The sequence below is a fragment of the Achromobacter sp. D10 genome (assembly GCF_035282245.1).
GTDB classification, from domain to species: domain Bacteria; phylum Pseudomonadota; class Gammaproteobacteria; order Burkholderiales; family Burkholderiaceae_B; genus Achromobacter; species Achromobacter insolitus.
The window spans coordinates 1-56943 of the sequence record NZ_JAYJLE010000013.1 but is presented as its reverse complement, the minus strand read 5'-3'; the positions used below and the strand labels follow the sequence as shown (position 1 = coordinate 56943).

The 56943-nt window shown below is 63.8% G+C and carries 55 protein-coding genes (1 of these 55 only partly in view); 26 read left to right on the top strand and 29 right to left on the bottom strand.

Going from position 1 to position 56943, the window contains the following annotated elements; all coding sequences use genetic code 11:
- From VCS63_RS25220 to VCS63_RS25200, 5 genes are all read right to left on the bottom strand, one after another.
- Nucleotides 1-783: the start of an ABC-F family ATP-binding cassette domain-containing protein gene (locus VCS63_RS25220; protein WP_238914337.1), read on the bottom strand. 831 nt of this gene lie to the left of the window's left edge; 783 of the gene's 1614 nt are visible here — the first part of the coding sequence; it begins with the start codon at nt 781-783; its stop codon lies off the left edge, out of view.
- A 162-nt stretch (nt 784-945) separates the two neighbouring features.
- On the bottom strand, nt 946-1407 hold the full coding sequence (locus VCS63_RS25215; RefSeq protein ID WP_238914338.1) for an alpha-hydroxy acid oxidase: 462 nt from the start codon (nt 1405-1407) through the stop codon (nt 946-948).
- Complete coding sequence (locus tag VCS63_RS25210) at nt 1383-1796, bottom strand: PaaI family thioesterase (RefSeq protein WP_063639983.1); 414 nt, start codon at nt 1794-1796, stop codon at nt 1383-1385. Before VCS63_RS25210 ends, VCS63_RS25215 begins: the two co-directional genes overlap by 25 nt.
- Nucleotides 1797-1838: 42 nt before the next feature.
- Entirely contained in the window at nt 1839-3056 is a 1218-nt protein-coding gene (locus tag VCS63_RS25205; RefSeq protein ID WP_063962327.1) for a Bcr/CflA family efflux MFS transporter, read from the bottom strand.
- Nucleotides 3057-3060: 4 nt separating this feature from the next.
- Nucleotides 3061-3864, bottom strand: coding sequence for an SDR family NAD(P)-dependent oxidoreductase (locus tag VCS63_RS25200; protein WP_042793914.1), 804 nt, complete (start codon nt 3862-3864; stop codon nt 3061-3063).
- A 114-nt stretch (nt 3865-3978) separates the two neighbouring features.
- On the opposite strand from VCS63_RS25200, the gene VCS63_RS25195 reads away from it, so the two are divergent.
- Together VCS63_RS25195 and VCS63_RS25190 are read left to right on the top strand one after the other, a co-directional pair.
- Nucleotides 3979-4932 carry a GlxA family transcriptional regulator gene (locus VCS63_RS25195; protein ID WP_042793915.1) on the top strand — a complete coding sequence of 318 codons (954 nt, stop codon included), beginning with the start codon at nt 3979-3981 and terminating at the stop codon, nt 4930-4932.
- Nucleotides 4933-5024: 92 nt separating this feature from the next.
- The gene (locus VCS63_RS25190) at nt 5025-6638 is read left to right on the top strand and encodes an NAD(P)/FAD-dependent oxidoreductase (protein ID WP_042793916.1); all 1614 of its coding nucleotides are present in this window, start codon (nt 5025-5027) and stop codon (nt 6636-6638) included.
- A gap of 33 nt (nt 6639-6671) precedes the next feature.
- Here the strand turns inward: VCS63_RS25190 and VCS63_RS25185 are convergent, their stop codons facing one another.
- Nucleotides 6672-7880 (bottom strand): hypothetical protein, encoded by a 1209-nt coding sequence (locus tag VCS63_RS25185; protein WP_323881356.1) that lies wholly within the window; start codon nt 7878-7880, stop codon nt 6672-6674.
- Nucleotides 7881-8205: 325 nt separating this feature from the next.
- On the opposite strand from VCS63_RS25185, the gene VCS63_RS25180 reads away from it, so the two are divergent.
- Nucleotides 8206-8988, top strand: a complete 783-nt coding sequence (locus VCS63_RS25180; RefSeq protein ID WP_323881354.1) for an aminoglycoside adenylyltransferase family protein — start codon at nt 8206-8208, stop codon at nt 8986-8988.
- 73 nt (nt 8989-9061) lie between these two features.
- Here VCS63_RS25180 and VCS63_RS25175 read toward each other — a convergent pair whose 3' ends face one another.
- Genes VCS63_RS25175 through VCS63_RS25155 form a run of 5 tightly spaced genes read right to left on the bottom strand, consistent with a single transcriptional unit; the run spans nt 9062 to nt 14129 of the window.
- Nucleotides 9062-9781, bottom strand: coding sequence for a GntR family transcriptional regulator (locus tag VCS63_RS25175; RefSeq protein ID WP_042793919.1), 720 nt, complete (start codon nt 9779-9781; stop codon nt 9062-9064).
- Nucleotides 9778-11445: a GMC family oxidoreductase gene (locus VCS63_RS25170; RefSeq protein WP_323881351.1), complete on the bottom strand. Its 1668-nt coding sequence runs from the start codon at nt 11443-11445 to the stop codon at nt 9778-9780. The genes VCS63_RS25175 and VCS63_RS25170 overlap by 4 nt, the downstream gene beginning before the upstream one ends.
- Nucleotides 11442-12440, bottom strand: coding sequence for an ABC transporter substrate-binding protein (locus VCS63_RS25165; protein ID WP_042793920.1), 999 nt, complete (start codon nt 12438-12440; stop codon nt 11442-11444). Before VCS63_RS25165 ends, VCS63_RS25170 begins: the two co-directional genes overlap by 4 nt.
- A gap of 33 nt (nt 12441-12473) precedes the next feature.
- Nucleotides 12474-13337, bottom strand: coding sequence for an ABC transporter ATP-binding protein (locus VCS63_RS25160; protein ID WP_323881348.1), 864 nt, complete (start codon nt 13335-13337; stop codon nt 12474-12476).
- 24 nt (nt 13338-13361) lie between these two features.
- Nucleotides 13362-14129: an ABC transporter permease gene (locus VCS63_RS25155; RefSeq protein ID WP_042793921.1), complete on the bottom strand. Its 768-nt coding sequence runs from the start codon at nt 14127-14129 to the stop codon at nt 13362-13364.
- 81 nt (nt 14130-14210) lie between these two features.
- Between VCS63_RS25155 and VCS63_RS25150 the strand changes: the two genes are divergently transcribed.
- The gene (locus tag VCS63_RS25150; protein WP_063962322.1) at nt 14211-15377 is read left to right on the top strand and encodes a mandelate racemase/muconate lactonizing enzyme family protein; all 1167 of its coding nucleotides are present in this window, start codon (nt 14211-14213) and stop codon (nt 15375-15377) included.
- 51 nt (nt 15378-15428) lie between these two features.
- On the opposite strand, the gene VCS63_RS25145 is transcribed toward VCS63_RS25150, so the two are convergent.
- The gene (locus VCS63_RS25145) at nt 15429-16358 is read right to left on the bottom strand and encodes a LysR family transcriptional regulator (protein ID WP_063640000.1); all 930 of its coding nucleotides are present in this window, start codon (nt 16356-16358) and stop codon (nt 15429-15431) included.
- Between the two features lie 141 nt (nt 16359-16499).
- On the opposite strand from VCS63_RS25145, the gene msuE reads away from it, so the two are divergent.
- The 3 genes from msuE (at nt 16500) to VCS63_RS25130 (ending at nt 19283) form a co-directional block, all read left to right on the top strand.
- Nucleotides 16500-17081, top strand: coding sequence for an FMN reductase (msuE, locus tag VCS63_RS25140; protein WP_063962321.1), 582 nt, complete (start codon nt 16500-16502; stop codon nt 17079-17081).
- A 162-nt stretch (nt 17082-17243) separates the two neighbouring features.
- A complete protein-coding gene (locus VCS63_RS25135; RefSeq protein WP_323881345.1) occupies nt 17244-18227 on the top strand; it encodes a DUF1852 domain-containing protein in 984 nt (327 codons plus the stop codon).
- 27 nt (nt 18228-18254) lie between these two features.
- The gene (locus VCS63_RS25130; protein WP_323881342.1) at nt 18255-19283 is read left to right on the top strand and encodes a methionine synthase; all 1029 of its coding nucleotides are present in this window, start codon (nt 18255-18257) and stop codon (nt 19281-19283) included.
- Between the two features lie 175 nt (nt 19284-19458).
- Here VCS63_RS25130 and VCS63_RS25125 read toward each other — a convergent pair whose 3' ends face one another.
- The 7 genes from VCS63_RS25125 to VCS63_RS25095 form a co-directional block, all read right to left on the bottom strand.
- Nucleotides 19459-21165: a thiamine pyrophosphate-requiring protein gene (locus tag VCS63_RS25125; RefSeq protein WP_149064391.1), complete on the bottom strand. Its 1707-nt coding sequence runs from the start codon at nt 21163-21165 to the stop codon at nt 19459-19461.
- Nucleotides 21162-22073 (bottom strand): LysR family transcriptional regulator, encoded by a 912-nt coding sequence (locus VCS63_RS25120; RefSeq protein WP_104653572.1) that lies wholly within the window; start codon nt 22071-22073, stop codon nt 21162-21164. Before VCS63_RS25120 ends, VCS63_RS25125 begins: the two co-directional genes overlap by 4 nt.
- A 44-nt stretch (nt 22074-22117) precedes the next feature.
- Nucleotides 22118-23710: a rhodanese-like domain-containing protein gene (locus tag VCS63_RS25115; protein WP_323881339.1), complete on the bottom strand. Its 1593-nt coding sequence runs from the start codon at nt 23708-23710 to the stop codon at nt 22118-22120.
- A 41-nt stretch (nt 23711-23751) separates the two neighbouring features.
- A complete protein-coding gene (locus VCS63_RS25110) occupies nt 23752-24738 on the bottom strand; it encodes a Bug family tripartite tricarboxylate transporter substrate binding protein (protein WP_063962310.1) in 987 nt (328 codons plus the stop codon).
- Between the two features lie 28 nt (nt 24739-24766).
- Nucleotides 24767-25363 carry a hypothetical protein gene (locus VCS63_RS25105; protein ID WP_112965734.1) on the bottom strand — a complete coding sequence of 199 codons (597 nt, stop codon included), beginning with the start codon at nt 25361-25363 and terminating at the stop codon, nt 24767-24769.
- Between the two features lie 555 nt (nt 25364-25918).
- Entirely contained in the window at nt 25919-26590 is a 672-nt protein-coding gene (locus VCS63_RS25100) for a nucleoside-diphosphate sugar epimerase (protein WP_323881338.1), read from the bottom strand.
- A 13-nt stretch (nt 26591-26603) separates the two neighbouring features.
- Entirely contained in the window at nt 26604-27611 is a 1008-nt protein-coding gene (locus tag VCS63_RS25095; RefSeq protein WP_323881336.1) for an AraC family transcriptional regulator, read from the bottom strand.
- Between the two features lie 300 nt (nt 27612-27911).
- On the opposite strand from VCS63_RS25095, the gene VCS63_RS25090 reads away from it, so the two are divergent.
- Entirely contained in the window at nt 27912-28733 is an 822-nt protein-coding gene (locus tag VCS63_RS25090; protein WP_323881334.1) for an SDR family oxidoreductase, read from the top strand.
- 40 nt (nt 28734-28773) lie between these two features.
- On the opposite strand, the gene VCS63_RS25085 is transcribed toward VCS63_RS25090, so the two are convergent.
- From VCS63_RS25085 to guaB, 3 genes are all read right to left on the bottom strand, one after another.
- Complete coding sequence (locus VCS63_RS25085; protein ID WP_323881332.1) at nt 28774-29754, bottom strand: Bug family tripartite tricarboxylate transporter substrate binding protein; 981 nt, start codon at nt 29752-29754, stop codon at nt 28774-28776.
- A gap of 372 nt (nt 29755-30126) precedes the next feature.
- Complete coding sequence (gene guaA / locus VCS63_RS25080) at nt 30127-31719, bottom strand: glutamine-hydrolyzing GMP synthase (RefSeq protein WP_042793935.1); 1593 nt, start codon at nt 31717-31719, stop codon at nt 30127-30129.
- Between the two features lie 117 nt (nt 31720-31836).
- Nucleotides 31837-33297 carry an IMP dehydrogenase gene (guaB, locus tag VCS63_RS25075; RefSeq protein WP_042793936.1) on the bottom strand — a complete coding sequence of 487 codons (1461 nt, stop codon included), beginning with the start codon at nt 33295-33297 and terminating at the stop codon, nt 31837-31839.
- Nucleotides 33298-33488: 191 nt separating this feature from the next.
- On the opposite strand from guaB, the gene VCS63_RS25070 reads away from it, so the two are divergent.
- On the top strand, nt 33489-34139 hold the full coding sequence (locus tag VCS63_RS25070) for a DUF2239 family protein (protein ID WP_323881330.1): 651 nt from the start codon (nt 33489-33491) through the stop codon (nt 34137-34139).
- A gap of 303 nt (nt 34140-34442) precedes the next feature.
- Nucleotides 34443-34823 carry a DCC1-like thiol-disulfide oxidoreductase family protein gene (locus VCS63_RS25065; protein WP_042793939.1) on the top strand — a complete coding sequence of 127 codons (381 nt, stop codon included), beginning with the start codon at nt 34443-34445 and terminating at the stop codon, nt 34821-34823.
- Here VCS63_RS25065 and VCS63_RS25060 read toward each other — a convergent pair whose 3' ends face one another.
- Together VCS63_RS25060 and VCS63_RS25055 are read right to left on the bottom strand one after the other, a co-directional pair.
- Nucleotides 34824-34985 carry a hypothetical protein gene (locus VCS63_RS25060; RefSeq protein ID WP_232033847.1) on the bottom strand — a complete coding sequence of 54 codons (162 nt, stop codon included), beginning with the start codon at nt 34983-34985 and terminating at the stop codon, nt 34824-34826. It lies immediately after the preceding gene.
- Between the two features lie 200 nt (nt 34986-35185).
- On the bottom strand, nt 35186-35617 hold the full coding sequence (locus tag VCS63_RS25055) for a carbonic anhydrase (RefSeq protein WP_323881328.1): 432 nt from the start codon (nt 35615-35617) through the stop codon (nt 35186-35188).
- 203 nt (nt 35618-35820) lie between these two features.
- Here VCS63_RS25055 and VCS63_RS25050 point away from each other — a divergent pair, with 203 nt between their 5' ends.
- The 5 genes from VCS63_RS25050 to VCS63_RS25030 all read left to right on the top strand — a co-directional run bounded on the left by VCS63_RS25050 (nt 35821) and on the right by VCS63_RS25030 (nt 38134).
- Nucleotides 35821-36018, top strand: a complete 198-nt coding sequence (locus VCS63_RS25050; RefSeq protein ID WP_063640026.1) for a hypothetical protein — start codon at nt 35821-35823, stop codon at nt 36016-36018.
- 163 nt (nt 36019-36181) lie between these two features.
- On the top strand, nt 36182-36673 hold the full coding sequence (locus VCS63_RS25045; protein ID WP_223306488.1) for a hypothetical protein: 492 nt from the start codon (nt 36182-36184) through the stop codon (nt 36671-36673).
- A 1-nt stretch (nt 36674) separates the two neighbouring features.
- Nucleotides 36675-37274 carry an OmpA family protein gene (locus VCS63_RS25040; protein ID WP_042793942.1) on the top strand — a complete coding sequence of 200 codons (600 nt, stop codon included), beginning with the start codon at nt 36675-36677 and terminating at the stop codon, nt 37272-37274.
- 133 nt (nt 37275-37407) lie between these two features.
- Nucleotides 37408-37617 (top strand): DUF7661 family protein, encoded by a 210-nt coding sequence (locus tag VCS63_RS25035; protein ID WP_063962302.1) that lies wholly within the window; start codon nt 37408-37410, stop codon nt 37615-37617.
- Between the two features lie 283 nt (nt 37618-37900).
- A complete protein-coding gene (locus VCS63_RS25030) occupies nt 37901-38134 on the top strand; it encodes a hypothetical protein (protein ID WP_042793944.1) in 234 nt (77 codons plus the stop codon).
- Nucleotides 38135-38163: 29 nt separating this feature from the next.
- Here the strand turns inward: VCS63_RS25030 and VCS63_RS25025 are convergent, their stop codons facing one another.
- Entirely contained in the window at nt 38164-40365 is a 2202-nt protein-coding gene (locus tag VCS63_RS25025; protein WP_323881325.1) for a TonB-dependent siderophore receptor, read from the bottom strand.
- Between the two features lie 244 nt (nt 40366-40609).
- Between VCS63_RS25025 and VCS63_RS25020 the strand changes: the two genes are divergently transcribed.
- The 9 genes from VCS63_RS25020 to VCS63_RS24980 all read left to right on the top strand — a co-directional run bounded on the left by VCS63_RS25020 (nt 40610) and on the right by VCS63_RS24980 (nt 51116).
- A complete protein-coding gene (locus VCS63_RS25020) occupies nt 40610-41587 on the top strand; it encodes a LysR family transcriptional regulator (RefSeq protein WP_063640029.1) in 978 nt (325 codons plus the stop codon).
- Entirely contained in the window at nt 41584-43047 is a 1464-nt protein-coding gene (locus VCS63_RS25015; RefSeq protein WP_149064379.1) for a flavin-containing monooxygenase, read from the top strand. Before VCS63_RS25020 ends, VCS63_RS25015 begins: the two co-directional genes overlap by 4 nt.
- Nucleotides 43044-44018, top strand: coding sequence for an ABC transporter permease (locus VCS63_RS25010; RefSeq protein WP_063640032.1), 975 nt, complete (start codon nt 43044-43046; stop codon nt 44016-44018). Before VCS63_RS25015 ends, VCS63_RS25010 begins: the two co-directional genes overlap by 4 nt.
- Nucleotides 44015-44929: an ABC transporter permease gene (locus VCS63_RS25005; RefSeq protein ID WP_042793948.1), complete on the top strand. Its 915-nt coding sequence runs from the start codon at nt 44015-44017 to the stop codon at nt 44927-44929. Before VCS63_RS25010 ends, VCS63_RS25005 begins: the two co-directional genes overlap by 4 nt.
- The gene (locus tag VCS63_RS25000) at nt 44926-45936 is read left to right on the top strand and encodes an ABC transporter ATP-binding protein (RefSeq protein ID WP_063640034.1); all 1011 of its coding nucleotides are present in this window, start codon (nt 44926-44928) and stop codon (nt 45934-45936) included. The genes VCS63_RS25005 and VCS63_RS25000 overlap by 4 nt, the downstream gene beginning before the upstream one ends.
- Nucleotides 45933-46958, top strand: coding sequence for an oligopeptide/dipeptide ABC transporter ATP-binding protein (locus tag VCS63_RS24995; protein ID WP_323881322.1), 1026 nt, complete (start codon nt 45933-45935; stop codon nt 46956-46958). The genes VCS63_RS25000 and VCS63_RS24995 overlap by 4 nt, the downstream gene beginning before the upstream one ends.
- Before the next feature lie 75 nt (nt 46959-47033).
- Nucleotides 47034-48617 carry an ABC transporter substrate-binding protein gene (locus tag VCS63_RS24990; RefSeq protein ID WP_323881320.1) on the top strand — a complete coding sequence of 528 codons (1584 nt, stop codon included), beginning with the start codon at nt 47034-47036 and terminating at the stop codon, nt 48615-48617.
- Between the two features lie 3 nt (nt 48618-48620).
- Nucleotides 48621-49928, top strand: coding sequence for an acyl-CoA thioester hydrolase/BAAT C-terminal domain-containing protein (locus VCS63_RS24985; protein ID WP_063640039.1), 1308 nt, complete (start codon nt 48621-48623; stop codon nt 49926-49928).
- Nucleotides 49929-49946: 18 nt separating this feature from the next.
- Nucleotides 49947-51116, top strand: coding sequence for a CMD domain protein (locus tag VCS63_RS24980; protein WP_112965745.1), 1170 nt, complete (start codon nt 49947-49949; stop codon nt 51114-51116).
- An 88-nt stretch (nt 51117-51204) separates the two neighbouring features.
- Here the strand turns inward: VCS63_RS24980 and VCS63_RS24975 are convergent, their stop codons facing one another.
- Together VCS63_RS24975 and VCS63_RS24970 are read right to left on the bottom strand one after the other, a co-directional pair.
- On the bottom strand, nt 51205-51834 hold the full coding sequence (locus tag VCS63_RS24975) for a LysE family translocator (protein WP_063640042.1): 630 nt from the start codon (nt 51832-51834) through the stop codon (nt 51205-51207).
- Nucleotides 51835-51868: 34 nt separating this feature from the next.
- The gene (locus tag VCS63_RS24970) at nt 51869-52273 is read right to left on the bottom strand and encodes a VOC family protein (protein WP_164794861.1); all 405 of its coding nucleotides are present in this window, start codon (nt 52271-52273) and stop codon (nt 51869-51871) included.
- Nucleotides 52274-52512: 239 nt separating this feature from the next.
- Here VCS63_RS24970 and VCS63_RS24965 point away from each other — a divergent pair, with 239 nt between their 5' ends.
- Both VCS63_RS24965 and VCS63_RS24960 read left to right on the top strand, forming a co-directional pair.
- Entirely contained in the window at nt 52513-53373 is an 861-nt protein-coding gene (locus tag VCS63_RS24965) for an SAM-dependent methyltransferase (RefSeq protein WP_323881317.1), read from the top strand.
- 441 nt (nt 53374-53814) lie between these two features.
- Nucleotides 53815-54057: a hypothetical protein gene (locus VCS63_RS24960; RefSeq protein ID WP_323881316.1), complete on the top strand. Its 243-nt coding sequence runs from the start codon at nt 53815-53817 to the stop codon at nt 54055-54057.
- A gap of 831 nt (nt 54058-54888) precedes the next feature.
- Here VCS63_RS24960 and VCS63_RS24950 read toward each other — a convergent pair.
- Together VCS63_RS24950 and VCS63_RS24945 are read right to left on the bottom strand one after the other, a co-directional pair.
- Complete coding sequence (locus tag VCS63_RS24950; protein ID WP_164794860.1) at nt 54889-55443, bottom strand: DUF6990 domain-containing protein; 555 nt, start codon at nt 55441-55443, stop codon at nt 54889-54891.
- On the bottom strand, nt 55440-56943 hold a 1504-nt coding region (locus tag VCS63_RS24945), incomplete at its 5' end, for a pre-toxin TG domain-containing protein (protein WP_323881313.1). The genes VCS63_RS24950 and VCS63_RS24945, both read right to left, overlap by 4 nt.

The window sequence follows — 56943 nt, the reverse complement described above, 5'->3', positions numbered from 1 at the left end:
GCGCTCGCGTTGTTCGCGCAGGGACTGCTGCTCGCGCATGCGCTCGTGCTTGCGCTGCGCCAGCAACAGTTGCGCATTGCCTCGTTCTTCCTCCTTGCGCTGCGCATAAAAACGGTAACCGCCTCCATAGTTGCGCAGTCCCAGCGTGGACAACTCGACGATGCGCTCCATGGCGTCCAGCATCTGGCGGTCATGGCTGATCACCAGCAAACCGCGTGGCCAGCGTTGCAGCTGCGCGATCAACGCTTGCCGGTTTGGTCTGTCCAGGTGGTTGGTGGGTTCGTCCAGGATCAGGAAATCCGCGCCCGACAACAAGGCGCCGATCAGCGCGACGCGCATGGCCTGGCCGCCGCTGAGCACCGCGGCCGGCGTCGAGGCGTCCAGGCCGCCCAGGCCGCAGCGCTCCAGCTCGTGCCGTAGCGCAAGGCGCACATCCCAGCGATCGCCCACGATATCGAAATCCTGGGCGGCGGTACTGCCGGCCTCGATGCGCGCCAGCGCGTCGAATATGGCCTGCATTCCGGCAAGGCCGGCGACGGTCGCGGAGGGGCAAGGCGCAGCCTGCTGGGCCAGATAATAGGCCCTGCCCGTTCGTATGCAACGCCCGGCAGCGGGCTGCGCAAGTCCCGCCAGAATGCGGGCGAGCACAGTCTTGCCCACGCCATTGCGTCCCACGATACCGGTGGGCCGCAGGTCGAACTGTTCGTTGAGATCGGAGAATAGCGTCCTGCCATCCGGCAGGACATAAGACACGCCTTCCAGCGTCAGATAGGGATTCGTCATGTGCGATTCCATGGATGCCGAGAACTCCCCCTGCTCTTGTGGGGGTAGGTGGAGACTGGCCGTCGAAAAGACGGCGGCATCAATGACGCATGGCGAATGACTCCCTGAGGTGTGTTTGATCTCACATTGTAGAGGCGGTTGCCGCGCCGGGGCAAACCCGGCCTAGGCGTGATCGGGCGGCGATTCGGGCAAGCCCGCCAGTCCCGACAGGATCATGTCGCGCTCGTAATCGGCAGCCAACAGGCGCATCACGGCTGCCACGCCCCGCTCGCCCTCGCAGGCCAGCCCGTACAACGCGGGCCGGCCGATAAAGACCGCGCGCGCCCCCAGCTCCCGAGCGCGGATGATGTCGGCGCCGCTGCGCACGCCGCTATCCAGGAACACGGGTATGCGATCGCGAACGGCATCCACAATGCCGGGCAATACGCTGATCGACGACGGCGCGGCATCCAGTTGGCGCCCACCGTGATTGGACACGATGATGCCGTCCGCGCCGTGGCGGACGGCAAGAACGGCATCCTCGCGATGCAGCACGCCTTTAAGCAGCAAGGGGCCGGCATTACGGTTTCTGGAAGAAATCAGGGGCTTGGCGCCGGCCATCACCACAGAATGATCTGCGAACAACGGAACAGCGACAGCTTCCTGCCGTTCGCGTCCATCACGGTGGCCGACCAGATCTGGGTGGTGCGGCCCATGTGTTCCGCCACCGCCTCGACCGTCAGCACCCCTTCTTTGGCGGTTCCCAGGAAGTTCGATTTCAGCTCCAGCGTGGTAAATCCTTTTGCGCCTTCAGGCAGGTGCGCCATCGTGGCGTAGCCGGCGCACGTATCGGCCAGCATCACCTGGGTAGCGGCGTGCAGGTATCCATTGGGCGCCATCATCCACGATGCAACAGTCATCTCCATGGACATGCGCCCCTCCTCGATGGACAGCGGCCGCACGCCGAAGGTGTCGGGCAGCGTGCCGCGCTGGCGTTCGATGAGACGGTCGATGATTTCACTGGAGCGCAGCATGATGTGTTCCTGGACAGAGGGTTATCAAGAGAAAGGCAAATACTATTCCATGCGCCCGCGCGCCATGAGCGCGGCGAATGCCAATACCGCAGCCGCGGCCAGTACAAGGCCCAGCGTCAATGCAGGACTTCCCCCTGCCACGCTCGCCAACGCGGTCATTGCGCCCGCGCAACCCATCTGCAGGCCCCCCAGCAAGGACGAGGCCAAGCCAGCCTGCCGGCTGAATGGCCCCAGCGCCATGGCCGTGCCCAGCGGATTGACCAAACCCATGCCGAGCAGGTACAGGACGACCGCTCCCGTGAAGTACGCAAGACCGCCGGATTCCCCGCCCGCCAGCATCGCCAGCGCGCCGGCTAGCGCAACCGCGCAGCCGGCGCGGGCCACGGCGGCCGCGCCCCAGCGATGGGCCAGCCGTGGCGCCAGCATGCCGGCGGCAAACACCACGAAGACCGTGCACGCGAAGAACAACCCAAGCTGCAGCGCGCTCAGGCCCAAGCGCCCCATCAACACTGCCGGCGTGGCCGCGAAGAAGGCATAGAGCCCCCCCACGATCACGCTCACGGCCAGCGCCGGCCCCATGAATCGCCGGTCCAGCGCCAAGGTCGCGTAGCCGCGCAACACCGCCCCAGGCGAGGCCGCCGCGCGCCGATCCGCCGGATGCGTTTCACCCACCACGGCCGTATAGGCCAGGGCCAGCAACAGGCCCAGCAGCGCAACCAACGCAAAGCTGGCGCGCCATCCCGGCCCATACTCCATTGCGCTGCCCAGCAGCGGTGAGAAGCCCGGCGCGGCGGCCATGGCAACCATGGTCAGCGCCAAGGTCCGCGACAGCGCCTCACCCTCGAACAGATCGCGCGCAATCGCCCGCGACAACACAGAGGCCGCGCATACGCCCAGCGCCTGCACCACCCGGCCCGCCACCAGCAGAGGCAGCGTCGGCGCCCACACGCAGACCAGACTGCCGGCAATGAACAGCGCCAGGCCGCCCACTACCGGCGCCCGGCGGCCCCAGCGGTCCGAGATCGGCCCCACAAACAGTTGCCCGACGGCGAAGGCCAGGAAAAAGCTCGACAGCACCAGTCCCATGTCGCGAGTGTCCGCGCCCAGTTCGGACGCCATGCTCGGGAACGCCGGCAGGATGATATTGGTGGATAGCGCGCCCAGGGCGGCCAGTCCCGCCAGCACGGCCAACAGGCGCCCGGTCAAACGCGCGGGCGCGGCGTCGCCGGGAGCGACGGCAATGGAGGAAGGCGTATTCATGGGATCAGCCGCCCGCCGCGTAGCGCGATGCGACCGTGTTGCTGGACAGGTTCCCCGCCATGGCGCGCCGCGCGGCGTCATAGGCCTCCCACTGCGCGCCGTCGTGCAGCGAAGGAATCGTCACCTTCTCCCCCCGCGCAAACCCCAGCAAGGCGGCATCGACCAGGTCTTCCGCGCGCATCACGATGCGCGGGTCCAGCGTTTCCACCGGGCGGCCGCCTATGGCCCAGAAGTCGGTGGCCGTGGCGCCAGGCAACACTGCCTGCACGTGCACCCCGGTGCCGGCCAGCTCGTGCTGCAAAGACTGGCTGAACGCCAGTACGAAGGCCTTGCTGCCCCCGTAGACGCCGTTTAACACTTCCGGCGCCAATGCCACGACCGAGGCAATGTTGATGACCGCGCCCCTGCCGCGCGCGACAAAGCCCGGGACTGCCGCATACGCCAGCCGCATCGGGGCGGTAACGTTCAGCTCGACCATGCGCGTCATCTGCTCCACGTCGCTCTGCAACAGCGGCGTGTGCGTGCCAATGCCGGCGTTGTTCACCAGCAAGGTGATGCTTGCGTCTTCGCGCAGTTGCGCTTCCACGCGCGCCAACGAGGCCCGCTCGCCCAGGTCCGCAGGCAGCACTTCGACCGCGCGGCCGGTGCGGGTGCTGATGTCGCTGGCCAGGGCGTTCAAGCGCTCCCGGTTGCGCGCGACCAGGATCAGGTCGTAGCCCTGCTGCGCAAGCTTGTCCGCGTACAACGCGCCGATGCCGCTGGATGCGCCCGTGACGAGGGCGGTGCCGGGATGGTGGATTTGTGTCATGGTGAGACTCCAGGAAAGTTGGTTGCCATGGCGCCCATGTTCCGGCTTGCGGCATATGGCGTAAATGACGTATATAGTCATTAATCAAGACATCGTTCCCCAAGGACGGATTCCATGCATCGCATCGGCTACCTGCTGCCCGAAGGCTTCCAGATCCTGGCCCTGGGCACCCAGGCCGTGTTCGAGCTCGCCAATGTGGTTGCGCGCGAACCCTTTTACGCCCTGGACTGCTATGCCCTGGACGGCGCGGTACGCGCATCGACGGGCCTGACGGTACAAGCCCGCCCGCTCACCGCCCGCAGCCAGGCGGACACGTGGCTGGTAACCGGCGTTCTGTCTCCGTTATCCAGGCCGGTGGCGCCGGGGCTGCCCCAATTGCTGAAGACGCTGGCCCCACGCGCGCGCCGCGTTGCCGGCCTGTGCACCGGCGCCTTCCTGCTGGCCGAGGCCGGCCTGCTGGACGGACGGCGCGCCACCACGCACTGGCATTGGGCGGAGGCCCTGCAACAGCGCCATCCCCGAATTCAGGTCGAAGCCGACCGCATCTACATCGCTGACGGCCCGGTATGGACTTCCGCCGGCATGACGGCAGAAATGGACTTGGCCCTGGCATTGGTGGAAAAGGACCTGGGCGCGGACATCGCGCGTTCGGTGGCGCACCGGCTGGTGATGCACCAGCGCCGCTCCGGCGGGCAATCCCAGCACTCGGAAATGCTCAGGCTCGCGCCCAAATCCGACCGCATCCAGCAGGCACTGGAACACGCGCGGCGCAATCTCGCGCGCCCCCTGAGCGTCGAGGATCTGGCGCAGGCCGCCAGCCTGAGCCCGCGCCAGTTCAGCCGCGTGTTCACGGCGGAAACCGGCCAGTCGCCCGCCAAGGCCATCGAGGGCCTGCGGCTGGAGGCCGCGCGACTGATGATAGAAACCAGCCGGCATCCCCTGGAAATCGTCGCCAGGGAAACCGGCTTTCGCGACCGGCGGCACCTGCGCGAAGCCTTCCTGCGAGGCTTCGGCATGCCGCCCCAGACCGTGCGACGCGGAGCGCGGATCAATCCGCCTGTCCCCTGACGCGGCGCGCAGCGTCCCCGCCAGCTCCACCGAGGTCCAGTACAATTCGCGTTTGGCGACGTTGTGCTCGCCCGTTCTGTCTGGACCCCTGCATGTTGCGACTGTCTGAAATCAAGCTGCCGTTGAATCACACGCCCGAAGAATTGCCCGCCGCAATTCTCAAGAAACTAGGCGTTCCGGCCAGCGATCTGCGCGGCTTTACCGTGGCCTCCCGCAGCTACGACGCTCGCAAGAAGCACAACATCCTGCTGATCTACACGCTGGATGTCGACGTCGACAACGAGGCGGCGCTGCTCAAGCGCTTTCACGATGACCGTAACGTCAAGCCCACTCCCGACACCGAATACAAGTTCGTCGCCCAGGCGCCTGCCGGCCTCGCCAAACGCCCCATCGTCATCGGCACCGGCCCCTGTGGCCTGTTTGCCGGCCTGGTTCTGGCGCAGATGGGGTTCAAACCCATCATCCTCGAACGCGGCAAAGCCGTGCGCGAACGCACCAAGGACACCTGGGGCCTGTGGCGCAAGCGCATCCTGAACCCGGACTCGAACGTCCAGTTCGGCGAAGGCGGCGCCGGCACGTTTTCAGACGGCAAGCTGTACAGCCAGATCAAGGATCCCAAGCACTACGGCGAAAAAGTGCTCAAGGAATTCGTCCTGGCCGGCGCGCCCGAGGAAATCCTGTACGTGAGCAAGCCGCACATCGGCACGTTCCGCCTCGTGGGCATGGTGGAAGTCATGCGCGACACCATCACCAAGCTGGGCGGCGAAGTCCGCTTCTCCAGCAAGGTGGAGATGCTGCAACGCGAGAACGGCAAGATCACCGGCGTCACCCTGGCCAGCGGCGAGCACATCGAGGCCGACCACGTCGTGCTGGCCATCGGCCACAGCGCGCGCGACACTTTCCAGATGCTGCACGACCAGGGCGTGTTCATGGAGGCCAAGCCATTTTCGATCGGCTTCCGGATCGAACACCCGCAATCGCTGATCGACCGGGCCCGCTTCGGGCCTAACGCCGGCCATCCGATCCTGGGCGCGGCCGACTACAAGCTGGTGCACCACGCCAGCAACGGGCGTTCCGTGTACAGCTTCTGTATGTGTCCGGGCGGCACGGTCGTGGCGGCCACGTCCGAACCCAATCGCGTGGTGACCAACGGCATGAGCCAGTATTCGCGCAACGAACGCAATGCCAACGCAGGCATCGTGGTCGGGATTTCGCCCGAAGTGGACTACCCCGAACATGTGCTGGCAGGCGTGGACTTCCAGCGCAAATGGGAATCCCAGGCCTTTGAACTGGGCGGCCGCAACTACAGCGCGCCGGGCCAGCTGGTCGGGGATTTCATTGCAGGCAAGGCGTCGACCGAGTTCGGCTCGGTGCTGCCGTCATACACGCCGGGCGTGCATCTGACCGACCTGGCCGCCGCCCTGCCCGATTTCGCCATCACCGCCATCCGCGAAGCGCTGCCGGTTTTCGACAAAACCATCAAGGGCTTCGGCATGCATGACGCCGTGCTCACCGGCGTCGAAACGCGGACCTCGTCGCCCATTCGGATCAAGCGCGACACCGAGACCCTGCAAAGCATCAACACCCAGGGCTTGTTCCCGGCCGGTGAAGGCGCGGGCTATGCGGGCGGCATCCTGTCAGCGGGCGTCGACGGCATCAAGATCGCGGAAGCGGTTGCGCTCAGCATCATGAGCCAGCAGAGGTAGCTGGCCTGAGGTCCGATTCTGCCCTGAAGACGATCAGTAGTCCCGCGCCTCGTCGAACCAGCGCTGCGCCTGCGCTTCGCTTACGCCCAATTGGCCAAGCCGGGCAAGCTGGCTGAACTGCCAGACGGCCTCGCCGATGTCTTCCCGTTCCGTGGTTTCGATGCCCTTCATCCCATTGAACTGACGGGCAAATTCGGTAATGGCCGCCTGGGCGTCTTCCACGTGCCTTGCGCCTTCCAGCGCGGTTTGCGCCACGTCATAGGCCGCATTCGCGGCCTTCGCCATGCGCCCGCTCCACCCCGCGAAAGGCCGTCCATATTCGCTTTGCCACCAATCGGGCTTGCGCAGCTTGGAAACCGACATGTGGCCGCTCCATGCCCGAATCTTCTCGCGCGCCTTCATCTGCGCCTTCAATCGTTTGCCCGCGGCCTCATCGACGTTGTACGCGATGAACCTGTCCAGCAATGGCCAACTGCCCAGCGCCGGCAGGCCTTCCAGATCGGGCGTGAACCGCAGTTCCAGATTCGTCAGGCGAGGCAGTCCCGCCAGCGCGTCCCAGTCGGTGAAGCGCCCCCAAAGCGACAGGCTTTCCAGCGCCCCGAAACGTTCGATCCCGCGCAGCGATATCGCTTGCCCCAGCGGCGCGCCGTGCAACGCCAGCGCGGCCACGTCCTGTAGTACACCCAGACCGGGCAAGGCATAGCCAGGCGGGCCGGGCCGGCGGCCTAGCGTCGGATGCAAAGACAACATGCCGGGAAGCTGCCCCGCAACGGTAATGCGCGCGAGGTCGCCGGACAACGCCAAGTGCTGGAGCGGAGGCAGCGCGGCATCAAGATGCCCCGGCATGCGATCCAGCCGGATATGCAGCGTCTGGATCCTGGCCTCGCTGGCGTCGATGGCACGCCTGCCGGCGTACACCGGCGCCCAACCGAACTGCTCGATACCGCGTTGTCGCGACCAGGCGAAGAAGCTGCTGTCATTGCCGCAGTAATCGAAATGGCGCGGCCACGGAGATCCGGCGGGCGTGGAAAAAGGATTGAACGCCGTCCAGTCGATGCTGTCGTCGGGCATCACGTGCAAATCCGCCTTCTTGCCCAGGCTGGCCGGCCCGATGATCAGGTTGCCGCGCCCGGCTTCCCTGGCGAGCACATGGCTGCCTGGCGCGGTCAGGCTCAGCTGATAGCGGCCAGCCTCGCATACCGAACCCGCCGGCTCACCAGACACGTCTATGGGTGTGGACACACTTCTCTCCCGTTGAAGACTGGCACACTCGGATCGCCTACTCCGTTACTCAATAAGTCCCGATGGGAACCTCGATCTTCAATGACGCGCCGCCGTTGGCCATGAACATGCCCGCAGCCAGCGCGGTTGCTCGAAACAGTGAACGGGTCATCTCGGTGCCTGTCTTGGACACAAGGGGATCTTGGGACGTGGGCGTTGCGCCGGCATAGTACCAGCGCCGGGCCTCATTGCCGGAGCAACCCGCCATGGCACCTGGCCCGCCCTCGCGCCTGACGCCCCCCGCGGACGACCTGCCGGCCTGCGCAATCTTGGCTACTATCGCAGCATGATCCCAGCTATTCCCCCCTCCATCGCTTCCCAGGTCGCCGCAGCCAGAAGCGTCATCGAACGCCATCTCGGCGCCAACATCGTCGCCATCCATCTCTTCGGCTCGGCCGTGGACGGCGGGCTGCAACCCTACAGCGATATCGATCTGCTCGTCACCGTCGCGACACCTCCAAGCGAGACGGTTTTGCGCGGGCTGGCCATGGAATTGCTGACGGTCTCGGCCCCGCCGGGCGCATCGGCAAGCCTGCGCGCGCTCGAAGTCACGGTGCTTGCGCGTGAACACATCGTGCCCTGGCGACACCCTGCCAGGCGCGAATTGCAATTCGGCGAATGGCTGCGCGCGGACCTGACGGCAGGGCTGATGGAACCGCCCATGCCAGACCACGACCTGGCCATACTCCTTACCAAGGTACGCGGCCACAGCATCCCCATCGCTGGCCCGTCGGCCAGCCAGCTTTCCGAAGCCGTCCCCCGTAAGGACCTGACACGCGCGCTGCTCGATACGGTCGCGCAGTGGAATACGCCCGAGGACTGGGCAGAAGACGAACGCAACATCATTCTTGCGCTGGCACGCATCTGGTACACGGCCGTGTCCGGCGACATTGCCTCCAAGGAACGGGCGGCGACGTGGCTGCTGGACAGGATAGAGGCGCCCTATCGCCCCATCCTGACCAAGGCGCGGGCAAGCTATCTCGGGCTGGAGGAAGACGACCTGGCGCGATATCCGGCCGAGACAAAAGCCTTCATTACCTATGCGCGTCGCGCGATCGAAGCGCTTTGACGATGTTGGATGATTACTGGGCCCCGGGGATGCCGCCTGGCCCGCGAAGCCACGCGCTGGCGTCTTCCCGACGTCAGGGCTTCAGGTCGATTTCCATGCGCACGAAATCGCCGCGATAGGTCACTTCGCCCAGGTAGATGACGCGACGCTCGGGTCCGGTAAACACGCGCCGGACTTCCGCCACCGGCGCATTCACACTGATCCCCAAGTGCCGCGCCACTTCGACGTCGGCGGTCGAAATGGTCAGCACCTGGCGCGCGGTGACGATCTCCACCGAGGGCATGCCCATCAAAATGGGGATGACCGTCTCCTTGCGAAAACGCGAAGGGTGCTTCGCAAAGATGGCTGCATCCAGGTAGATGTTGATGACGCAGTACGGCTGCCCGTTGCGGGCATGGATACGCCGCATGAAGACATACTTTTCCGCGGCAACGCCATCGGACTCGTTCAGCAAAGGCGTTCGCGTCGACTCGTCGATGTTGAGTATGGTCGGGTGCGTATCCCGGTAGACGCTGGACAGGTTCTCGAGCGAAGTCTCGACGCGAAACCAACGGTTGTCCTGGGGAGCGCCCGTCACGAAGGTGCCGCGTCCGCGCTGCGGCGAAAGCAGGCCATCGCGAGTAAGCCTTTCGATCGCCTGCCGCACCGTGACCTTGGCCACGTGGAACTCTTCGGCCAATGCATCCAGTGACGGCAATTTGTCGCCGTTCTTCCAGACGCCCTTAAGGATCCGTTGTCGGAACAGATCCGAAAGTTGAACGTACAGAGGGGCTTGGGCGGTGTCGAGAATCATGGCGTCAAAGTGTCCGCGACTATATCACGCACGGGCCGCCGGACGCCGCTGCGCGCGTCCTCGAGGAGAAGCGCGGCGCCCTTTTCGCCTATCATGATCGCGGCCGCGTTCGTATTCGTCGACACCATCCGCGGCATGACGGAAGCGTCGATGACTCGCAACCGCTCGATTCCGCGGACTCGCAATCGCGCGTCGACCACAGACTCGGCATCGCCCCCCATGCGACACGTGCCCACGGGATGGAAGACCGTTCCGCCCTTGTTGCGGGCGAAATGCTCCAGGGCCGCGGCCGTCGTCACATCGTTTCCAGGCAGATACTCTTCCCCGGTCACCAGGTCGCGAAATGATGGCTGCGCATAAATATCGCGCAACATGCGCAAACCCGCCACCAGCACCTTCGCATCGCGCGGCTCGGTCAGATAGTTCGAAACGATGCGAGGCGATGCCAGCGGATCCTGGCTCACGATTTCCACGGTGCCGCGCGAATCGGGCCGGCATTGCGTCGCCGACGCCGAGAAGCCGGAAAACCGATGCAGCGGATCGCCTGGCTTATCGACCGACAGCGGCATGACGTTGAAGAGTATGTCGGCACGCCCGCCTACCGCGTGCTCGGTCTTTGCCAAGCCACCCACCTGGCCGGCACCGACCGTGAGCGGCCCCCTGCCGTGGAACAACCACTGCGCGCCCATGCTCGCCAGGCTTAAGGGGTTGCGCACGGCGTCATTGAGCGACATGCGTCGCTTCAGCTTGACGATGACGCGCGCCTGATAGTGATCCTGCAGGTTGCGGCCGACTTCCGGCGAATGCGCATGCACGGCGATGCCATGCCTGGCGAGCAGCGCGGCGTCGCCCACGCCGGAGAGCTGCAGCACCTGGGGCGATTGCAGCGCGCCGGCGGCAAGCACCACCTCGGCGTCCGCCATCGCCCGCTTCAACTGCCCATCCTGCACCCATTCCGCGCCCATTGCCCTGCCGCCTTCGATCAGGATGCGCGTAACGTGGGCCCGGGTCTCGATCACCAGGTTCGGCCTGGACCGCACCGGGGTGAGGAAGGCGGTCGCGGCGTCGCAGCGCCAGCGGCTGCCCAGGGTCAGCTGGTAGGGACCCACTCCTTCCGATTCCGCGCCGTTGAAGTCCTCATTGCGCCGGCAGCCATACTCGACCGCCGCATCCACCCAGGCAGCCGTGTAAGGATGATGGTTGCGAAGATTGGAGACCCGGAGTTCGCCCGCGGCCCCGTGGTACTCGGTTTCGCCGGCGTCGTAGCGTTCGGATTTCTTGAAATACGGCAGCACGTCCCGATAGGCCCAGCCTGTCGCGCCAAGCGCTGCCCAGTCATCGTAGTCCTCATGCTGGCCTCGGATGTACAACAGGCCGTTGATGGTGCTCGAACCACCCAGCGCTATCCCACGCGGCCACAGGATCGGGCGATTTCCGGTCTCGGGCTGGGCTTCGATCGGAAACTGCCGGGAGAACCGCGGATCGTAAATGGTCTTGAAATAACCCACCGGCAGTTTCAGCCAGAAATTGCGCGCGGCGGCGCCCGCTTCCAGAAGCAGCACGCGCACAGCAGGGTCCGCGCTGAGGCGATTGGCCAGCACGCATCCCGCCGAACCGCCGCCGATGACGATATAGTCAAAGCCTGCGCAAGCCGAGACGCTCATGCCTTGATCGCTTCAAGATAGGCCGTGGGATCGAAGTAACGCGAAGCGGGAACGGGATTCGGGATGTTCCCCGCCCGCGCAAAGAAGTCCGTCACCTGCTGCAGCCAACGGGTCACAGAACCGTCTTCATACTTGGTGCGCCATTCGGCCGTGGAAAAGTACTTGGCCTGCTTGAACTGCGCCTTGAACTCGGCGAGAGGCACATCCTTGTATTGAGACTTCTGCAATGTTTCCACCGCCGCATCCGGGTCTTTCACGATGGCGTCGTTGGCCTCGCCCCAGGCGGCGATGAGGCTACGGATGGCGGGCTTCTGCGCCTCGTAGAAATCGTTCCTGGCGGCCCAGCCGCCCATGATCGCCGCCTCGGGATAGAAGGCGGAAGCGTCGATCAGCATGCGAGCGTTCGGCACCTTGGACCTGACGATCGTATCGAAGGGGACCCAGAGCGCGACCGCGTTGACCGCGCCGGATACGAACGACGTCACGGCGTCGGCCATGCGCTGATTGACGATCTGCACGTCCTTGCCCGGTTCCAGCTTGGCCGCGCGCAATGCCCTGTCGAGGAACACATGGGCGGTCGTGCCGGTCGTCGTCGAGATCTGTTTGCCCTTCAGGTCGGCTACGGTCTTGATCGAATCGTCGCGCACCCAGAGCTGGGCAGTGCCATATTCGATGTCGTTCACAAGAAAAACCTTGCCCTGGCCGCGCGCGGGAAAATTCGAAACGACCGCGCCGGTGGCCAACACATCGAGGCTGCCGCCTATCATGGCCTGAAAGATCTCAAGGCCCGTGGTGAACACGATGGGCTCCAGTTCCAGGCCGTGCTTGGCATAGCTTCCCATCTGCAGTCCCAGCCACAAGTGCCCGTCGACGGCGGGCGTATGCAGGTAGCCGACGCGCAGCTTCTTGCGGGCCTGGCCGATGACAGGCGCGGCGATTCCCGCGATGGACGCGGCAACGCCGGCCTTGAGTATGGTTCTGCGGTCCAGTTTCATGGAGTCTCCTTGTGTAGGCGCTGCTGACGGCGCTCAATCGGTCGGTCGAACGGATTGGCGGGCCTGGGCTTGGTACTCGAACATGACCAGCTCCCGGATTTCGCGGCTCAACTCGACGAAGCGCGGATCCTCGTGAACCCGCTCCGAACGCGGGTAGCCGAAGGGAACCTCTATCACCTTTCGGACCTTTGAAGGGCGGGCGGTGACCACGACGATCTTCGACGACAGATAGATGGCTTCGTCCACCGAGTGGGTGATCAGCATCACCGTCTTGCCTTCGGTCTGCAGCACTTCGAGCAAGAGATCCTGCATGGCGGTACGGGTCTGGGCATCCAGCGCGCCAAAGGGCTCGTCCATCAGCAGGAATTGCGGCTTAACGGCGTAAGCGCGGGCGATCGCCAAGCGCTGCCGCATGCCGCCGGACAGATGTTTCGGAAAGTGGTCGGCGAAGTCGGCCAGGCCCATCAGCTTCATGTAGCGGTGGCAGACCTCGGCGCGCTCTCGCGGGCTCACCTTGCTGGCTGCAAGCTTCATGCCGAATTCAATATTGCCGCGCACCGTAAGCCACGGGAACACACCATATTCCTGGAAGATCACGCCGCGGTCGGGTCCGGGAGCCGTAACGGGCTGCCCATCCAGCGTCACGGCACCGGCGGTAGGCTGCACGAATCCACCGACGATGTTCATCAAGGTGGTTTTGCCGCAGCCCGAGGGGCCAATGATGGAAACGAACTCGCCATCCCGGATATCCAGGGTTACACCGTCCACGACTCTCATCGGGCCGGTGGCGGTGGGAAAGTCCACCGAGACGTTATCGAAACGGATCCTGACCTTCGGGTCCGAGGACGGACTGGGCGAAGCCGTGTCTACGCTGCGCAGTGGAGTGCTGATGCTCATGGTCTCTGATATTCCGGATCGGTCTCAGGCAATGCGGTCTTGCCACGCCACCAGGCGGCGGGTGGCCGCCCGCAGGGCAAGATCCATCAACATTGCAATCAGGCCGATGCAAATGATCCCGACGTAGATCACGTCCAACTGGAAGAACGACGACGCATTCTGGATGAGCGCCCCGAGTCCCTGCTGCGCCGCGATGAGTTCGGATGCCACCAACGTCGCCCAGGCCACGCCCAGCGCCACCCGGATGGCGGTAAGGATGTGCGGCACGGTCAGCGGCACGATGACCTTGATGAAGATTTCCACGTCATTGGCCCCGAGCGTGCGCGCGACGCGCACAAAAATCGGGCTGATCTGGGCAATCCCCTCGTACATCACGATGACGCCCGCAAAAAAAGAGGCGTAGAACAGGATGACCGTCTTGGCCGATTCGCCGATGCCGAAGTAGACGATCACCAGCGGAATCAGCGCGATCGGCGGGAGCGCGCGAAAGAAGTTGATGACGGGATCGATGAACACCCGCAACCCGCGGTACCAGCCCAGGCAGAAGCCAACGGGCACCGCAACGATGATGCCCAGCGTCACGCCGGTAAAGACGCGGCGAGCCGACATCCAGATGTCCTGCCACAACCGGTCCTTGGAGAGGGTAATGAACTGTTCGACGACCTCGGCCGGCGAAGGCACGAGAGCGGGGCTGACGAGCCCGCTCGCCCGCACCGCCAGCCACAGCGCCAGGAGGCACAGCCAGGGCGCCGCGATGAGCGCGGGGCGCGAGATGAAGGACGGAAGACGCATGGTGTGTATAGAGGGTTAGACCTGAGTTGCAAACCATAAGTGCTAAACATACTATAGACCAGCACTTAACATCTTTATGCCATGACAAACCCTAATACGAATCAAGGCTGGGCCCACAGACCTTTCACGCTGGCGCGCGTCGACGCCTACGTCCTGCGCTGGCCGGTCAAGCGCCCAGTACAGACCTCGTTCGGCACCATGCTTGACCGCCCCGCCCTGCTGGTACGGGTCGAGGACGGGGACGGCGCCGTAGGCTGGGGCGAGGTCTGGTGCAATTTCCCGGGTTGCGGCGCGGAACACCGCGCCCGCCTGCTCGAAACCGTGGTGGCGCCGCTGATCGTCGGCCAGGCCCACGCCTCGGCCGAAGCGGCGTTTGCCCACATGAGCGAACGCACCGCAGTGCTTGCCATCCAATCCGGCGAGCCCGGCCCCATCGCCCAGGTGATCGCTGGAATCGACCTGGCGTTGTGGGACATGCTGTCCCGGCGGGCGGGCATGCCGCTATGGCAGTTCCTGGGCGGCGCATCAGGAACAATCAGCGTCTATGCAAGCGGCATCAACCCCGACCGTCCCGAGGACACGGTGCTCGCCAAGCATGCGGAGGGCTATCGCGCCTTCAAGCTCAAGGTGGGCTTTGGCGACGAACGGGATCTGGCCAACGTCAAGGCGGTCCAGGCTCGGCTGCCCCAAGGCAATAAGCTCATGCTGGACGCCAATCAGGCCTGGGACCTGGAAGGCGCGCTGCGCATGGCCGGCCATTTGAGCGCGTACGCGCCGATGTGGCTGGAGGAGCCCCTACGGGCCGACCGCCCGGCGGCCGAATGGACGCACCTGGCCGAAAGGACGGACATCCCGCTCGCCGCCGGAGAAAACCTGATCGGTGCGGCTGCCTTCGAGACGATGATCAACAGCCGGGCCCTGAACATCGTGCAACCGGATCTGGCCAAATGGGGCGGCATCTCTGGCTGCCTGCCCGTCATCGACAGGATTCACGAAGCCGGACTGTGTTATTGCCCGCACTTCCTCGGCGCGGGCGTCGGCCAGCTCGCGTCCGCGCACGTCCTCGCAGCCAAAGGACGCACCGGCGGCATGCTGGAAATCGACTCCAACGAGAATCCCCTGCGCGTGGCTCTCAGCCCGGCATTGGATGTGATCGTCGACGGACGCGCGAACCTCGGAAATGCGGCGGGCCTGGGAGTGCAGCCGGACATCGCGCTGTTACGGGACCTTTGCGGGGCGCGTCCGTAACGCCTGGCTGGCGTAGGGGCCTGCCCGCCGTGACCGGCAGCAGGTCCCGCTTTAGCGGACCTCGCCGACCTCGCTCCCTTGCGCAATGGCGGAGACGGTGGCTGATTGGCGGGCCAGTTCGATGAAGGCCCGCACGTAGTCAATCGCAGTGTCGGCCTCGCGCGCGCCCAGGAATATCTGCTTGGCGATACCGCGCGCGCCCAGCCTCACGGGCACCACGTCCATCCTGGCCGCGTACTCCTCGACCAGCCAGCGCGGCAGAGCGGCCACGCCACGGCCGCTCGCCACCATCTGCACCATGATGTCCGTGGTTTCAATGGCTTTGTGGCGCCTGGGCGTGACACCGGCCGGCAGCAGGAACTGGTTGTAGATGTCCAGGCGCTCGATGTCCACGGGGTAGCTGATGAGCACTTCCTGGGTCAACTGCTGAGGTTTCACGTATGCCACCGAAGCCAGGGCATGGCCCTTGGCCACGACCAGTACCTGCTCATAGTCGAACACGGGCTCGAACTTCAGGCCCGGCTTGAATAATGGGTCGGGCGTGACCAGCAGGTCGATCTCGTACCCGAAAAGCGCGCCGATCCCCCCGAACTGGAACTTCTGCTTGACGTCCACATCCACGTCGGGCCAGGCAGCCAGATACGGGGAAACCACCTTGAGCAGCCATTGGTAGCAAGGGTGGCATTCCATGCCAATGCGCAGCGCGCCGCGCTCGCCCTGCGCAAACTGGCCTAGGCGCTCTTCGGCCAGATCCAGTTGCGGCAGCACGCGGTTGGCCACCGCCAGCAGGTATTGGCCGGCCTGGGTCAAGCGCAGGCTCCGGCCTTCGCGCAGCCAAACGTCGGTGCCCAGTTGCACTTCCAGCTTCTTCATGCTGTGGCTCAAGGCCGACTGGGTCAGGTTCAACACGCCCGCAGCGGCCGTCAAAGACCCTTGCTTCTCGACCTGCTGGACGATGCTGAGGTGGATGCGCTCAAGCATTCAGATGATTCCTGCTCATGGATTCGTGAAATAAAACCATTTTACTTCATCATTACCCTCCTCTAGTATCCGCTGCCAGCCTCTGCTGCACCTGCACAAAAGCAGGCGCGGCACCGCACAGACCCATTCATGTGAAGCAAGATGACTCGTCCACTCCGTCTAGTAGCCGTTTCCGGCGGACTGCAACGCCCCTCCAAATCCGCCGCCCTGGCACAGCACCTGCTGGACCTGATCGCCTGCGAAGTCCCATGTAAACAGCACTTGGTTGAATTGGGTCAACTCGCCCCGCAACTCGCTGGCGCGGTTTGGCGTTCGCAACTGCCCGACGCGGTAGAGCGGGAACTGGCCACGGTCGAGCAAGCTGACGTCGTCGTGGTAACAACCCCGGTCTACCGTGGCTCGTATACGGGGCTGTTCAAACACTTTTTCGACTTCATCGATCAGGACGCCTTGATCGACAAGCCCGTCATGCTGGCGGCCACCGGCGGCAGCGAACGCCACGCCCTGATGATCGATCACCAGTTGCGGCCCCTGTTCAGCTTCTTCCAGGCCCGCACCCTGCCGCTGGGCGTCTACGCGACCGACAAGGACTTCGCCGGCTACCGCCTGCAGGACGAAGCCCTGATCGAGCGGGCCAGGCTGGCGATCCAACGGGCCTTGCCCTTCGTTGAATTGATGCGCCAACCGCAAGCCGCCACCGCGGAAGAAGTGGTCGCTGCCTGACCACACCCGGACCGCCGGCCCGGCAGCCGCTGCCGGCGCCTCCAACCCGGCAATGCCCTTTGAACGCCCGGCGCAAGACGCAGTTGTAGCGCCTTGCGCCCATTAAAAACGGCGTCAAGTCTCTGCCGACACTTTTCACAGAAATCAGCGCACCACATCAAAATGAGCAACGACTTCACTTTCAACATCAAGAGCATCCGCTTTGACGAAAATTATCAACCGTCAGACAGCACGCGCATAACGACCAACTTTGCCAACCTGGCCAGGGGAACGAGTCGCCAGGAGAATCTGCGCAACACCCTGCGGATGATCGACAAACGCTTCAATAGCCTGGCGCATTGGGACAACCCCAAGGGCGATCGCTACGCTGTCGAACTCGACATCATTTCCGTTGAAATGAATATGGGAGCCGAAGGCAACAGCGCCGCCTTTCCGCTGATCGAGATCCTGAAGACGAACATCGTCGACAGAACCAACAACGAACGCATCGAGGGCATCGTCGGGAACAATTTCTCGTCCTACGTGCGCGACTACGACTTCAGCGTGCTGCTGCCGGAGCACAACCACAATAAACCCACGTTCAGCACGCCTGAGGATTTCGGCGACCTGCACGGAAAGCTGTTCAAGCACTTTGTGAACTCCAGCGCATACAAGGAGCAGTTCAGCAAGCCGCCGGTGATCTGCATCAGCGCCTCAAGCAGCAAGACCTACCATCGGACCGAAAACCAGCACCCCATCCTGGGCGTCGAGTATCAACAAAACGAATTCTCGTCGACCGACCAGTACTTCGAAAAAATGGGCTTGCAGGTTCGTTACTTCATGCCGCCGGGCAGCGCCGCGCCCCTGGCGTTCTATTTCCAGGGCGATCTGCTTGGCCACTACACCAACCTTGAGCTGATCAGCATCATCAGCACGATGGAAACCTTCCAGAAGATCTACCGCCCCGAGATCTACAACGCCAATTCCGCGGCCGGCAAGCTCTATCAGCCGAGCCTGCAGAACCAGGACTACTCGTTGACCCAGATCGTCTATGACCGGGAAGAACGCAGCCAACTGGCCGTCAAGCAGGGCAAGTTCACGGAAGAGCACTTCATCAAGCCGTACAAGAACGTGCTCGAAACCTGGGCAGCCAACTACGCGCGTTAATCACCCAAACACACGGAATCACCAATCATGAAAAAACTACTGCCCACCTCTACCGCCGGCAGCCTGCCCAAACCTTCCTGGCTCGCTCAACCTGAAAAGCTCTGGTCGCCCTGGAAATTGCAGGACGACGAACTGACCGAAGGCAAACAGGACGCCTTGCGCCTGGCCTTGCAAGAACAGCAACACGCAGGCATCGACATCGTCAGCGATGGCGAGCAGACCCGCCAGCATTTCGTCACCACGTTCATCGAGCATCTCGACGGCGTCGATTTCGAAAAGCGCGAAACCGTCAGGATCCGCGATCGCTACGACGCAAGCGTCCCGACCGTCGTTGGCGCCGTGAGCCGCCAAAAGCCTGTTTTCGTCGAAGACGCCAAGTTCCTGCGCGAGCAGACCAAGCAGCCCATCAAATGGGCCCTGCCCGGCCCCATGACGATGATCGACACGCTGTACGACGCCCACTACAAGAGCCGGGAAAAGCTGGCTTGGGAATTCGCCAAGATCCTCAACCAGGAGGCCCGTGAGCTGGAGGCCGCCGGCGTGGACATCATCCAATTCGACGAGCCTGCGTTCAACGTCTTCTTCGACGAGGTGAACGACTGGGGCATCGCCACCCTGGAACGGGCAATCGAAGGCCTCAAGTGCGAAACCGCCGTGCATATCTGCTATGGCTACGGCATCAAGGCCAACACCGACTGGAAAAAAACGCTGGGGTCCGAGTGGCGTCAATACGAGGAATCCTTCCCCAAGCTGCAGCAATCCAATATCGACATCATCTCCCTGGAATGCCACAACTCCCATGTTCCAATCGATCTGATTGAACTCATTCGTGGCAAGAAAGTGATGGTCGGCGCCATTGACGTGGCGAGCGACAAGATTGAAACGCCGGAGGAAGTGGCCAACACCTTGCGCAAGGCCCTGAAGTTCGTCGATGCCGACAAGCTGTATCCCTGCACGAACTGCGGCATGGCGCCGCTGTCGCGCGCCATTGCGCACGGCAAGTTGCTCGCTTTGAGCGAAGGCGCGGAGATTGTTCGCAAGGAACTCTTGGGTTGATTCGGAGCTGAAACCGTAGGGTGTGCGGAGAATGCCGAAGCAGTAGTTGGACTGTCCTCTGCGCACCGAGTAGTCATGAAAAAGGCGCCGGGGCGCCTTTTTTCATTTGCCGAGCGACGCGCCCGGCGATGTCTCCCCGCGCGACGCCCCCCTTACACCCACGCGGACGGGACAGTCAGGGAGCCTCCTGCGACAGTGCCTTCTCTTCGGCGGTCATGATCTCCAGAACCGCGGGGCGCCCCGTGTCGGCGACTCTCGCGGCCTCGCGCAGCTTGTCGATCAGCGTGCGGGGGTCCTCCACACGCGCCGTCCAGGCGCCCAGGCCCCGCGCAATCATCTCGTAGTCGCCTGACAGATAGCGGGTACGATGGGTCGTGCTCGATAGCGGCATGTGCTTGTCATAGCCGCCCATGCAGCCGTTGTTCATCAGGAGCGTCACCGTGCCGATCTGGTTCCGCACGGCCGTCTCCAGGTCCATGGCGCACTCCCCGAACGCCGCGTCGCCCAGCAGGTGCGCCACCAGCGCTTCAGGCCGCGCCATCTTGGCGCCAAGGGCCAGCGGCAGGCTATAACCCAGATGGGTAGAGCGCCCCCAACCCATATACTCCCCCGGCCGGCGGCAGCGGTAGAACGGACTCAACTGGTCGCGCGGACTACCCGCGTCATGCGTAATGATGACGTCGCGCTCCGCCCAGGCGATCTGAAGATCATGCACGACGCGGTACGGATTGATGGGGGTCGAGTCCGACGTGAGCTTGTCGTGCCAGGCCTTGAGCCACGCCTGACGGATGGTGTCCAGCTCGGCGCCGATCCGTGCAGTCCGGTCCCGGTCTGGCCGCGCGCCGAACTCGCCCTTCAACATGTCTATCATCTGCCTCAGCACGAGCCTGGCATCGCCCAGGAGGGCGAAGTCCAGCGGATAGTCCTTATTCAGGTCCGACTCGTCAACCGCCAACTGAATCGCCCGCTTTCCTGCCGGTAGCGGCGCCGCAAACACCGATTTGGTCAGACTCGCGCCGATGCCGAAAATCAAGTCGGCGTGCCGCAGCCCATGCGACACTGTCGCCGGCCACGCCATGCCGCCGCTGCCCAGCGCCAGCGGATGCATCTCTGGAAAGCCGCTCTTGCCGGACAGCGTCGTCATCGTCGGAATCGAGAGCAGTTCGGCCAGTTCCACAAGTTCAGGCGTAGCCTGCGACTGCAATACACCAGCGCCAGCGTGCAAGATGGGGCGTTCCGCGGCCAGCAACTGGCGGCATGCCTCTCGCACGACATCCGGGTCGCACAGTGTGCGAATCGCCCTGATGGGCGCATGCCGGGACGCCGACGCGCCGATGGGCTGTTCCATCACGTCCATCGGCAATTCCAGCGCCACCGGACCGCGCCGGCCGTTGCGCAGGCCAGTGTAGGCGCGTCGCAGCATTTCGCCCACCCGGTCCGGCCGGTTGATGCGCGCGACCCATTTGGTGATGTTCTGATAGTGCTTGGCCGTTTCAAAATTGGGCCGCACATCCAGGCGTGACTCGTTCACCCCGCCCGGCAGCATCAGCACCGGAGACGAGTCGGAATAGGCCTGCGCCATGGCGCCGAAAGCGTTCTCGCACCCCGGCCCGTACTGCACCGCACACACCCCCACCCGCTCGCCTAGGCTGGCCCGGGCGTACCCATCGGCCATGCCGACCACGGCGCGCTCGGTCCGCGCCACCACTGGACGTATGCCCGCCGCGGTAGCCGCGTCGATGAGCGAATTGATCGGAAAGCAGAACAGCAGCTCAGTATTTTCCGCCTTCAGTATCCGGGCAACCTCGTCAACCGCCTTGCGGTCGGAAGGAGGACGGATATCGGTCGTCTGGGATGCCGCTACGGGCAGGGATGCATTCATGTTGTCTCTGTCTGTTGTTGAAATGCCCGGCAGTAATCCAAGAATTTGGATGCCAGGATGGAAAGCGGCTGGGAGCTGGAGTACAGCGCCCCTACCTCGACGATGACTTCCGGATGGAAAGGCCTGATCACGACATTGGCATCGCGAACGGCACCCAACGTAAAGGCATCGACTACAAAAGCCCCGGCACCAGCCTCCACCAGTGCCATGGCGGCGAGCATCGTGCCCGCCTCGATACGCATCCGCGGCCGGACTCCGTGGGCGTCCAGGATGCGCGTGATCCGATCGTGCACGCGGGTGATCCGGTCGTTGAAGCGCTTGCGTGGCACATTGATGAAATCGACTCCTTGCAAGTCCATCGGCCCTATCGTTTCCAGCTCCGCCAAGGGATGCCCGGCGGGCAGCAGGCACACCGCCGGCGTACGCGCGATCGGCAACGACTCAATGTCCGGGTGATCCACCGGCAGCGTCGCAAAACCGATCTCCGCGCTGCCGCGTGAAACCGCATACACCACGTCGTAATGTCGCTGCACATCGAACATCACCGTAATTCCCGGATGTTCGCGCATGAATGCCGTCACCAGCTTGGGCAAGGCTCCCTGCTGCAGTGAATTCATGACGCAAATCTTTAAGGTGCCGCTGCCGATCTGCGCAATGCGCTGAGCTGCTAGCTGAATATCCTTCAAACCGATGTACGAGCGCATGGCCTCGACATGCAACGCCCTGGCCTCGACGGTCGGCACCATCACCCCCTGGCGGCGGTCGAACAGCTGGAATCCCACCTCCCGTTCCAGGCGGGCCAACAATCGGCTCACGGCCGATTGCGTCACATACATGGACTCCGCCGCTCGCGTCACCGTCCCCAGGTCAACCACCGCCAGAAACGCTTCGATCTGCCTGAGATTCATATCGTCTTTCTCCTCCTGTAGGTAGAGAAAGCTCTATCAGAGGCTCAGGCCTTGTACAAGTCGAAATGCACGGCGGGATGGTGCTGCACCGCATCAAGCAAGCCCACTTCCCAGCCCAGATAGGCACGCATCGCGGCCTCGCGATCCTTGGCCTCGAATGGCTTCACAAAAGCGTCGTCGGGCTCGTGCAGGGGATGGCCCTCGCCCTCTTCCAGCGGCAAGCCCTCCTGGCGCCAACGTTTCATGCCACCCCGCAGGACATACACGTCCCTGTCGGTCTGACCAGCCACGTCCGCATAGCCGAGCTCCGCGAGCACATGGTCCGGCGACACCAGCAACAGCGGACGGCCTGGCGGCAGCGGGCTCAATGCATCGGCCAATCTGGACCGGGTGAGCCAGCGCGCGCCCGGCAGATGCCCTGCCTGGTAATCCCGGTAGCTGCTCAAATCGATGATCTCGCACTCATCCAATCGGCTCGCCGCCTCGGCGGGAGCCAGCCAACGAGCCTGAACACCCTCCAGCCCCGCGACAATCGCCGCCTGCGGACCGCTGACGAGGCTTGCAGCGTCCACTGTTGCGGCGCGCAAGGTAAGCACGTCAGCGTGCCCCATCTGACGCAGCCACGAGGCCGTCATCACGTCGCGCACCCCGTGCGGGTCGTACAACACGATGCGTGCATTGCGCACTGCCACATAGGTATCCGTCGCCTGCACCAGCTGGCCGCCGGGCGCATGAACAGCGTGCGCCGGATGTCCCGCTTCGAACTCCTCCTGCGAGCGCACGTCGAACAGATAGACCGACCGCTCGCCGCTTTCGAGTAGGCGGTAGCACTCCGCCGCGTCGATCTCGCCGATGCGAAAACGCTCGCGTATCGCCACCGCTCGGCGGCGCGCCACCTCCAGGGCCTTAGCGCTCGGCTCCGGCGCGCGGCGCGATGATCGGGTCTCGATCTGATGGCCCGCCAGCGACCAACCCATCGTGCCGTTGCGCAAGGCATAGACGGGATTGGGCACACCCGCATTGATCAACGACTGCGCGCCGATGATGCTGCGCGTGCGGCCGGCGCAATTGACCACCAACGTCGTCGTCGGGTCGTCCGCCAGCTCCGCGTAGCGCAGCACCAGCTCTGCCCCCGGCGTGCTCACCGAACCGGGAATCGTCGCCCGCTCGTGCTCGGCGGGCGTGCGGCTGTCCATAATCACCACTCGCTGGCCGGACTCCTGCATGGCCTTCAATTCATCAGCTGAAATCGAGGGCGTGCTGCAACCATGCTCGACATACTCCCCGAATGCTTTGCTGGCCGTGTTGAAGCCCGTGAACAAAGGTAGGCCCAACTCTCCCCACGACGGCGAACCGCCCTTGAGCAGGACCGCGCCCGAATAGCCGAGCTCACGTAGCCGATGCAGCGCGCGCCGGTCCAGCTCATCGCCCGCGCCAGCGACGACTAGGGGCACATCGCGGCGGGGAAACAACCTGGGCGCCCGCAGTTCCAATTGCGACAGCGGAAGGTTCACCGCGTGGAACAGATGCGGCGACACCGAATGCGCCCCTTCCTCTCTTGGATCAACCACGGCGCACTCCGCGCCGCTTTCCAGACACCGCTTCAGCCACTCTGCACTGACTGCTTCCCCAACCATTCCTGTCCCCTTTGCCCAATTGATTCGCTATCTGTTCGCGCTCAATCTATGGACGCGCCAGCCTGCTTGACCAGATCTGCCCAGAACGCGACCTGCTCTCGCACAAACGGGTCGAACTTTCCCTCATCTTTGGGATTCGCCGGCTGATACCCCGCTTGCTCCAGTTGCTCGCGGATCCTGGCGGAGGCCAGTGTGCGAATCGAAGCCTGCTCGAGCGCCTCGACGGCATCCGCAGGCGTGCTGGTCGGCACGACCAATCCGAACCACACCTCCGTACGCTCAAAGCCCGGCAAGCCCATGTCCGCCAGAGACCGCGCGTCCGGCAGGCTCGGTGGAGGCTTGAGCGAAGTACAGCCCAGCACTCGCAGCCGCCCCGCCTTAATCTGTGCCAGCGCCGAAGGCAGCGACGCCATCGAAAAATCGACCTCGCCCGAAGCCACCGCCATTACCGACTCCGCTGGACCGCGATACGGGATGTGTTCAGTCTGGAGCTTGGTTTCGCTGCTGAACAGCACGCCCGCCAGGTGCTGGGTTGTGCCATTGCCGGGCGAGCTGAACATCAGCGACTTGCCATCGCGGGGTTTAAGGTCCTTCAGCGTCTTTACCGGACCGGCGGCCGGAACCACCAGCACGTTCGGGGTAGAAGCAAACTTCACCACTGACGCAAAATCCCGCAGCGGGTCATAGGGCAGATTCTTGTAGAGCGCCCGGTTGATCGCCATCGTGGCCGTCGACCCCAGCCCGAGCGTATATCCGTCCGGCCGGGCGTGCGCCACCGCAGCCATGCCGATGCTGCCTCCCGCTCCCGGCTTATTGTCCACAATGATGTTCTGCCCCAACTGCTGGCCCAGCTCCGGCGCAAGAATTCGCACCAGAATGTCGTTGGCGGAACCCGGCGTATACGCCACGATATAAGTGAGGACCTTCGCCGGGAAACGACGCTGGGCTCGCAACATCCCCGGAAGACCAGCACAGCCCAGTGCAATCACGGATTTACTACAGAGACTCAAGAGTTCACGTCGTTTCATTCTTTTCCCCTTCCAGCGGTTCGCGCGCTTACGTTGGCTTGACGTTCGGATTCGGCGGGAAGGTCTGCCGCTTGCCACTGGGGTCGAACTGTTCACGATCGACCTGGGCTTCCAGCGCGCGCTCGTAGAACCGCAGCTGCCACACGGGCTCGTCGCCTACGCCCTGCACGTGAATGCTGTGGATGTCCTCGCCCAGCAAGGCGACGCCCACGCCGGGTCCGACCATGACGGTCTCCCTCTGCCGGAATTCACCCGAGCTGTCGACTTCGTACAGCCGGTTTTCCTCCGCGCCCACCATCCCGACCAGCACCGCCCAGTTCTTGTGGTTATGCGGCGGGCTGGATTTTCCAGGCAGCGCCAGCGAGAGATATAAGGCGCGGCCGGTGCCGTCATCGTCGTTCAGGCGGTAGGCGACGAAATCCTTGAACGTGCCGCGCACGGCTGGCTTGAACTCCGTGGTGACGAAAACATCGCTATGGCGCGCCAGTGAAAGCAATTCGTTCTTGATGGCCTCAAGAGCGTGGCGAGTCTGGCCATGGTCTTGTTCGATGGCCCGGACGCGCGCCATGGTTTCTTCGACCAGCTTGCGACGGCGCGCCACCAATTCGGGCGTGGGTTCACGCATAGTTGTCTCCTTTGGGAGCAGTGGAAAATCAACGCATAAATGAAACTCCATGGCTTGAAGATTGAAGTCGCCCCGGTATTCTGTCAATTTCCAATATGCTTGAGCAGTATTCCATTACGTCATACTATTCAAAATGCTTCCGCCAGGAGAATGCAAAGATAATCCTCCGCCGCCACCCCAAAAAACATCATTAGTTCCGGCATTGACGTTAATAAAATCACTATCGGCCACGCGATTTATGGCGGCGATAATCAATTCATTAATTGCCGTGAAAATAGAATGACAGAAGGGAATCGGGTCGCTTGTCCGTCGACCGAGCCTTGTGGTCGCGGGACCTCATTCAATGCCCGCTTTTGATCAGAGCTCCGTCCGATGCAGAAGATTTGGTTTTCCAACGCCAAAAGCCGCCGCTCGACAAAATGCAGTCAGACTACATGCCGACCCACACATGGGGCCGCCAGGCGTACTTGGTCCTCCATGCAGCAGGTGCTACGCAACGAAAGGGCGGCCGCGGCGAAGACAGCGTCAAAACCCGAGCAAGCTCGGCCTGCCCGGTCAGCGCGCTTCACCCATCTGCGCGAGCACATTGGACGGCAGTACCACCACGCCTTCGGCCGTCGGCACCGTCTTGACCAGCGCCTGCGCCACCGCCTCCGCGCGCACAGGGCGATATGCGCCAGGCAGCAACGGCGCGAGCAACTTCGCGACCGGGATTGCGATCCGCTCCCCAATGCGCGGCGGCTGCTGCAGTCCCTCCCGATAATCCAGCAACAACGAGGGTTGAGCGATCACCAGCGCCGTCAGCCCCAGCGCTTTCAGAGCGTCCTCCAACTCGCCCTTGACGCGGTTATAGAACACCGACGATTGCGAGTTCGCCCCGACCGCGCTCACCAACCCCGCTCGCCGGGCACCGGCAGCGTACGCAGCCCTGGCCGTCGCCAGATTGGCCGACAGATCCACGGCGCGGAACGCCTCCTGGCTGCCCGCCACCTTGATGGTCGTCCCCAGCGCCAGATACACCTCGTCGGCAGGTGGCAGCACAGGTAAATTGCCGAAATCCACCACGTGCACCTGGAGCTTGGGATGACTGACCGGCAGCGCCCGGCGGCCCAGGGCATGCACCTTGGCAACCGTCCGGTCCATCAGCAACGCCTGCAGGATCCGGCCGCCCACCAGGCCTGAGGCGCCGGCGAGCAATACTCTTCGTTGATCGGCTAGCGTGGACATGATGAGGCTCCTCTCAATTCAGGCGCCCGGCATGGCGCGCACTGTCCGGGGTCTGCCCGGTCCAGTCCTGAAAGGCGCGATAAAAGGAATTCGGATCTTCGAACCCCAGCAGAAAGGCGATTTCGCCGCCCGACATCGGCGTGTTTTCCAGGTAGTGGCGGGCCAGGCTCTCGCGTGTGGCATTGACCAGCCCCCGAAAGCTCTCCCCTTCGGATTCCAGGCGGCGCTGCAACGTGCGCTTGCTCAAGCCCAGGCGCTCGGCCGTCCTCTCGATGGTGGCAGCGTTGCCGGGCAGCAGCTCCAGCAGCACCGCGCGCACGCGCTCCGCCGTCGTCGCCGTGGCATCGAGCTCACTGAGCCGGCGGCGAAGGTCGGGCTCGAATACGCGCCACATGCCTTCATTCACCGTAAGAAACGGGCGCGAGACATCCGCCGCCGAAAACGTAATGCTCGGGCCCATCCCCGCTTGCAGCGATACGCCAAAGAAACTCTCATAGCGCCGGGCATAGTCGCTGGGCGGCAGTCGCGGCAGCGTCGCCCGCAGCGCATTGACCGGCTCCCGGGTCGCCAGTCGCGCCAACCGCAGGAAGAATGCGATCTCGGCCACCTGCAACGAGTACGGCACCTCGGCAGGCGCCGGGAGCCAACGAGGCTCCACCGACAGCTCGCCAGCCTTGCCCACGTCCAGTTCCAGGCTCATCGGCGCCACAAGTTGCTTGTACTTCGCAAGGCGCTGCACCGCCTGCATGAGATTGGCGCTGCACAGCGCAGCGAACAACGGCGGGCTGAACGACTCGGCCGACAAAGCCTCGACGATGCGCAAGGGGAACATGACATCGCCCGTTTCGGCCTCCAGAGCGTTCCAGAAGCGGAAATACGCTTCCGTCGACAAGCCGTTGCCGCCGCGGGACAGCAAATCGTCTGGCAGCCCTGCGCGGCGCAGCACGTGTCCGGACCGGACACCCAGATCCTTCAGCAGCGCCTGCCAGCCGATGTCCAGGGAAAAGGTTTTGGTTTGCATCGCCGGAACTCTATCGTCATTCGAAGGGGCGCATGCCCTTCCCCGATCATGCGCAAAGTATAGAGAACCCGAGCGTTCCGCCTAATTCAAATTGCGCCACATCGTCAGCAAACCACGCCACTCGACGCCTTTCGGATTCGCCAGCGCCAGGCTGGCGCGGCTTGCATCGAGATTGGCGCGAATCGCTAGAGCGCTGTCGCGGCCTGCTTTTTAAAGTGTGTTTTACGGCGGCGCCACCAGCGACGCACCATCTCTTGGAACGCGCCCCGTCGACCCTCGACACTTGAAGGAGCCAACCCCATGACCCGCCAAACCATACTCATCACCGGCTGCAGCAGCGGCATCGGCCGCATGACCGCCAAATACTTCCAGGAACGCGGATGGAACGTCGTCGCCACCGTTCGCTCCCGCCCAGAGCAGGACCAGGAACTCAACGCGCTCGACAACGTGCTGGTCACCCAGCTCGACGTCACCAAGAAAGACACCATCGACGCCGCCATCGCCGCAGGCATCTCGCGCTTCGGCAACATCGACGTCCTGCTCAACAATGCCGGCTACGGCTCGTATGGGCTGCTGGAGGCCACGCCCGAGCACAAGATGCGCCGGCAGTACGACGTCAACGTCATCGGCACCATGCTGGCCATGCAAGCCATCCTGCCTCACTTCCGCCAGCGCGGCCAAGGCACGATCATCAACATTTCCTCGATGGGCGGAAAAATCACCTTCCCGCTGGGCACGCTCTACCACGGCTCGAAATTCGCGGTCGAAGGAATGAGTGAAGCACTCTCCTATGAGCTCGCTTCCATCGGGGTCAGCATCAAGCTGGTCGAGCCCGGCGTCATCAACACCAACTTCGCCACCAGCTCATTCGACATGAACCTCGATCCGAGCCTGACCGAATACCACCCCGTCGTCGAGGCAGTGATGGGGGCATTTGGCACAATCGCCGCCAGCGGCTCCGAGCCGGTCGTCGTGGCGCAAACCATCTGGGAAGCCGCCACCGACGGGACCCAGCAACTGCGCTACATCGCCGGCGAAGATGCCAGGCAGATCATCGCGGCGCGCAAGCAGATGGACGATCCCGAGTACCTGGCGCTGGTACGGGGGCAGATGGGATTGTGAGTAGGCCTGACCCAGGCGTTCGATCGTATCGTCGATCCAACTACTGTTCCTTCAACCCCAACGACTTCATCAACGGGGCGAACAGCTTTTTCTCGTCCTGCACCCGCGCGGCATAGTCGGCCAGGCTCAACGGCAGCGCCTCGGCGCCAGCGTCCAGGAAGCGCGTCTGGATCTCAGGCCGCGCCAGCACCTTGTTGATTTCGGCGTTCATGCGATCAACCACGTCATCACGGGTGCCGGCGGCGGCATACACGCCAAAAAGGCTGTCCGCGAAAACGCCGTCGATGCCTACCTCGGAAAAGGTTCGTATGTCGGGCGCCACGGCGGCCCGTTGCCGGCTCGCCACCGCCAGCACCTTCAGCTTGCCCGCTTGCACCATGGGAAAGACCGTAGCCGGTCCAAACGCGAAGTCGATCTGGCCGGCGGCCAGGTCTTGTATCGCCGGCGCCACGCCGCGATACGGCGCATGGGTGGCCTGCATGCCGGTAGCCTGCTTGAGCAGCTCGCCAGCCAGGTGCGGCGTCGTGCCGTTGCCGGCAGAACCATAGTTCAGAGGCTCGGGCCGCTTACGGGCGTATTCGACGAACGCCTCGAGCGTATCGACGCCCAGCGAGGACCGGACGAACAGGAACAACTGGCTGTTGGCCAGCAAGGCGACCGGCCGCAGGTCCCGCTGCGGATCGAATGGCATGCTGGCGAACATCAACGGGTTTACCGATTCGGTCGTCGATGGATTGAGCAAGAAGGTATGGTTGTCTTGGCCATTGCGCGCCACCTCGGCCGCCGCCACGTTGCCGCCCGCACCGCCCCGGTTCTCGACGATCACGGTCTGCTTCAAGGCTTCGGCCAAATGCGGCTGCACCGTGCGCGCCAGCACGTCGACCAGCCCGCCAGGCGCCAAACCCACGACCAGACGCACCGGCTTGGCGGGCCACGCCTGCGACGGCGTTTGCGCATGGCTGCCCGTCGCCCAGCCAGTCAGCGCCAGCATCATCACGGCCAGGCAATGTCTACGCAGCATGCAACTCTCCTCATAGGGCGCCACCGCGCGATCCTGCGTACGGTGCGTCACGCGCGCACCCCCGGTGAACCGCCGTGATGCCTCATCGCGGCGGCTGCCCTGCATCTGCCGCTCATTCTTCACAAAAGTTTAAGCATAAAGAATCCCGGATTACCCTAGTTTGCTGGCGACGTCGACGCGACATTGCGAAATTGCTTAGGCCCGCACAAAAAAACGGGAGGACTCGAATCCGAGTCCTCCCGTTCTTACTGCAAGGTCTACCCTCAAGCGCTTTAGCTGATCAGCAATAGTGGCTGACCGTCGCCTAGACCTACATATTCAGAATCAATGGGTTGTGGCCATTTGCGGTCGCTAGCGGTAGTCCCGCGAAAATCATTCCCACTCGATCGTCGCAGGCGGCTTGCTCGACACGTCGTACACGACCCGATTAATCCCGCGCACTTCATTGATAATCCGCGATGAAACCCGAGCCAGCAGCGGATGCGGCAGCGGCGCCCAGTCGGCGGTCATGAAGTCGAAGGTTTGCACGGCGCGCAGGGCCACGACGTATTCGTAGGTGCGGCCATCGCCCATCACGCCCACCGACTTCACCGGCAGGAACACGGCGAAGGCTTGGGAGGTCAGCTCGTACCAGGTCAGGCCGCTGGCCTCGTCCTTGGTGTTGCGCAGTTCTTCGATGAAGATGGCGTCGGCGCGGCGCAGCAGCTCGGCGTATTCATGCTTCACTTCGCCGAGGATGCGCACGCCCAGGCCGGGGCCGGGGAACGGGTGGCGGTAGACCATCTGCGGCGGCAGGCCCAGGGCCACGCCCAGTTCGCGGACTTCGTCCTTGAACAGTTCGCGCAGGGGTTCCAGCAGTTGCAGGTTCAGCGTGTCCGGCAAGCCGCCCACGTTGTGGTGCGACTTGATGGAGGTGGCCTTGCCGGTCTTGGCGCCAGCCGATTCGATGACATCGGGGTAGATCGTGCCCTGGGCCAGCCACTTGGCGCTCTTCTGCTTGCCGGCCTGTTCCTGGAACACTTCGACGAATTCGCGGCCGATGATCTTGCGCTTGGCTTCCGGATCCGCCACGCCGGCCAGCTTGCCCATGAATTGGGCGGTGGCGTCGATGTGGATGATCTTCACGCCCATGTTTTCGGCGAAGGTCTGCATGACCTGCTTGCCTTCGTCCAGGCGCAAAAGGCCGTGGTCGACGAACACGCAGGTGAGCTGGTCGCCGATGGCCTTGTGGATCAGCGCGGCGGCAACCGAGGAGTCCACGCCGCCGGACAGGCCCAGGATGACTTCGTCCGATCCGACCTGCTCGCGGATGCGGGCAACGGCTTCGGCCACGTAGTCGGGCATGTTCCAGTCGCCCTGGCATTCGCAGATTTCGTTCACGAAGCGGGCCAGCATGGCCTTGCCCTGGACGGTGTGCGTGACTTCGGGGTGGAACTGGACGGCGTAGAACTTGCGGTCTTCGTCAGCCATGCCGGCGATAGGGCAAGATGGCGTGGAAGCCATCAGCTTGAAGCCCGGGGGCAGTTCGGTGACCTTGTCGCCGTGGCTCATCCAGACCTTCAGCATGCCGTGGCCTTCGGGCGTGGAGAAATCCTCCAGGCCTTCCAGCAGCTTGGTATGGCCGTGCGCGCGGACTTCGGCGTAGCCGAATTCGCGGTGGTCGGAGAAGCTGACCACGCCGCCCAATTGCTGCGCCATGGACTGCATGCCATAGCAGATGCCGAGGACCGGCACGCCCAGTTCGAACACCGCATGCGGCACGCGCATGGAGCCTTCTTCGTAGGCGGAAGCGTGGCTGCCGGACAGGATGATGCCCTTCAAGCCTTGCGCCATCTGGTCGCGCACGAAGGCGTCGTCGACGTCGCCGGGGTGCACTTCGGAGTAGACGCCGGCTTCGCGGACGCGGCGGGCGATCAGCTGGGTGACTTGCGAACCGTAGTCGAGAATAAGGATGCGCTGGTGCATGGAGACTCTACCGGTAAAGAATAAAACCGCAGTAAATAAAACCGCACCGGCAGAACCGCTGATTCATTTGCGGTTCTGCCGGTGCGTGATGCATGACATTGTAGTTGACTGTACGGATCAGTCGGCGCGGTAGTTGGGCGCTTCCTTGGTGATCTGTACGTCGTGCACGTGGGACTCGCGCACGCCCGCGGAGGTGATCTCCACGAATTCAGTCTTGGTGCGCATATCGTCGATGGTGGCGCAGCCGCAGTAGCCCATCGAGGCGCGGATGCCGCCCACCAGCTGGTAAATGATGGCCAGCACGCTGCCCTTGTAGGGGACGCGGCCTTCGATGCCTTCGGGAACCAGCTTGTCGGCGTTGTTGGCCGGATCCTGGAAGTAACGGTCGGCCGAGCCGTCCGTCATGGCGCCCAGGCTGCCCATGCCGCGGTAGGACTTGTACGAACGGCCCTGGAACAACACGACTTCGCCCGGTGCCTCTTCGGTACCGGCGAACATGCCGCCCATCATGCAGGCGAAAGCGCCGGCGGCCAGAGCCTTGGCGACGTCGCCCGAGTAGCGGATGCCGCCGTCGGCGATCAAGGGCACGCCCGTGCCTTCCAGCGCCTTGGCGACTTCGGAGATGGCATGGATCTGCGGCACGCCCACGCCGGCGACGATGCGGGTGGTGCAGATGGAGCCCGGGCCGATGCCGACCTTGACGCCGTCGGCGCCGTACTCGACCAGCGCGCGGGCGGCGGCCGCGGTGGCGATGTTGCCACCGATGACTTCCACCTTGGGGTAGTTTTGCTTGACCCAGCGCACGCCTTCCAGCACGCCCTTGGAGTGGCCGTGAGCGGTGTCGACGATGAGGACGTCGACGCCGGCCGCAACCAGCTTTTCCACACGTTCTTCGGTGCCGGCGCCCACGCCCACCGCCGCGCCCACGCGCAGCTGGCCTTGGGCGTCCTTGCTGGCCATCGGGTGTTCAGTGTTCTTGACGATGTCCTTGACGGTGGCCAGGCCACGCAGTTCAAAGCCGTCGTTCACGATCAGCACGCGCTCCAGGCGGTGCTTGTGCATCAGGGACTGGGCCTCTTCCAGCGTGGCGCCTTCCTTCATGGTGACCAGGCGTTCCTGCGGCGTCATGATGTTGCGCAGGGGTTGGTCCAGGTTCTCTTCGAAGCGCAGGTCGCGGTTGGTGACGATGCCGACCAGCTTGCGCCCTTCGACCACCGGCAAGCCCGAGATGCCATGTTGGCGCTGCAACGCGATGGCGTCGCGCACTTTCATCTGGGGGGTGACGGTGACCGGGTCGATCACGATGCCGAACTCGTGGCGCTTGACGCGGGCCACTTCACGGGCCTGGGCATCAGCGGACAAATTCTTGTGGATGATCCCGATGCCGCCCTCTTGCGCCATGGCGATGGCCAGGCGCGATTCGGTCACGGTGTCCATGGCGGCGGACACGAGCGGGATATTCAGGGTGATGTTGCGAGTGAGGCGCGTAGCCAGGGAAGTGTCGCGAGGCAGGACCTCGGAATACGCAGGCACCAGCAACACATCGTCGAAGGTGAGCGCTTTTTGTACGAGACGCATGGGTAACTCCGGGCGCAAAGCAAGATTATACGCCGCCCACGTGTTTTGCCTAGGTGTTGACCCTAGGTTATGGGGGATATTTCTGCGCTGGGAACCGGCCCGCGCTCCTCTGAATTATTTTTACCCGGGTGTATTTACTTCAATTTTTACCCGGATCATAATTCCGTTGTGATTTTTATCCGGATTAAATAATGAACACTCCCTCCACACGCCCTCCTCTCGATCCGCACACCGCATTCGCCGGCTACCGGCTGCTTGCCGCCGGCGCGCTGGCCGATGTGGCCCTCGCCGTCAAACAGGCCATGGACGCCGGAACCGACGCCACCATCCTGGTGTTCGACGACCGGACCGGCAAGCAGACCGACCTGGACCTGAGCGGCGACCCTGCCGCGATCGCCGAACGCCATCATGTCCCGGCGGATCCGGCGCCGCCGGCGTCAAAGCCCCTGCCCGACGCATCCGACGAGATACCGCCGCGCGGCCGGGGCCGTCCCAAGCTAGGCGTGGTGGCGCGCGAAATCACCCTGCTTCCCCGCCATTGGGACTGGCTGGGCGCGCAGCCGGGCGGCGCCTCGGTCGCCTTGCGCAAGCTGGTGGAACAGGCGCGCCGCGATAACGAGGCGCGGGACCGCGCGCGCAATCGCCAGGAGGCCGCCTACCATTTCATGTCCAGCATGGCGGGCAACCTGCCGGGGTTCGAGGAAGCGACGCGGGCGCTGTATGCCGGGGACCGCGAGCGATTTGCGCGGCAGATTGCCGTATGGCCCGTCGACGTGCGCGACTACGCCATGACGTTGGCATGGGACGGCCTGGACGAGGTTGCCGCCGAATCCCACCCTTGAATCGGGACGCGGGGCGGCTTCGCCCCGCGCTTCCAAATGCCGCTGCGGCATTTTCCTCACCTCAACATCGGCCACAAGCTGGGCGCCAGCAACGCCCCCATGACCATGTTGAACCACTGCAGGCGCCACGCTGCGCAACCTGCTGCGCCGGCGCCTGGGCCACGGCGTGCGCCAGATGCGCTGAGGGCGGACGCGCGCCCGCGCATGGTTGCCGCCCGATGGGCGTATCGCGCGATATGCGTTTTAATCGGGAGTAAGCGGCAGGCGCGCTTTCCGCGCCCGCGCAATCCCTCACGGTGCATCATGGCCATCGCAAAGAATTTCCTGCTCTACGACGGCGACTGCCCTTTCTGCTCGAACTATGTGCGGATGCTGCAATTGCAGAAGGCCGTCGGCCCCATCGAAATGCTGAATATGCGCGACCATCCCGACCTGGCGGTGGCCTACAAGGCGCAAGGCTATGACCTGAATCAGGGCATGCTGCTGCACCTGGACGGCCAGGATTATTGGGGCGCGGACTGCATCAACCGGCTCGCGCTCATCAGCACCGGCAATGACCTGTTCAACAGCGTCAACGCAGCCGTGTTCCGCAACCGCTGCCTGTCGACCGCGCTCTATCCTTTCATGCGCACGGGCCGCAGCCTGGCGCTGACGCTGCTGGGCAAAAAGAAGATGCAGATGTAGCTAAGCGCCGCCCGCGGCTCTTGCCAAGGGCTCCTGGACAGGCTCGATCTGTTCGCCGGCATCGGCGCCGCAACGCCGCCACCCCGATGCCGGGTCGCGCTTGTCATGCAGATAGTCCCAGTCCGTACCGCACGCGGCGCAGGTAAACGCTTCGTGTTGCACGTTCCGCTGCGCCTGCCCGAACGATCTCACCACCCCCAGGCTGATCAGGTTTTCATGTCCGGGCGCATCGCGCCGGTTCGTTATGATCGCCTCGCATTTTTCGCACGCCCCCATGCCTCTCCCCTTTCAATATCCTTTCAGCTGGATATTACGAAGGGAAAAGCGTTCAAAGCTCAGCAATTCTCACCGCTACCCTGGCGTCATACCAAGGCAACCTTGCCCGTGACCAGGCTGTAAACGCCGCCGACCACGCCCAGCTTTTTCTGCTGCACCATCTCTTGCAGCAGCGGCTGCGCGGCCTTCAGGCGTTCGACGGCTAGACGCACATTTGCCTGGACCGCCGCGGCCATCAAGTCCTTCGCGCAAGACTTGCTCGCGAGCTCGACGGCCGGCTTGATTGCGTTTACCAGCGCTGGCAGATGGCCCGGGTACTCGGTCTTGTCCTTCAGCGCTTTCACCGTCGCGTCCACCGCGCCGCAATTGTCATGGCCCAGCACCAGGATCAGCAGCGCGCGCAATACCAGCGTGCCGTACTCCAGGCTGGCCAGGCCGTCTTCATTCACGAAGTTGCCGGCCACGCGCACGATGAAGAGGTCGCCCGGCCCCTGATCGAAAGCCAGTTCCGGCGCCACCCGCGAATCCGAACGGGCTCTCCTGAAAGACGGACGTCTAGGAAAACTGCGCATGACCATTGTGTTGCTGCCGCGGAACCAGCGGCGCGCAAACGCGCTGCAGCAACGCAAAAAAAGCCGCGACAAGAAGGCTTGAGAAACGCGCCCGGCGGGCGTAACGTGAAAGCGCGGCATATGCCGCGGCACCTGCATAGGTACGCACCATGACGCCCAACACCCCCCATTCCAAGCCTGTCCAGCCGGCATCCGACGCGCACGCGGCCCCGCATGCCGACAAAGAACGCGCCCGCGTGGACCAGCAGCATGAGCAAGCCCGTCGCAAGGCCTTGGTCGGCTCACAGCACAAGGACAACATGCGCAGCGTCGCCGCGCCCCGCTACCACGGCCACCGCGGCGGATAATGCTGCTTGCCGCTAGATTCCGTAACGTCTTGGTAAAACATCAAACTGAAATAAGCGCCTGAAAGTCGGACCATCAGGGGTTGAGTTTTGGACTAGGCCGAAAGCATGAGCTCCGGCCTGGCTACCGTGCCCTGAAGGTTTTCAACGACAAAGGACGCTTACCGTGACTCCGATCAGAAAGACCGCCGCCGCCTGTGCGCTGGGCGCCTTCATGACCCTGGCAGCAGCCGGCCCGGCCGCTTTTGCCCAAGGCCAGGCCGACGCCCCCGCGCCCCTGGCCACGGGCCTGACCGACTCAGGCAGCGCTGAAGGCCAGGTGATCGAAGCGGTGCGCAGCGGCGACATCCTGTCGATCAAGATACGGTTCAAGCCCATCGTCGCGGGCAAGACCGAGATGGTCTATTCGCAGATCAGCCCGCGCGACTATGAAGACAGCTTCTACGTGATCGCCGGCAACAAGAAGCACTTGCTGCTGAAAGACAGCAACGACAAGCCGCTGACCAATCCCAAGCTGCTTCTGCGCACCGCCAAGGACGCCCCCATCGCCGGATCCTGGCAGGGCAAGTTCCCTGCCCCGCCCAAGGAAATCAAGGAGGTATCGCTGACGATACCGGGCGTCGAGACCTTCGACGCCATCAAGATCACCGACCGCTAGCATGGCCGCCGCCACGCGCGCGCCCACCTTCCTGGCCGCAGCGCTACTCGCTGCCGCCAGCGGCTCCTGGGCGCAAGAGCCCCCTTACAAGGCCGAGATCCGCGATCTGCAGGCCACCATCCTGGACCTGAAGGGTCTGCCCTCGGATGCCAGCGGCGGTATATCCGACCTGAATGCGCAGATCGACGGGTTGGCCGCCCGCCACGACGCCCTGTCGGTACGACAGGACAAGAATGCCGTGACCGTCGCCATGCTGGGCGATGTGCTGTTCGATTTCGACAAGACCGCCATTCGACCGGCGGCCGAGCCTACGTTGCGGGATATCGCCAGCCTGATCAAATCCAGTTCGGCCGGCACGGTGACCATCGAAGGCCATACCGACGCCAAAGGATCCGCCTCGTACAACAAGGACCTGTCCCTGCGCCGCGCGCAGGCGGTGGCGCAATGGTTGGCAAGCCACGGCGTGGACAAGTCGCGGCTCGCCGTCAAGGGGCTGGGCGACACGCAACCGGTCCAATCGAACCGGCTGGCCAATGGCGCGGACAATCCGCAAGGCCGCGCGCAGAACCGGCGGGTGGAGTTCGTATTGCCCAAGCACTGAGCACGGCGTGGAATTGCTAACCTGCGGCTGTACAGGCGCTCAGCCCAGCCTCACAAGCCTTGCTTGCGGCGATTTACACGCAACGTGGCTGCGGAATTGGCACTGACGTGGTCATGAACGTCGCGGGGCATCCATGAAATTCGACATCTACGGCAGGTTTCAGCTGGACATCCACCGCGAAGGCGCTGCCTGGGTGGTGTACAGATCGAATGCAGGCAAACGCGTACGCGCTGCCGACCTTACCATTCCTTCTGAGCTGTCCGCCGATGAACTGGCGGAGTACCTGGACGACGTGTATCACGAGTTGTCCGGTCCAGGCCAACGGATTGCCCGTATCGGCTAGCGTTGCCGGTCTATTCCTCTTCGCCGTACCCGAAAGGCCAACGGCGCTTGTTCGGCTCGGGGGCGGGTTGCTGGCTGTGCATGACGGGCTCCTGAGTATCCATTACCGAATACTACCGGCATCAGCCCGATCGAACTGCAAAGGTTCGCAAAGATCATGGAAATCGTGCTGACGCAGCCCCATCCGTGTTTCTAACACAAGGCCGGCGCAGCCCGCATCGGGGCTAGAACGTATGCCATTTCATAGGCTGGCGCGTAGGATTGAAGCCGTACGGGAGAGCGCCATGCCAGATTCCAACTGGATTTGCGGCAGCGAGCCGCCGGATCGCCAGGGATTCTTCGAGACGGAATTCAATACTGGCCAGACCGAAGTCACGATGTACTCCATATTGGGCTGGATGCCGCCAGTGCACCGTGGATACGTCGTCAGGTGGCGCCTGCTGGAACCGGCGGTGGAGCAGGCGGAGATCGAACGCTATCTGTATTACCGCCGCGAAGGCGGCCGCGGCCATTCATGAGCCGCGGTCTGCCAATGGCCCGGTAGCGATCAGAACTTGTAGCTCGCGGTCAGCATGGCCGCCCGGCCGTCGCCATACTCAAGGGCGGAAGAACGCGACTCGCTGCCCAGCACCTGGCGCACTCGCTCCACATAAGCCTTGTTGCCCAGGTTGTCCACGTTGAGCTGGAGCCTGAAGTGCTTGTCCACGTCATAGGAAACCATGGCGCTGTGCACAAGGTAGCTTGGCAGTTCCCCGCCCCCCTGCCCCGTGACGTTGCGAGAGCCGATGAAGCGCGCGCCGTAGCCCAGCGTCCATGTATCGACGGGCTTATAGGTGGTCCACAGGCTGAAGGAAGAACGAGGCGTGTTGCCCAGCCGCTGCCCTTCGCGCTCGGGGTACGCTGACGAACTCAGCGTCTTGGCCTGGGTATAGGTGTAGTTGGCGAAGACGTTCCAGCGTGGGGTGATGGCGCCTGCCGCGCCCAGTTCCAGGCCGCGCGAGCGTTGCCGCCCGACTAGCGCCTGGGTCCCATCGGCCATGCGTTCGCGCACATTGGTTTTTTCGATCTCGAAAAGAGCCGCTGTCAACCCGAGCTTGCCACCCAACACGTCCCACTTGGTGCCGAACTCTATCGCGCGGTTCTTTTCCGGGTCGAGGTCGCTGGTGGTGGCAGTGAAGCCCGAGCCTGTGGTGACCAGGCTCTCCGCCGAGGGGTTGAACGAGGTGCCGTATGACGCATAGATGCGGCCGTTGTGGGCGGGCTTGAAAACGATGCCGACGCGACTGCTGAACTTGCGGTCGGTGCCCGATACGCTGGTGACGTCGCCGGCGGGCGTAGTGCTGCGCAGCGCGGCGTCGATCCAGTCGTAGCGCAGGCCCAGGCTGAGATCCCACTGGCGGGCCAGCGCGATGGTGTCCATGAGATAAAGCGCCTTGACCTCCAGGCTGGTCTTGTTGCGGCCCGAATACGATTTGGCGGTGGGGCCCGTCCAGTACCCCGGCGGATGGGACAGATCGTAGCCGGCGGCGGGGAAATGGCGCCCGATGTTGTACGAATAGGTATCGCGTTCGTAGGTTTCGCGCGAGAACTCGAAACCGCTGACCATGGTGTGGCCCAGGCCGAAGGTGTCGAATTCAGTGCTCAGCGTGGTCTGGTTGGCCCACATATCGGTGACCGAGTCGCGCCCGTAGGCCTGCGGGCCCGCAGGCCGGTAACGGCCAGGCTCCAGTCCCCGCGTATTCACGTGCGAGGCGGAAATGACGGTGTCGCGGCTGACGCGGGAGTAACGGCTCAGGTTCTGCAACTTGGCCTTGTCGTTGAAGGTATGCACCACCTTGCCCGTGACCGCGTCGGAATCGATATTCTCGCGGTCGAGGTTGCGCCAGCCGAAGTAGGCATGCTGCGACACGCCGTCCAGCCGGGAGCCCTGCAAGGCCGGCAGGCCGTAGTCGGGCAAGTTGTGGTCGCGCTGGTGGATGTAGCTGAGGGTAAGCCGGGTGGGCCCGGTCATCCCCAACGTGAGCGAAGGCGCCACGCCCCAGCGGTGCCGGTAGATCTCATCGCGGCCGGCGACGTCGCTGCGGTGGCCCATGAGGTTGAGGCGGAAGGCCGCGAAACCGTCGGACCCGGGAAGCTCATGGTTGGCATCAAGCGTGGCGCGACGATAGCGGGCCGTTCCCAGGCCGGCGGAAACTTCCGTGAAACTGCCTTCGCGGGCTTCCTTGCTGACCATGTTGACCGAGCCGCCGGTGGTGCCGGCGCCGCCATACACGGAGTTGGGTCCCTTGATGACTTCGACCGATTCCAGGTTGAACATGTCGGTGCGGCTGGTCTGGGCGCTGTCGCGCAAGCCATCGACCTGCATATTGGTAGTGGCGGCAAAGCCGCGGATGCTGAACATATCGCCGGAGCCGCCCCCGCCTTCCCCGGCGTTGAAGGTAATGCCCGATACGTTGGACAACACCTGGCGCAGGCTTTGCGCATTCTGCTCCTGGATGATCTCGCGCGGCACGACCGTTGTGGTCTGCGGCACGTCGAGCAGAGGCACGGGATACTTGGCCGAACTGGACTGATTGGCCTTGTACCCATCCACGGGGGAAGCCGAGACCGTGACCGGGTCGAGGACATGGGGCGCGGTGGATGCGCCGCCATCCGCATGGGCCGGGGCGGCCAGCGCGACTACCGCCATGGCGGAGATGAGGGGCGCGCCAGGAGCGAGGGTGTGGGCAAAGAGAGGCTTGCAAGCCATAAACAGACTCCAATTTAATGCGAATGATTCGCACTCAATTTTCATCAAGACTGGCCAGCGTTTGCCTAAGACAATTCTTAAATTGCGGAGTCCCGTGCCCGCCCCTCCATAAGCCCTTGAAATAACTGCTAGTTATGAAATTCCCTGATGAAAACCCCATCAGGGAATTTACTTATGCGCTTTAATTATTTGCAAAGCGCATACTTGCCGGGCAAGAATTCGTCCTTGGCATAAATCAATTCAGATGGAACTTCGTCAACTCGAGGCCTTCGCGGCCGTCATGTCCACGGGCAGCGTCACGGCTGCCGGCCGGTTGTTGGGACGCTCGCAGCCGGCCATCAGCCGCCTGTTGCAGGAGCTGGAAGCCGAGATCGGCTACCCCTTGTTTGCCCGCAGCGGCCCGCGCGTGACGCCTACCGAGCAGGGTTTCCTGCTGTATGACGATGTGGAACGCGCGCTGGCCAGCCTGCAGCAGATCCGCAGCCGCGCCGACGAAATCGCCCGAGGCCAGGCCCAACCGCTGCTGATGGCTGCCACCTCCGCCCTGGCGGCGGGCCTGGTGCCCGATGCGCTCAAGCGCATTGAAGACCGCGTGGGCGCCGCGCGCATACAGCTGCGCAGCGCATCGCCGGAACGCGTGGTGCACGCCGTGCTGTCGGGCGCCGCCCAGCTGGGCGCGACCAGCCTGCCGCTGGAACACCGCGGCCTGACGGTGCACTGGATCGGCCAAGCGCCCTGCGTAGCCGCGTTGCCGGAAGACGATCCGCTGGCACAGCTAGCCGTGGTGCCGGTGGCGGCACTGGCGGGGCGACGCATGATCACGATGGCCAACCCGTACCGGCTGCGCCGCCGCCTGGACGCCGCGCTGGCGCAGAACGCCCATACGCCGGGCACCATGGAAACCAATTCGTCCGTCAATGCCCTGGCCGCCGTGCGCGCCGGACTGGGCGTGTCGGTGCTGGAGCCGATCACCGCCTACGGCGCCCCCATGCCGGGCGTGGCGATCCGCCCCATCGATCTGGACATTCCCTTTTTCTTCGGGGTCATCACCCCGCAGTCGCAAACGCTGACGCCGGCCTGCCAGGCCATGGCGGACGCGCTCGCCCAAGCCGCCGCCGCTTTGCTGCCCGGCTTCGCCCTGCATGACGCCGCCGAGCACTCGGCGCTCTTGCAGTCGATCTATGGCGACGACGCCCCTCTTACGGAATCCCCTGCTATATGAACCTGCCCCTAGCCAACCCGCCGCAAGGCTTAGCCGCGCTGGAAGCGCGCTTGCGGCAAGACCTGTCCTGGCTGGAAATCCCGGCCAAGAACTGGGTGATCCCCCGTTTAGTCGACGGGCAGCCCGTACTAGACGTGGCCGTCGTCGGCGGCGGCATGGCCGGTCTGGCGGCAGCCGCCTCGCTTAAGCATCTGGGCGTCAACGCCCCGATCTTCGACCAGGCGCCCGCGGGCTATGAAGGCCCATGGGCCACCACGGCGCGCATGGAAACGCTGCGCTCGCCCAAGCAACTGACCGGCCCTGCGCTGGGCCTCCCCGCGCTGACCTTCCGCGCCTGGTTCGAGGCCCAGTTCGGCTCCGAAGCCTGGGAAGCGCTGGACAAGATCCCGCGCCTGCAATGGATGGACTACCTGCGCTGGTACCGCCGCGTGCTGGAACTGGACGTCCGGAACGAGCACCGCATCCTGGCCGTGCTGCCGCGCGCCGACAAGCTGGTGCAGCTGGACATCGAATCCCCCGCCGGCCGCAGCACGGTACTGGCGCGCCGCGTGGTGCTGGCGACGGGCCGCGACGGCCTGGGTGGCGCCTATGTGCCTGAATTTGCGAAGAAGCTGCCGCGCAACCGCTGGGCGCATTCGTCCGACGTAATGGACTACAACACGCTGGCCGGCAAGCGCGTGGGCGTGGTGGGCGCGGGCGCGTCGGCCATGGACAGCGCGGCCACCGCGCTGGAAGCGGGCGCGGCCAGCGTCGACCTGCTGATCCGCCGCAACGACATCCCCCGCATCAACAAGGGCAAGGGCGCAGGCAACCCTGGCTTGACCCACGGCCACCTGACCCTGCCCGATGAATGGAAGTGGAAGATCCGCCACTACATCAACGCGGCCCAGGTGCCGCCGCCGCGCGGCAGCACGCTGCGCGTCTCGCGTCACCCCAACGCCCGCTTCAACCTGGGTTGCGGCGTGCAGGACCTGGCGCTGGTGGACGACGAAATCCGCGTCACCACGCCCAAAGGCGTCTTCACGCTGGATTTCCTGATCTTCTCCACGGGTTTCCGCATCGACTGGACCGTGCGCCCGGAATTCGCCGCGCTGGCCCCGCACGTGCGGGCCTGGGGCGACCGCTACGTGCCGCCAGCCGGCGAAGAAGACCAGGAACTGCATGATTCGCCCGATCTGGGCGCCGTGTTCGAACTGCAGGAAAAGACCCCGGGCGCCTGTCCCGGCCTGGACCGCGTGCATTGCTTCTCCTACCCCGCGGCACTGACGCAGGGCACGATCTCGGGCGACATCCCGGCCATCAGCGAAGGCGCCAAGCGCCTGGCGCAAGGCATCGCCGGGCTGTTCTACCGCGAGGACGTTGAGACGCACTACGCCAACATGGAAGCGTTCTCGGAACCCGAGGTGTTCGGCGACGAATGGACCCCGGCGCCCGCCCCCCAAGCGGAGACCGCGCAATGACCGGCTGGTTGCTGCGCCGCGTGGCGCAAGCCGCAGTGGTTGTCTTCCTGATGACGCTGATCGTCTTCGTGGGCCTGCACGCCATCGGCAACCCGGTGGACATCCTGATCGGCCAGGACGTGGACCAGGTGGACCGCGCCCGCATCATCGCCGAACTGGGCCTGGACAAGCCGCTGTGGGAACAGTACCTGGCGTTCCTGAACGGCGCCCTGCACGGCAATCTGGGCAACAGCTTCGTCTACAACATCCCTGCCGTCGAGCTGGTGATCCAGCGCCTGCCGGCCACCTTCGAACTGGCCATTGCCGCGATGATGCTGGCCGTGGTCGTGGGGCTGCCGCTGGGCCTGTACGCGGGCCTGTATCCGGACAGCAGGTTTTCCAAGATGATCATGGCGGGCAGCATCGTCGGCTTCTCGCTGCCGACGTTCTGGATTGCGCTGATGCTGATCATGACCTTCAGCGTGTCGCTGGGGTGGCTGCCTGCCAGTGGCCGCGGCGAAACGGTGGAGTTCCTGGGCTTCCAGTGGTCCTGGCTGACGGCCGACGGCTGGCGGCACCTGATCCTGCCGGCGTTCAACCTGTCGCTGTTCAAGATTTCGCTGGTGATCCGCCTGACCCGCGCCGGCGTGCGTGACGTACTGCCGCTGGACTTCGTGAAATTTGCGCGCGCCAAGGGGTTGTCTCCCTTGCGCGTGGTCTGCGTGCACGTGCTGCGCAACACCATGATTCCGCTGGTGACGGTGCTGGGCCTGGAGCTGGGCTCCACCATCGCCTTCGCCGTGGTGACCGAAAGCATCTTCGCCTGGCCCGGCGCCGGCAAGCTGATCCTCGACAGCCTGAACGCGCTGGACCGCCCCGTCATCGTGGCCTACCTGATCGTGGTGGTGTGCCTGTTCGTGACCCTGAACCTGATCGTGGACATTCTCTATAAAGTGCTGGACCCGCGGGTGCGGCTGGAGGCCTCGGCATGAGCGCCGTATCGACAAACCCCACTCCCGCGCTGCGCCGCGAATCGCCGTGGCGGCGCAACCTGGCCGAGTTCATGTCGTCCAAGACGGCGGTGCTGGGCCTGACGGTGGCCACGCTGCTGATCCTGGCCGCCATCCTGGCGCCCTGGATCGCGCCGCAGAACCCCTATGACCTGCTGCAGATCGACGTGTTGGACGCGCGCCTGCCGCCGGGCAGCATGAACGGCCTGGACACCTTCCACTACTGGCTGGGCACCGATGGTCAGGGCCGCGACCTGCTCTCGGGCATCCTGTATGGCTTGCGCATCAGCCTGATGGTGGGCGTGGGCTCGGCCGTCATCGCCGGCATCGTCGGCACGCTGCTGGGCCTGTTGGCCGCCTACGCCGGCGGCAAGGTCGACGCGCTGATCATGCGCCTGGTGGACCTGATCCTGTCGTTCCCGTCCATCCTGGTGGCCATGATGATCCTGGCCTATCTGGGCAAGGGCGTGGGCAACGTGGTGCTGACGCTGGTGATCCTGGAATGGGCCTACTACGCCCGCACCGCTCGCGGCCAGGCCCTGGTCGAGCGCCGCCGCGAATACGTGGAAGCCGCCCGCTGCCTGGACATCCCCAACTGGCGGATCATGTTGAAGCACATCCTGCCCAACTGTTTGCCGCCGCTGATCGTCATCGGCACGTTGCAGATCGCGCGCGCCATCACGCTGGAAGCGACGCTCAGCTTCCTGGGCCTGGGCGTGCCCGTGACCGAACCTTCGCTGGGACTGCTGATCTCCAACGGCTTCCAGACCATGCTGTCCGGCGAATACTGGATCAGCTTCTACCCCGGCATCGCGCTGCTCGTCACCATCGTGGCGATCAACCTGGTGGGCGACCGCCTGCGCGACGTGCTGAACCCGAGGACCCACAAATGACCGCCGCCAGCATCACTTCCGGCGCGCCGGCCACCCTGGAGGTGCGCAACCTGCGCACCCACTTCCATACCCGAGCGGGCGTGCTTCCCGCCGTGGACGACGTTTCCTTCACGCTGGAACGCGGCAAGATCCTGGGCCTGGTCGGCGAGTCCGGCTCCGGCAAGTCCGTCACGGGCTTTTCCATCATGGGCCTGGTCGACGCGCCGGGCCGTATCGTGGGTGGCGAGGTCCTGTTCCAGGGCCGCGACCTGACCAAGCTGGCGCCACGCGAACTGCGCCGCCTGCAAGGCAACCGCATCGCCATGATCTTCCAGGACCCGATGATGACGCTGAACCCCGTGCTGCGGGTGGACGCGCAAATGATCGAGACCGTGCGCGCGCACAACAAGATGAGCGTGGCCCAGGCTCGCGCCTTGTCGCGCGACACGCTCGGCATGATGGGCATTCCCAGCCCCGAAGAACGGCTGCTGGCCTATCCGCATCAGCTGTCCGGCGGCATGCGCCAGCGCGTGGCCATCGCCATCGCCATGCTGCACCGGCCGGACCTGATCATCGCCGACGAGCCCACCACCGCGCTGGACGTCACCATCCAGGCGCAGATCCTGTCGGAAGTGCAGAAGCTCGCGCAGCAGCACGGCACCAGCCTGATCTGGATTACGCACGACCTGTCGGTGGTGGCCGGCCTGGCCGACGACGTGGCGGTGATGTACGCCGGCCGCATCGTCGAACACGGCACCGTCGACGACGTGCTGGACCGTCCGCAGCACCCCTACACCGTGGGCCTGATCGACAGCCTGCCCAGTAACAACCGGCGCGGCCAACGCCTGCGCCAGATACCCGGCATGACGCCCAACCTGCTTAACCTGCCCGCGGGCTGTGCCTTCGCGGCGCGCTGCTCGCGCGCCACCGCCGCCTGCGGCCAGCAACCCGGCATCACCGAGGCCCTGCCCGAACACAAAGTGCGCTGCTTCCATCCCAGCATCCAGACCAGCGAGGCGATGGCATGAGTACGACCGCTCCCGCTTCCAAGCAAACCCCGCTGATCGACCTGAGCCAGGTCAGCAAGCGCTTCGGCGAGCGCCCCGCCGGCCCCGCGGTCCGCGCCATGCAGCGCCTGGGCCTGTCCAAGCCGCCCGCCGTGACCCGCGCCGTCGACAACGTAGACCTGATCGTCAACCCCGGCGAGGTGGTCGGCCTGGTCGGCGAGTCCGGCTGCGGCAAGTCCACGCTGGGACGCATCGCCGCAGGCCTGCTCACGCCCTCGGGCGGCGAGATCCGCATCAACGGCGTGCGCCCGGCGGACATGAACGCCGCGCAGGCCCATGCCGCGCGCCTGCAAGTGCAGATGATTTTCCAGGACCCCTACGCCAGCCTCAATCCGCGCCTGCGCGTGGATGAGATCGTGGGCGAAGCCGCCCGCATCCACGGCCTGGTCGGCAATGGCGACTTCGACGATTACGTCAGCGCGCAGCTGGAACGCGCCGGCCTGGACCCGGCCCTGCGGCAGCGCTATCCGCACCAGTTCAGCGGCGGCCAGCGCCAGCGCATCGGCATTGCCCGCGCGCTCGCCGTGCAGCCCACCATGCTGGTGTGCGACGAAGCCGTGGCCGCGCTGGACGTGTCCATCCAGGCGCAGATCCTGAACCTGTTCATGGACCTGCGTGAAGACCTGGGATTGACCTATCTCTTCATCAGCCATGACCTGGGCGTGGTCGAGCACCTGTCTGACCGCGTCGTGATCATGTACCTGGGCCGCGTGGTGGAAACGGCCACGGTGGAAGAAGTGTTCCGCCGCCCCAACCACCCGTACACCCAGGCGCTGCTGGCCGAGATTCCCAGCCTGAAGTCCCGCCACAAGACCTTTACCGCGATCAAGGGCGAGATTCCCAGCCCGCTGAATCCGCCGGACGGCTGCCATTTCCATCCGCGCTGCCCGCATGCGATGCCGCGCTGCAAGACCGAGGTTCCCTCGTTGAAGGGAATCGCCATCAACCATCTGAGCGCCTGTCACCTGAACGACATGGCGTAAACGGATCCGCCGCGGCGCCCGCGCCGCGGTTTTCCGAATTAACCGCTCGTTCCCCCTATACCAAGGACTCCGAACATGAAACGCCTGATTCTCACCACCCTGACCGCTGCCATCCTCGGCGCCTCCGCCGCCGCCAGCGCGGACGACCTGTCCATCGGCTTCGCCGACCCGCTGTCGTCCCTGGACCCCCAGCTGAACAACCACGCCGGCGACCGCTCGGTGGCGCTGCACTTCTGGGACCTGCTGATCGAGAACAAGTGGAACAAGCTGCAGCCCGGCCTGGCCGTGAGCTGGAAGCCGCTGGACGACACGACCTGGGAATTCAAGCTGCGCGAAGGCGTCAAGTGGCAGGACGGCACGCCCTTCACCGCCGACGACCTGATCTATTCCTACACCCGCGCGCGCGCCGTGCCGGGCAGCGTGGCCACCTACGCCGGCTACCTGCGCACCATCGACACCATGAGCGCCAAGGATCCGCTGACGCTCATCGTCAAGACCAAGGCCCCCAACCCCGACCTGCCGCTGAACCTGGCCTCGGTGCACGTGGTTAGCAAGCACGTCGGTGAAAAGTCCACCACCGAAGACTACAACTCGGGCAAGGCCATGGTCGGCACCGGCCCCTACAAGTTCGTGTCCTACACTCCCGGCGACCGCGTCATCATGGAACGCAACGACGCCTACTGGGGCGACAAGCAGATCTGGGACAAGGTCAACTACCGCTACATCAACAACGCCGCCGCCCGCACTGCCGCGCTGCTGGCCGGCGACGTGGACGTGATCGACAAAGTCTCGGTGTCGGACCTGGCCAAGCTGCAAAAGGCCGCCAACATCTCGGTCTACCCGTACGACGGCCTGCGCGTCATGATCCTGCAGCCCAGCTTCAACCCGGCGCCCAACCAGTACATCACCGACAACAATGGCAAGGCGCTGGACAAGAACCCGCTCCTGGACGTGCGCGTGCGGCAGGCGCTGAACCTGGCCATCAACCGCAAGGCCATCGCCGACCGCATCCTGCAAGGCGCCGCCACCGAAGCCAACCAGTGGATGCCCAAGGGCACCTTCGGCTACAACCCCGACGTCAAGGACATTCCGAACGACGTCGCCCAGGCCAAGAAGCTGCTGGCGGATGCCGGTTTCCCCGAGGGCTTCAAGCTGACCATGCACGTGCCCAACGACCGCTACCCGCAAGGCCCGGAAACCGCCCAGGCCGTGGCGCAGTTCTGGACCCGCATCGGCGTGAAGACCCAGGTGGAAGTCGTGCCATGGGCCGTGTATTCGGGCCGCGCCAACAAGAACGAATTCGCGGTCAGCATGCTGGCCTGGGGCAACGGCACCGGCGAAGGCAGCTACGCGCTGGTCAACATCCTGGCCACCGCCGACGCCAAGAAGGGCCTGGGCGCATCCAACTGGGGCCGCTACAGCAACCCCAAGGTCGACGCCGCGCTGGAGCAATCCACCTCGGAATTCGACGTGGCAAAGCGTGAAGCCATCCTGCGCGACTCGGTCAAGATCGTGTCGGACGACGTCGGCATCATTCCGCTGTTCCACTACAAGAACATCTGGGCCACCAAGAAGGGCCTGAAGGTTACCCCCATGACCAGCGACCGCACGGCCGCCATGATGGTGACCAAGGACGCTGGCAAAGAAGCGGGCAAGTAAGCCATGATGCCCACTCTTGCCATCACTCCGGCCGACGACCTGATCGACGTGCCGCGCCAGATCCGGGTCGAACACGTCGAACCCGGCCAGACGGTGGAGATCACCGCCCTGACCCGCCGCAACGGCGTGCTCTGGCAAAGCCAGGCCGCTTTCGTGGCGGGCCCGGACGGCACGGTCGACCTGAGCCGCGACGCCCCGGTGTCCGGCGACTACGCGGGCCTGTCGCCCATGGGCCTGATCTGGTCGCAGTCTCCCGTGGACTCGCCCAGCCGCGAACACTTCAACCACCCGGTGACCGAGGCTCTCGTCACCGACGTGGTGGCGCGCGCCGCCGGTTCCCAGGCCCAGGCCAGCTTCACCCAGCGTCTGGCGGCTGAAGGCGTGACCCGCCAGGACGTGCGCGAAGAAGGTCTGGTAGGCACGCTGTACCTGCCGCCCGGCCCCGGTCCGCATCCCGCCGTCATGATCCTGAACGGTTCCGGCGGCGGCATCAACGAACCGCGCGCGGCGCTCTATGCGTCCCGCGGTTACGCCGCCTTCGCGTTGGCCTACTTCAAGGCGCCCGGTCTGTCGGACTACATCTCCAACACCCCGCTGGAGTACTTCCAGACCGGCCTGCGCTGGCTGCGCAAGAAAGTAAGCCCCAAGCACGACTTCGTGGCCATCAGCGGCCAGTCGCGCGGCGGCGAACTGGTGCTGCTGTTGGGCGCGACCTTTCCCGACGAAGTGTCCGCCGTGGTCGCCTACGTGCCCGGCGCCGTGGTCCACAGCGGCCAGAACGCCTGCGACCCCAAGATCGGCCGCGAAGGCCCCACGTGGCTCCTGGGCGGCAAGCCCATCCCCCACGTCTGGGAAAACAATCGCACGGCCACCTGGGCGCCATTTGATGAAGGCCCCTCGCCGCACCGCCACGAAAAAGCCATCCTCACTGCCTTGCAAGACCCCGACGCCGTGGCCCGCGCCCGCATCAAGGTCGAAGACATCAAGGGCCCCGTCATGCTGCTGTCCGGCACCGACGACGGATCCTGGCCGTCCAGCATCTATTCCAAGATGGTGCAGGACAAGCTGGCCGAGGTGAACCACCCCTATCCGGTCGAGTGGCTGGACTACGAGAACGGCGGGCACTCCATCCTGTTCCCCTACGTGCCCACCACCCAGCTCGTCTACGCCCATCCTGTGTCCGGCAAGATCAGCACCAGCGGCGGCAACCCCAAGGACAATGCCCGCGCCGACCAGGAATCCTGGGAAGGCGTGAAGCGGTTCCTGGACGCAGCCGTCGACGCTGCCAATCCCGCCCGCGCCGCCAAGTAAAGCATCAAGGAGATCCGCATGGCTGAACCCATCGTCTACAACGTCACGGACGACCTCGTCGATCGCCTGATCGGCCTGGCCCCAGGTGCCAAGACCTACGAAGTGCGCCACTTCCGCGAGAAGGTCGCCGCCGCCACCCAAGGCAGCTACGACGCCCTGTTCGACCCTCAGCTTCCCGGCCTGTCGCTGGCCGAGCGCCTGCTGGTCGCGCTGTACGCCACCCGCATTACCCCGTCTCCGCTCCTGGCCGCGCACTACCGCGCCCGCCTGACGGACGCCGGCGCCACGCCGGCCGACATCGCCGTCGCCGAATCCGGCAAACCGTCGGACGCCGCCACCCCGCGCCTGGCCGCCATCCTGGAATTCACGCGCAAGCTGATCGAGAAGCCCGTCGAAGGCGACGAAGCCGCGCTGAAGACCCTGCCCGCCGCCGGCGTCTCCACGCCCGCCGTGGTCACGCTGTCCCAGCTCATCGCCTTCCTGTCCTATCAGGTGCGCCTGGTCGCCGGCCTGCAGGCCATGAAGGACCTGGAAGGACAGCCCGAGCGCGCCGCTGGCACCCCGCCCGCGCCCTTCCCCGCCAACACCGCCGCCACCGCGCCCGGCGCGCTGATCAAGGCTCACGGCTTCACCAACGAAAGCCTGGAATGGAAGGCCTGGCTCGATGTCGTCAACGTCGACACCGCCACGCCCGAGCAGATCGCCGTCCTGGAAGAAAGCCACCCCAAGGCCAAGGTCTCGGACTACTACCTGTTCCTGGTGCACCAGCCCGAAATCCTGCGCCAGCGCTCCACGGCCTTCAACGCCATCATGTATGCGCCGGGCGGCTTGTCCCGTGCCGAGCGGGAACTGGGCTCGACCTACGTGTCGCGTGTGAACGGCTGCGTCTACTGCGCATCCGTGCATGCCCAACGCTTCGAGCAGCTGGCCAAGCGCAACGACGTCATCGCGCAGGTGTTCGAGGATCCCGCCACCGCCGGCACCACGGCGCGTGAGCTCGCCATCGGCAAGTTCTCCATCCAGATCACCGAAGCGCCTGCCGCGGTAAATGCCGACAGCATCCAGGCACTGAAGGATGCGGGTCTGAATGAAGGCGAGATCCTGGACCTGCTGCATTCGGATGCGATCTTCGCCTGGGCGAATCGCCTGATGCTGAACCTGGGCGAGCCGGTTTTCCCGGCTGCCTGATCCTGCAAACGTCCGGCCGCTTACGTGCCGGACGCCTTGCCTGGAGCTTGTCGTCGCCGGCACTGGCCGGCGATGACAAGCCGTCCTATCAACGCTGCCAGGTCAGCAGCTTGACGCCCGCAACGCCAAACACCACGGCCACCGTCCCTTCGATCCAGCGCCGCAGCCTGGCGTATAGCGCAATCATCGGCGCAGTCGAAAAAGCGACGGCATAGCCGCCGAACACCATCACGCCGAGCAACGCGCAACCGCCAATGATCGCGGGCAAGGTGCCGTCCGACGCATTGGCTCCAAGCCCCAGCGACATGATCGCCATCCAGGCCAGCACCGCCTTGGGGTTGCCAATGTGCATCAGCACGCCCTGGCGGTAGAGCACCCGGTAGCGCGGCGTCGCGCGCCCCGTTTCCACCTTCGCAAAAGCCGCGCCCGGCCTCAGCGCCGACCTGCCAGTGCGGAACGCCAGATAGAGCAGATAGACTCCCCCAACCACCTTGATGATGAATAGCGCCTGGGCGGAAGCCGCCAGCACGGCGGAAATGCCAGTCGCCGCTAGCGTCGCCCAGAACAACGAGCCCGTAATGACGCCCGCCGCCAGCGCAAGCGCCGGCACACGGCCGTGACGCATCGCCGTAGCCATGATCGCCATATTGCTGGGGCCGGGACTGGCCGTGGCAATCAGATAAGTGCCATACACAAGAGCAAGCTGACTCACCAGCATTTGCGTTTCTCCAGGAATCTCGGGCCCCTCCGCCTTATAGCGGGAGGTCTCCGCGATGAACGATATGCACCTTGTTCCCGTCAGGATCGCGCAGATACGCGCCGAAGTAGCCGTCGCCATAGTGAGGACGCATCCCCGGCGCCCCTTCGTCCGTCCCGCCCTGCGCAAGCCCGCCCGCATGGGCCGCGCTCACCGCTTCCTGCGTAGGCGCCAAAAAAGCGACCATGCTGCCGTTGCCCGCCGACGCCGGCTCGCCGTCGTAGGGCATGTAGACATAAAAGCGCGGCAACAGCGCATGCTCCGTCACCCAGCAGAGCGCCGCGGGCCCGCCGTCCGGCGTGACTGCGCGGCGCTTCAATCCGAGCGGAAGCAGCACCGCGTCATAAAAACGGCCCGCGCGTTCAAGATCGCGCGTCCCGACAGTGATGTGGCTGAACATTTGATGACTCTCCCTGCGCCCGCCCTGGCGGCGAGACGCTTTCAGAAATGCATGACCTGCTCCAATCGCATCGGGCATGTTACTCGCATGCCCAAGGGCGTGGGCCATCAGATATCGCAGGACCGCCGCGTCCAGGGGATGCCGGGCGCCCCGGTCCGGCCTTGCCCGGGTTTTCGTTAAACTGACGCTTTCCGCCTTCTCCTGCGCCCCGCTCCCCGCGGGGCGCATTGCCTTACCCCATGTCCGAAAAAACCCACGACATCCGCCCCGGCCAGTCGATCGAACTGCTCAAGGCCCTGCACATCCTGACCCGCGACGGCAAGATGAACCAGGACAGCCGCCGCAAGCTCAAACAGGTCTACCACCTGTTCCAGTTCATCGAACCGCTGCTCAAAGACGTCCAACAACAACGCGGCGCCGTCACCCTCGCCGACCACGGCGCGGGCAAGTCGTACCTGGGCTTCATTCTGTACGACCTGTTCTTCAAGGAACAGCCCGAGGCATTGAAGAACGGCTCCCACATCTACGGGATCGAAACCCGCGAAGAACTGGTGAAGTCGTCGGAAGAACTGGCCAAGCGCCTGGGCTTCACCGGCATGTCCTTCCTCAACCTCTCGGTAGCCGACTCCATCACCTCGGACAAGCTGCCCGCCACGATCGACGTCGTTACCGCCCTGCACGCCTGCAACACCGCCACCGACGACGCCATCCATTTCGCGTTGGAGAAGAAAGCCAAGTACATCGTCGTCGTCCCCTGCTGCCAGGCCGAAGTGGCGTCGGTGCTGCGCAAGAACAAGGCGAAGGCGCTGGCTGATCCGCTGGCCGAGATCTGGCGCCATCCCCTGCACACGCGGGAATTCGGCAGCCAGATCACCAATGTGCTGCGCTGCTTGCAGCTGGAAGCGCATGGGTATCAGGTCAGCGTGACTGAGCTGGTGGGATGGGAGCATTCGATGAAGAATGAACTCATTATTGCGCAGTACAAGGATTTGCCGCGCAGGAAGCCGGCCGAGCGGCTGACGGAGATGCTGGATAGGATTGGGCTGCAGGAGTTGAAGGATCGGTTTTTTGTGCCGAACTCAGCAGAGGCGGCGGCGTAAGCGCCTGTCGTGCTTCATGCCGCAGCGTGAGCATCCGTGCGTGCGGCAGTCTTCTGCCTGATGCACCGTATGACACGGTAAACGCCATTCAAGCAGCCTTCCCCACATGCCCTCTCGCCCGCGCAAAGGCCGCCCCAGAGCATACGGCGCTGCTAACAGCGGCTTTCCCCGCGCGGCTGCGAGCTGACGCAGCGCATATCGCCGAGGAGGTCCCGCCCCTGGGTCATGCGCACCCGCGACTTGTCCCTCATCGTGCAGGACGAGTCATTGACGCTGCCCTATCGCGTTCAGCATCGGGGCAGCGACTTCCGGTCTTCCAAGCTGGCCGAACCCCAGGCCCTGATATACACGTGCATACAGCCACGCCATCATGACGGCCACGTGCGCCAGCGCCAAATTGAGCGGCTGGCATGGGCATCCGAGCCTTGAGTTGTGCCGTCCGTGGCGCAGCTCTGTAGCGAATACGTCGTTGAAATCCTGCTGGACATCGAAGCGCGCTTGCCCTTGCTGGACAAGCACGTCTATGGAACGGTTCTTCGAGGCAATCCGGCCTTTCTGGATCTGGCGCAGCAGCGCATGACCCGCTACTGGGACGGCTACTACCGGCGGCGCTGGCTCAGGAGCGAAACCTATGTGGGGTTTCGCTTGTTCAAGCAGTTTCGAGAGCGGCAGGTCTCAGGCTAAGGCCTCGCGAGCCGAAAGACTTTCGCTCCACGGGTCAATTGCCAGAGCTGCGGCGCAACCGATCGGACGAGTTCTTGTTCAAGCGCTTCGCCTCGTCTTCCGCGTAGTCTTCCTCGCCCTCTTCGTACTTGCCTTCATACATGCAACTGCTGCGGTTCCATCCGCACTCGCCGCCTAATGAGCAACCGGAGCTCAAGGCGGCAAGAAACAAGAGGATGCTGCAACGGCCTAATCTTTGAATCGACATATCGCTCCCTGGTGATCGATGTAAGTGTAAGGGATGGAGATGACGACTGAGCTGGCGTGACATGGGTCTGAATTTGAAATGGCCGCATCGCTGGGCGCGGATTTAGGCTCAAGTGTGCTCAATCTGGCACGCGTCACGCTTGATTGCGATGTCCGTCGGGCTCGATACTGGCACCGCAATCCCACAAAGATCACCCAGATTGACAGTTGGAAAAGACGGACGACATGGTCGCTGCAATGGCGACTACCCTCTCTTTATTATGTCAATGCTGGAGCGGCTGACGGACGATCACCCTTAGACTCATGACTGGCGGGCTACACCGGATGATCCGGAGTTCTGCGCGGTACGGTTTGCGGACTTTCGGAACATGGAACGGGCGTGCGCTGCGATTTGGGCTATTGCTCGAATTGTGGGGAACGGCGCGAATGAGCCTGAGGCTAGTGGCGGGCAACCACTAGATACTTGGATTATGTCCAATCTGATCGAAGGAATTGAAAGCCTACGCGATCACATGTCGGACATGTGGGGTTGAATCTTGACGAAGGCAATTTTGGTTTCAAAGATGAGTGGTGTTCAGCAATACTCTATTTTGCATTTTTGGCTTTGAAAACTGCTCGATCAATCATGGCTGCAGTAATGTATGGTACAAACCCAAGTCTATCCCCCATCTCAAAGCTCTTCCTGTAACATTCCAATCGTTCAACATCACCAGCCACAGCCAATGCAGCCAAATGCCGAAGGGGCATCGCACCTTTAGCGTCAGTCGGCATATTTCTATAAACCATCAGGCCAGATTCAATATTCTGAGAGCGAGCCCAAGATATGGCTTTCTCAGATATCCTAAGAACATCCTCACTAGAAAAACCACATAGCTTCTCCGGAGGCGCAGCACTAACGATGACCGGTGAATAGCCGGCTCCTTCTCCCTGCACAAAAGCAACAGCCTCCGAGAATTCCGTGGTTGAAACCGAGGTTATAAGCGACACTCGAAAATGGTCCGAACGCTTCCTCACAGATGGAATCACTTGGACATTAACACCGCCACCAATATCTGCCACGCAAAAATAATCCCCAATCTCATCCTTGCTACAAACCCAGCCCTGCCCCTTCAAGATGGAAACCACGTCTTTTTCTTTCATTCTCTAACACCAGGAAAATTCATTATCTCAATAGGAATACCGTCAGGATAACCTTGATCCTTTAACGGAACGCCTGATTTCAGGCCAAAACTTTCGGCAACTTTTCCTCTCGGAATTGAACTTCCCTCTTTTATTTGAGGGAAAATTTCGGACTGGCGAATACTCAGGCCTGCGCCTCCCGTCTTAATCTCAATAATTCTAAGGATTCCATCAGGCGCTTCGGCTACGATATCTGGCCTACAACGACCGGTACCACAGGAGCTACCGAACGATATTTCCTTTTCAATGACCCTGAACCCTTGAGACGATAGTTGATCTTTGATGTCTTCCACCATATTCAGGTGGTGATCATAATGATCTTTGATGGTGACTTTCGGAGCTTTTGCTGTCCCTTTTGCACCACTACCGGCCACCCTCCTTACATCAAGAGCCCCTTCCGCTTGGGCGAACACATGAACCGTCTGCCCTCCCTTCTTAAGCATGCCGCCAACCACCGGCACCAAGCCAATCGACGCAAAGTACCGATTCGCTTCGTCGCCTGTCGCTGTCTTCCCGGTCACAAGCTCATATAGCGAACTTGCATTTGACACCCCTGGCGCCAGGTCCAGCACGGATTGAGCAAGCGCGTCCGTTTTCTCCTTGGTCAAGTCGGGGTAGTGCGTAAGCGTCATCACTTCGTCATACGACGCAGCCATGCGATCCGCTTCCGCCCAGCCCGCCTGTAGGCAGCTATGGCTGTCACCGCAAGCCGACTCCAATCGTGCAACAAGTTCGGCCTTCAAACGAGCGACCTTGTCGCGGTTGCGGTAGCCGCTGTTGTTTTCAGTCTCTATGCGCGCAGCAATCTCCGCCGACGCGGCAGCCGAGGAATCAATCGAGGCGGCAATACCCGCGACGATGCTGCTGATCAAATTGACGCGTGCCTGTGCGTCTTCGGGCGGCAGGTCCCTGGCTTTATCTCCGTCTACGCGGTCCAGCAGCTTGCTCAAGACGACACCAGACAGCGCCCCCGCGCCGCCGGCGCCGCATGCCGAGCCCTGAGCGGCAGCACCGGCGCAGCCCAACAACGTATGAAGGGCCATGTGTCCAAGCGAGCCCTCCCCGCCCAACGCGCCACTTATCTCCTTGATCTTGACTGCGCCTAGGGTTTGCAGATAGTTAACCGCAGCGGATTGGACAACCTGGGCAGTACCGCCTGTCACGTTGCCACTGATCGCCCCCAGAATGACCGTGCCCCACAGACGGTGCGAGCCATGTGCGCCCCACTTGCTTTCCAGTTCCGCATACTCTTGCGCCGCCCGGATACGCTCGGCGTAGGGGAGAGAGCTGTCTTCGGACCTCGCCTTCGCGTTCTTCAGTTCCTCCGCACGATTCGCCAAAAACTGCCCCGCCTGTCGTTGCGCCTCCGACGCAATCTCAAACCCCGCCTCGATCTTCTCCTTATCAAAAATCGGCTTCAGCGCATTCAAGGTGTCCGAGGTATCCCGGTTCAACGCCACG

Coding starts and splice junctions, on each gene's coding strand:
- VCS63_RS25040 (WP_042793942.1), top strand. CDS start 36,675: ATGGCCGCCGCCACGCGCGCGCCCACCTTCCTGGCCGCAGCGCTACTC.
- VCS63_RS25115 (WP_323881339.1), bottom strand. CDS start 23,710: ATGGTTGGGGAAGCAGTCAGTGCAGAGTGGCTGAAGCGGTGTCTGGAA.
- VCS63_RS25190 (WP_042793916.1), top strand. CDS start 5,025: ATGTTGCGACTGTCTGAAATCAAGCTGCCGTTGAATCACACGCCCGAA.
- VCS63_RS25110 (WP_063962310.1), bottom strand. CDS start 24,738: ATGAAACGACGTGAACTCTTGAGTCTCTGTAGTAAATCCGTGATTGCA.
- VCS63_RS24965 (WP_323881317.1), top strand. CDS start 52,513: ATGTCCGAAAAAACCCACGACATCCGCCCCGGCCAGTCGATCGAACTG.
- VCS63_RS25210 (WP_063639983.1), bottom strand. CDS start 1,796: ATGCTGCGCTCCAGTGAAATCATCGACCGTCTCATCGAACGCCAGCGC.
- VCS63_RS25095 (WP_323881336.1), bottom strand. CDS start 27,611: ATGCAAACCAAAACCTTTTCCCTGGACATCGGCTGGCAGGCGCTGCTG.
- msuE (WP_063962321.1), top strand. CDS start 16,500: ATGACTCGTCCACTCCGTCTAGTAGCCGTTTCCGGCGGACTGCAACGC.
- VCS63_RS25035 (WP_063962302.1), top strand. CDS start 37,408: ATGAAATTCGACATCTACGGCAGGTTTCAGCTGGACATCCACCGCGAA.
- VCS63_RS24990 (WP_323881320.1), top strand. CDS start 47,034: ATGAAACGCCTGATTCTCACCACCCTGACCGCTGCCATCCTCGGCGCC.
- VCS63_RS25165 (WP_042793920.1), bottom strand. CDS start 12,440: ATGAAACTGGACCGCAGAACCATACTCAAGGCCGGCGTTGCCGCGTCC.
- VCS63_RS25070 (WP_323881330.1), top strand. CDS start 33,489: ATGAACACTCCCTCCACACGCCCTCCTCTCGATCCGCACACCGCATTC.
- VCS63_RS25205 (WP_063962327.1), bottom strand. CDS start 3,056: ATGAATACGCCTTCCTCCATTGCCGTCGCTCCCGGCGACGCCGCGCCC.
- VCS63_RS25200 (WP_042793914.1), bottom strand. CDS start 3,864: ATGACACAAATCCACCATCCCGGCACCGCCCTCGTCACGGGCGCATCC.
- VCS63_RS25180 (WP_323881354.1), top strand. CDS start 8,206: ATGATCCCAGCTATTCCCCCCTCCATCGCTTCCCAGGTCGCCGCAGCC.
- VCS63_RS25145 (WP_063640000.1), bottom strand. CDS start 16,358: ATGCTTGAGCGCATCCACCTCAGCATCGTCCAGCAGGTCGAGAAGCAA.
- VCS63_RS25085 (WP_323881332.1), bottom strand. CDS start 29,754: ATGCTGCGTAGACATTGCCTGGCCGTGATGATGCTGGCGCTGACTGGC.
- VCS63_RS25155 (WP_042793921.1), bottom strand. CDS start 14,129: ATGCGTCTTCCGTCCTTCATCTCGCGCCCCGCGCTCATCGCGGCGCCC.
- VCS63_RS25160 (WP_323881348.1), bottom strand. CDS start 13,337: ATGAGCATCAGCACTCCACTGCGCAGCGTAGACACGGCTTCGCCCAGT.
- VCS63_RS25090 (WP_323881334.1), top strand. CDS start 27,912: ATGACCCGCCAAACCATACTCATCACCGGCTGCAGCAGCGGCATCGGC.
- VCS63_RS24995 (WP_323881322.1), top strand. CDS start 45,933: ATGAGTACGACCGCTCCCGCTTCCAAGCAAACCCCGCTGATCGACCTG.
- guaB (WP_042793936.1), bottom strand. CDS start 33,297: ATGCGTCTCGTACAAAAAGCGCTCACCTTCGACGATGTGTTGCTGGTG.
- VCS63_RS25105 (WP_112965734.1), bottom strand. CDS start 25,363: ATGCGTGAACCCACGCCCGAATTGGTGGCGCGCCGTCGCAAGCTGGTC.
- VCS63_RS25005 (WP_042793948.1), top strand. CDS start 44,015: ATGAGCGCCGTATCGACAAACCCCACTCCCGCGCTGCGCCGCGAATCG.
- VCS63_RS25000 (WP_063640034.1), top strand. CDS start 44,926: ATGACCGCCGCCAGCATCACTTCCGGCGCGCCGGCCACCCTGGAGGTG.
- VCS63_RS25135 (WP_323881345.1), top strand. CDS start 17,244: ATGAGCAACGACTTCACTTTCAACATCAAGAGCATCCGCTTTGACGAA.
- VCS63_RS25170 (WP_323881351.1), bottom strand. CDS start 11,445: ATGAGCGTCTCGGCTTGCGCAGGCTTTGACTATATCGTCATCGGCGGC.
- guaA (WP_042793935.1), bottom strand. CDS start 31,719: ATGCACCAGCGCATCCTTATTCTCGACTACGGTTCGCAAGTCACCCAG.
- VCS63_RS25150 (WP_063962322.1), top strand. CDS start 14,211: ATGACAAACCCTAATACGAATCAAGGCTGGGCCCACAGACCTTTCACG.
- VCS63_RS25025 (WP_323881325.1), bottom strand. CDS start 40,365: ATGGCTTGCAAGCCTCTCTTTGCCCACACCCTCGCTCCTGGCGCGCCC.
- VCS63_RS25030 (WP_042793944.1), top strand. CDS start 37,901: ATGCCAGATTCCAACTGGATTTGCGGCAGCGAGCCGCCGGATCGCCAG.
- VCS63_RS24985 (WP_063640039.1), top strand. CDS start 48,621: ATGATGCCCACTCTTGCCATCACTCCGGCCGACGACCTGATCGACGTG.
- VCS63_RS25125 (WP_149064391.1), bottom strand. CDS start 21,165: ATGAATGCATCCCTGCCCGTAGCGGCATCCCAGACGACCGATATCCGT.
- VCS63_RS25020 (WP_063640029.1), top strand. CDS start 40,610: ATGGAACTTCGTCAACTCGAGGCCTTCGCGGCCGTCATGTCCACGGGC.
- VCS63_RS25100 (WP_323881338.1), bottom strand. CDS start 26,590: ATGTCCACGCTAGCCGATCAACGAAGAGTATTGCTCGCCGGCGCCTCA.
- VCS63_RS24970 (WP_164794861.1), bottom strand. CDS start 52,273: ATGTTCAGCCACATCACTGTCGGGACGCGCGATCTTGAACGCGCGGGC.
- VCS63_RS25010 (WP_063640032.1), top strand. CDS start 43,044: ATGACCGGCTGGTTGCTGCGCCGCGTGGCGCAAGCCGCAGTGGTTGTC.
- VCS63_RS25175 (WP_042793919.1), bottom strand. CDS start 9,781: ATGATTCTCGACACCGCCCAAGCCCCTCTGTACGTTCAACTTTCGGAT.
- VCS63_RS25065 (WP_042793939.1), top strand. CDS start 34,443: ATGGCCATCGCAAAGAATTTCCTGCTCTACGACGGCGACTGCCCTTTC.
- VCS63_RS24950 (WP_164794860.1), bottom strand. CDS start 55,443: ATGAAAGAAAAAGACGTGGTTTCCATCTTGAAGGGGCAGGGCTGGGTT.
- VCS63_RS25015 (WP_149064379.1), top strand. CDS start 41,584: ATGAACCTGCCCCTAGCCAACCCGCCGCAAGGCTTAGCCGCGCTGGAA.
- VCS63_RS25195 (WP_042793915.1), top strand. CDS start 3,979: ATGCATCGCATCGGCTACCTGCTGCCCGAAGGCTTCCAGATCCTGGCC.
- VCS63_RS25050 (WP_063640026.1), top strand. CDS start 35,821: ATGACGCCCAACACCCCCCATTCCAAGCCTGTCCAGCCGGCATCCGAC.
- VCS63_RS24980 (WP_112965745.1), top strand. CDS start 49,947: ATGGCTGAACCCATCGTCTACAACGTCACGGACGACCTCGTCGATCGC.
- VCS63_RS25120 (WP_104653572.1), bottom strand. CDS start 22,073: ATGAATCTCAGGCAGATCGAAGCGTTTCTGGCGGTGGTTGACCTGGGG.
- VCS63_RS24975 (WP_063640042.1), bottom strand. CDS start 51,834: ATGCTGGTGAGTCAGCTTGCTCTTGTGTATGGCACTTATCTGATTGCC.
- VCS63_RS25130 (WP_323881342.1), top strand. CDS start 18,255: ATGAAAAAACTACTGCCCACCTCTACCGCCGGCAGCCTGCCCAAACCT.